This is a genomic window from Rhodanobacter sp. GW835-FHT13D09 (genome assembly GCF_058793995.1).
On sequence record NZ_JBXAGL010000014.1, the window covers coordinates 1 to 56,117 of the forward strand.

Below are 56,117 nucleotides of genomic sequence, written 5' to 3' on the forward strand. Positions count from 1 at the left end.
TGCAGCCCGTGCTTTCTTGCCCACGCAGCGGTTGACACCAGGGGCGAGTCCATACATAGGGCGGGCACGGCCCGCCACACTCGTGAAGCCCACGGTGACGTGTCGGAAGCCGGCGGGCAGTGCCCGCCCTACACCGCTAGGGCAAGCGATCGCCACACGGTTGTTATACGGCGGGGTTGCGGTAGGCAGCCAGCAGCGCGGGATCGTCGAACAGCCCGGCCGGCAGCAGGTAGCGCGGATCGCGCCCGGCGGCGAGCAGCTCGCGGATGCGCGTGGCGGAGATTTCCAGCGGGGTCACCGCCAGCTCGATGACCTTGCCTGCCGGCCGCGCGCGCAACGCGGAAGCGCCAGCGACGCGCCGGCCGGCCACTTCGCGCTCCAGCTCGTCCGGCAGGACCGCGGAAACCCCGGGCCGGCTCAGCACGCCGAGATGCGCCGCGCCGAACAGCTCGCGCCAGCGATGCCAGCTGGCAAGGCCGGCAAACGCATCGGCGCCGAGCAGCAGCACCAGCGGGCGTTCGCCCTGCTCCGCGCGCAGTTCGTGCAGGGTGTCGATGGTGAACGACGGCCCGCTGCGATCCAGCTCGCGCGTGTCGAGCGTGAGCCGCGACTGGCCGTGCAACGCGGTGCGCAGGATCGCCACCCGCTGCGCCGCCGTGGCGATCGGCGGCACCCGGTGCGGCGGCACGCTGGCCGGCAGCAGGCGCACTTCCGCGTCGAGCAGCTCGGCGGCTTCCCACGCCACGCTGAGGTGGCCCAGGTGCACCGGGTCGAAGGTGCCGCCAAAGATGGCGAGCGGTCTGGCGGATGTCTGCGGCAAGAGCCTTACCCCTCCCCGGCCCTCCCCTGCGGGCCCCAAAGGGACTTCCTTCGGTCGCAGGGGAGGGAGCATGTCCCGACGGGGCGATGGAATGTCACGCGAGCGCCCTCGCGGTGCGCGGTTCGGCGATCGCGGCGATCAGCCGTTCGGCCTCCTGCCACGGCTCGCCCTGCTCGCGACCCTTGACCATGCGGTCGATCCGCGCAGCGCGGGCCAGGCACTGCAGCCAGTGCTCGCGCGGCGCGCGGCGCAGGGCCTGGCGGAACAGGGTTTCGCGGGCCTGCCACAGATGCTCGGCGCGGAACTGCGCGGCGAGGTCCGTGGCATTGGCCAGGCGCAGCGCCAGCTGCAATTGATTGACCAGCCAGCCCATCAGTGCCAGCAACTCGTCGCCTTCGGCGCGCAAGCCGGCGAGGATGCGCAAGGCGCGCGCGCCGTCGCCGACGAAGGCGGCATCGGTGAGCTTGAACACGTCGTAGCGGGCGCTGTCGGCGACCAGGTTTTCCATCGCGGCGGCGTCGACGCGACCCTGCCCGTGCAGCACGGCGAGCTTGTCGACTTCCTGTGCGGCGGCGAGCAGGTTGCCTTCGACGCGCTCGGCCAGCAGCGCCACCGCATCCGGGGTGGCGGACAGGCCGCGCGAGGCGAGCCGCGCGGTGAGCCACGCGCCCCACTGGTCCGGCCGCGGCACGTTGAACACCACCATCGCGCCGCTGGCGTCGAGCTTCCTGCTCCAGGCGCCGTCGTGCTTGTTGCTCCACTCCATCGCGGTGATCAGCAGGGTGACGTCCGGCGGCGGGTCGTCGCAGAACGCGCCGATCGCCTTGGCGCCGTCGACGCCGGGGCGGCCAGTGGGCAGGCGCAGGTCGAGCAGCCGGCGGCTGGCGAACAGCGACATGCCGGCGGCCGCGCGGGCCAGGTCGTTCCAGTCGAAATGCTGGCCGACCTCGAGCACCTCGCGCTCGCCGTAGCCCAGCTGGCGCGCCCGCGCGCTCAGGGCGTCGGCCGCCTCCAGCACCAGCAACTGCTCGCCGGCGAGCAGGTAGACCGGCTGCAGGCGGTCGGCCGCCAGCGCCTTCTGCCATTGGCCGGGGTTGAGCGGCATCAGTGCGCGCTGGCGGCGCTGGCCGGAGCGACCAGCCCGTGCCTGGCGGCGGCCTGCAGGCGGAACAGGATCGCCTGCACCATGTCGTCGTTGAGGCTGCGCTGGATCTCCTGCACCTGCGCCGCGTTGCCGACGCTGTTGCTGGCGTCGTAGCTGTATTCGCGCGACATGTCGATGCGCTGGTGCGGCACCAGCAGCTGCCCGTCGGGGCCGAGCACGTCGAACTGCACCTGGTAGCGCACCGCGTATTCGCTGATCCGCACATAGCCGCCGGCGCTCAACGTCTCGGTGCTGAAGGCCGCCACCGGCACGCGCAGCTCGGCGATGCCGGTACCGCCGGCATCCTCGATGGTGCTGCCGGAGGTTTCCAGCGCGCGGGCCAGGTGGCGCTCGAACTCGCCGCCGCCGCTGACGCTGAGGTGCACGCGCTGCATCCCCGCCGGCAGCACCGCGTTCTCGCGCAGGTGGAAGCCGCATGCGCCCAGCGCAAGCGCGGTGGCCAGCAGCAGCGAGGCTTGGAACAGGCGGCGCGCTTTCATGAAGCTCATGGGTTTCATCCTGCGACGATGTTGACGATCTTGCCCGGCACCACGATGACCTTGCGCACCGTCATGCCCTCCAGGAAATGCTTCACCTGCGGCTGCACCAGGGCCAGTGCCTCGGTCTCCTCCTTCGAGGCGCCGGCGGCGACCTCGATGGTACCGCGCAACTTGCCGTTGACCTGAACGGCCAGGGTCAGCGTGTCGCGTACCAGCGCGGCCGGGTCGGCCTGCGGCCACCGCTGGTCCTCCAGCACGGTCTCGGCGTGGCCAAGTGCCTGCCACAGCGCATGGCTGATGTGCGGCACCACCGGGTTGAGCAGCAGCACCATCGCCTCCAGCGCCTCGTGGCGTACCGCACGACCCTGCTCGCTCTGGTCGCTGAACTTGCCCAGCGCGTTCAGCAGCTCCATCAGCGCGGCGATCGCGGTGTTGAACGCGTGGCGCCGGCCGAAGTCGTCGCCAACCTTCTGGATCGTCTCGTGCAGCTGGCGGCGCAGGGTCTTTTGGCCCGCATCCAGTGTGGCGGGATCGATGACGCCTGCGGCGTCACCCCTTCCGCCTTCGGCACCTTCCCCTGCTTGCAGGGGAAGGGCGGCAGAGTGGCCGGCGGCCACGGCTTTATGATCGGGGCCCGCCGCATGGGCGGTCACCTCGCGCCACAGCCGCTTGAGGAAGCGCGCCATGCCTTCGACGCCCGCCTCGCTCCATTCCAGCGACTGCTCCGGCGGCGCGGCGAACATCGAGAACAGGCGCACAGTGTCGGCGCCGTACTTGTCCACCATGGTCTGCGGGTCGACGCCGTTGTTCTTCGATTTCGACATCTTCTCGGTGCCGCCGATCTGCACCGGCTGGCCGTCCGCCTTCAGCACCGCGCCGGCGACGCGGCCGCGCTCGTCGCGCCGCACCTCGACCGCGGCCGGATTGATCCACTCCTTCGAGCCGTCCGCGTTGTCGCGATAGAACGTCTCGGCGATCACCATGCCCTGGCACAGCAGGTTGGTGGCCGGCTCGTCCGAGTGCACCATGCCCGCGTCGCGCAGCAGCTTGTGATAGAAGCGGAAGTACAGCAGGTGCATGATCGCGTGTTCGATGCCGCCGATGTACTGGTCGACCGGCAGCCAGTAGTTCGCACGTTCGTCGATCTGCGTCGCTGCGCCGGGGCTGGTATAGCGCGCGTAGTACCAGCTCGACTCCATGAAGGTGTCGAAGGTGTCGGTCTCGCGCTCGGCCGGGCCGCCGCACTGCGGGCAGGTGGTCTTGCGCCACTCCGGGTCGGCCTTGATCGGCGACTGCACGCCGGAGAACGCCACATCCTCGGGCAACACCACCGGCAGCTGGTCTTCCGGCACCGGCACCGCCTCGCACTTGGCGCAGTAGACCACCGGGATCGGGCAGCCCCAGTAACGCTGGCGGCTGACGCCCCAGTCGCGCAGGCGCCAGTTGACCTTGCGCCGGCCCTGGCCGGCGGCCTCGAGCACCCCGGCGATGTAGTCGAACGCGGCACGGTAGTCCTTGCCGTCCATCGAGCCGGAGTTGATCACGCGCATGTCCGCGCGGGTCTTGTCCGAGTACCAGTCCTGCCAGGTGGCCGCGTCGTAGCGCTCGTCGCCGGCGGCGATCACCTGCCTGACCGGCAGGCCGTACTTGTGCGCGAACGCGAAGTCGCGCTCGTCGTGGCCCGGCACCGCCATCACCGCGCCGGTGCCGTAGCCCATCAACACGAAATTGGCCACCCACACCGGCAGCTTGTCGCCGCTGACCGGGTGGATCGCGTACAGGCCGGTGGCCATGCCGCGCTTGTCCTGGGTCTCCAGTTCCGCCTCGGAGACGCCGCCATGCTTCAGTTCGTCGAGGAACGCGGCCAGCTGCGGATTGCCCTGCGCCGCCTTCACTGCCAGCGGGTGCTCGCCGGCGATCGAAACGAAGGTGACGCCCATCAGCGTGTCGGGACGGGTGGTGAACACGCCCAGCGGCGCGGCCTCGCCCTCCACCGCGAAGTGGATCTCCAGACCCTCGCTGCGGCCCAGCCAGTTGCGCTGCATGGTCTTCACCGCGTCGGGCCAGCCCGGCAGCGTGTCCAGGCCGTCCAGCAGCTGCTGCGCGTAGTCGGTGATCTTCAGGAACCACTGCGGGATCTCGCGCTTCTCCACGATGGCGCCGGAGCGCCAGCCGCGGCCATCGATGACCTGCTCGTTGGCCAGCACGGTATGGTCGACCGGATCCCAGTTGACGACCGAGTTGCGCCGGTAGACCAGCCCCCGACGCATCAGCCGCGTGAACATGCGCTGCTCGTGCACGTAGTAGTCGGGACGGCAGGTGGCGAACTCGCGGCTCCAGTCGATCGCGTAGCCCAACGACTTGAGCTGGCTGCGCATGTGCTCGATGTTGGCGTAGGTCCACTTCGCCGGCGCGGTGGCGTTCTTGATCGCGGCGTTCTCCGCCGGCAGGCCGAACGCGTCCCAGCCCATCGGCTGCAGCACGTTCTTGCCCTGCATGCGCTGGTAGCGGCTGATCACGTCGCCGATGGTGTAGTTGCGCACGTGGCCCATGTGCAGCGCGCCGGACGGGTACGGCAGCATCGACAGGCAGTAGAACTTCGGCCGCGCCGGATCCTCCTTCACTTCGTACGCGCGCTGCGCGTTCCAGTACTGCTGCGCGGCCGCCTCCACGGCCTGCGGACGATAGGCGGCGTCATCCTGTTCGGGGGCGGGAGGGGCTTGAATGTCCTGCATGGTTTCGAGTGCCGTCTGTGCGATGGATGCGCGCCGGCGCTTGCCGGCGGCAGTGAACTGATCAGACTAGCCCAGTGCAGGCCGGGCGCCAAGTCTGGCGCCTTCAGCCGGGCGGGCAGGCGGCCGGCCGGCCGCTGCCCAACGCCCGCGCCACCTCGGCGATCTGCACCGCCAGCTGCCCGATCGCATGCTGGTGACCCTGCACCAGGGCGGGATAGCCCGGCCCCACCGTCTCGCTGACACGACTGGTGCAGGCCAGCATGGCGGGCTGCTCGCCGTGCAGCATGCGCACGCTCCAGGCGGCCTCGACCAGCGCATAGCTGCCGGGCGCCGAATCGAACCGGCGCAGATCCAGCTTGATCCGCAGCAGCGGCTTGTCGTTGCCGGGCAGGCCGCTGACGTCCGCGCTGCGCAGCTCCCGCGCGAGGTCGGTCGACAGCGCGCTGCGCACCTCGTCGCCGAGCGGGGCGATCCAGCGTTCGCCGCCGAGCAGGGCCACGCCCTGCCCGCCTTCGCGCACCACCAGTTGCGGCTGGTCCACCTGCGCCGGCACGCCGACCGGCAGCAGCTCGAACGGCAGCGACGATGGCGATGGCGACGCCACCGCTTCGCCGGCCGGCGCGACCAGCGTGTAGTAGTGCGTGGGCGCCGAGGCGCAGGCTGCCAGCAGCAGGCCGGCTGCCGCCATTCCCAGACGCCTCGCGGCCTGCTTTCTTGCGGCATGGATCATGGCTTGTTTCCTTGCGGCGGCGGGGCGGCCGCCGGCGTGGTGGTGGCGGGCTTCGCGTCCGCGCCGCGGCCGCGGATCAACGCTTCCGGATGCGCGCCCAGGTAGTCGGTCAGCACGCGCAGCGAGCGCGCCATGCGCTGCAGCTGTTCCAGCGTGGCGCCCAGGTTCTGCTGCAGCGGCGAACCGGCGGACAACGCGTCGTTCGCCGTACCCATGGTCTGCTGCACGCCGTGCAGGGTGTCCTTGAGCGCCGGCAGGGTCTGCCCGTTGACCTGCCTCAGCGTGGCGTCGAGGCCGGCCAGGCTGTGGTCCAGGTGCTGCCCGATGCTGTCGAACGGCACCTTGGCGAGCTTGTCGACGATCCCGGCCATCTGCTCCTGCAGCTTGTCGAAGCTGCCCGGGACGGTCGGGATGGTCAGCGGCCGGGCCGCCGGGTCGAACGCCACCTTCGGGGTGCGCGGCACGAAATCCAGCGCCACGTACAACTGGCCGGTGAGCAGGTTGCCGGTGCGCGCCTGCGCGCGCAGGCCGTGCTCGACCAGGTGGCCGACCATCTGCGACAGATCGGGGTTCTCGCCGTTCGCCTTGGCCAGCGCTTCCAGCTTGTCGTAGGCGGCGCCCAGGCGCTGCGGATAGATCACCGCCCCCACCAGCACCGGAAAACGCTGTTTCTGCTCGTCGTAATCCAGCCGCACCGACACCACCTTGCCAAGGTTGATGCCGAGGAATTCCACCGGCGCGTCCACCGCCAGCCCGCGCACCGACTGCTCGAAGCGCATGCGGATGTAATGCGGCTCGCCGTCCGGCGGCGCCATCGCCGCAGCCTGGTCGTCGAACAGCTTGTAGGCGGCGTCTTCGGCGGCCGCCGTGCCGTCGTGCGGCCCGGGCGGATCCTGGAACGCCACGCCGCCGGCCAGCACGGTGGCCAGCGATTGCGTGTTGAGCTTCAGTCCGTTCGCGCCGATCGACACGTCCACGCCGCTGGCGTTCCAGAAGCGGGAGGAGCGGGTGACGAACCTGTCGTTCGGGCCATCGACGAAGATGTGCAGCGAGACGCCCTTGCCGTCCTTGTCCAGCTCGTAGGACGCCACCCGCCCGACCTGGATGCGCCGGTAGTACACCGGCGAGCCGATGTCGAGCGAGCCGAGGTCGTCGCTGTGCAGGATGAAGCTGCGCCCCGGCGCGCCGTGGTTCACCGCCGGCGGCAGCTCCAGCCCCTTGAACTCGTCCTCCGCTTCTTTCGAATCGCCCACATCGGCGCCGATGAACGCACCCGACAGCAGGGTGTCGATACCTGACACTCCGCCCAGCCCGATCCGCGGCCGCACCACCCAGAAACGGGTATCCCTGGTGGCGAAGCCCTCGGCGCTCTTCTCCAACGCCACCCGCACCAGCACGTGGCTGCGGTCGCCGCTGAGCTGGATCTTGTTGACCCGGCCGATCACCACGCTCTTGTACTTCACCGGCGTCTTGCCGGCCTCCAGGCCCTCGGCGCTCTGGAAGCTGATGGAGATCTGCGGCCCGGCCTGCAGCCAGTTGTTGATCACCAGCGACAGGCCGACCAGCGCCGCCAGCGCCGGGATCAGCCAGATCAGCGAGGCATTGAAGCGGCGCCGCTTCACCACCGGCCGCGGCAGCGCGCCGCCGCCCGGAGGGCCCTGTTCGACGGGTGTGTCGTCAGTCATCGGTATCCTTGCCATCCCAGATCAGGCGGGGGTCGAAACTCATCGAGGCGAGCATGGTCAGCACCACCGTCAGGCCGAAGAAGATCACGCCGGGCAACGGTTCCACCAGGCTCAGCACGCTGAAACGCACCAGCGCGGTCAACAGCGCCACCACGAACACGTCCAGCATCGACCAGTAACCGATCAGCTCGACCAGCCGATAGAGTTTTGCACGTTGCACCCTCGCCCAGCCGCTGCCGCGCTGGCTGCTCACCAGCAAAGTGCCCAGCGCAAGGAACTTCAGCATCGGCACCACGATGCTGGCCGTGAACACGATGATCGCCAGGTTCGGCGCTCCCTTGACCCACAATTCCACCACGCCGCTGATGATGGTGTTGTCGTCGACGTCGTTGAGGCTGGCGGTGCGCATGATCGGCAGCACGTTTGCCGGGATGTACATGATGAACGCCGCGATCAGCAGCGCCCAGGTGCGCATGTAGCTGTCGGCCTTGCGCCGGCGCAACGTGGCGCCGCAGCGCGGGCACGCCATCGCGTCGTCCACGCCATCGCCGTCCAGCGGCGGGTCGCCGGGCAGGTTGCGGCACACCAGCCCGCACACCGTGCAGGCGACCAGGCCCAGCTCGGCGGCGCGCGGCAGCGCGCTCACGTGGCCTGCTCCGGCACGTCGTCCCACAGCTGGCGCAGGTCCACTCCGGCGAAGATGGTGATCAGCAGGGTCAGCGCCGCGTACGCGTAGATGCCTGGATCCGGGATCACGTCGAAATAGGCGTGTGCCTTGACGATCGCCACCAGCGCGCCCAGCACGAATACCTCGCTCATCGTCCACGGACCGAGGCGGTGCAGCGCCACCATCAGCAGCACGAAACCCGGCGCACGGCGCCCGGCGCGGGCGAACCAGAGCAGCCAGCCCAGCACCGTCATCTTCACCAGCGGAAAGAAGAACAGCGTGGCTGCCACCAGCACCGAGACCACCTTGGCCTGCTCCTGCCACATCGCGATGATCATGCCCCACAGCGTGGTGCTGCTGAGCTGGCCGTTGAGGCCCAACGTCACGATCGGCCACATGTTCGCCTGCACGAACACGATCAGCGCGGTGAGGATCAGTGCCAGCAGCGCATTCGCGCCCAGCCCGTGGTGGCGCTCCAGCTCCGCGCCGCAGCGCATGCAGCACGCCACGTCGCCGCGCGACAGCACCTGCCGGCGGTAGACCGTGTCGCAGTGCTCGCAGATCAGCAGCGCTTCGGGAGAGCCCATGCCCATGCACTCGGTGCCTTGCTCGGCGTGACGATGCCGGGATTCTCGCAAATCTGTCGCCGGCGCGCTGAACGGCGCGCGACCGCTTGATATGCTGGCCGGCGCCCCGATCTGAAACGGCACCCGCCGACCTGGAGTTCCCCGTGACCGATGCCGCCGCCGCTCCCCGCGTGTTCGACGTGGACCAGCAGGCCTTCGAAGCCGATGTGCTGCACGCCTCGCTGACCACACCGGTGCTGGTGGATTTCTGGGCCACCTGGTGCGAGCCGTGCAAGACGCTCGGCCCGATGCTGGAAAAGCTCGCCGCCGAATACAACGGCGCGTTCCGGCTGGGCAAGGTCGACGTGGACGCGCAGCAGGAACTGGCCGGCATGTTCGGCATCCGCAGCGTGCCCACCGTGGTGCTGGTGAAGGACGGCCAGATCCTCGACGGCTTCACCGGCGCGCTGCCTGAGGGCCAGCTGCGCGAATTCCTGTCACGCCATGTGCAGCCGCCGGAGGCCGCGGAGCCCGCCGAAGAAGCGGCCGTGCAGGAAACCCCGGAGCAGGCGATCAACCGGCTGCAGCAGGCGATCGCCACCGAACCGGGCAAGTCCGAACTGAAACTCGACCTAGCGCTGGCGTTGATGCACGCCGGCCAGACTGCCGCCGCGGAGGCGGAACTCGCCGCCCTGCCGGCCAATCTCGCCACCGACGCCCGTGCCGTGCGCCTGCGCAGCGAACTGGACCTGGCCCATGCCGTGAAAGATGCGCCCACCGTGGCCGAACTGCAGCAACGCGTGCAGGCCGACGGCAACGACTGGGCCGCACGCGACCAGCTCGGCGTGCGCCTGCTGCTGGAAGGCGACGCCGCGGCCGGGCTCGAACAGTTCCTGGAGATCCTGCAGAAGGCCCGCGACTGGAACGACGGCCAGGCCAGGAAGCGCCTGCTCGCCGCCTTCGCCACGCTGGACGATGCCGAACTGGTCGGCCGCTACCGGCGGCGGATGGCGTCGCTGCTGTTCTGATCCCGCGCTCCGGAACGCCCTGTGACGTAGGGCGGGCACTGCCCGCCGGCTCTCGGCTCTCCGGCAACACGAAAGCGGCGGACGGTGTCCGCCCTACGGGAAAGCACAGCCCATACTGTCGCGTACGCTCAGGTATGATCGCGCATTCCTGCCTGGACGAGCCTGCATGCGCGCCTCCACCTTCCGCCGTCTGCTCAACCTGTGGCCGCCGTTCCTGGTCAACGCGATCCGCCTGCAGTCGCTCAGCGACGACTACACCGAGGCGAACGTGGTGCTGCGGCTGCGACCGTGGAACCGCAACTACGTGAAGAGCCAGTTCGGCGGCAACCTGTTCGCCATGACCGACCCGTTCTGGATGCTGCTGGCGATGCACCAGCTCGGCAGGGACTACTTCGTGTGGGACAAGGCCGGCACGATCGACTTCGTCGCGCCCGGCTACGAGGACGTCTACGCGCACTTCAAACTCGAAGCCAGCGTGGTCGATGAGCTGCGCACTGCCGCAGCCGGCGGCGAGAAAGTGCTGCGCTGGTTCGAGACCGAGGTGACCACCGCCTCCGGTAAGGTCATTGCGGTGGTACGCAAGCAGCTCTACGTGCGACTGAAGCCGAAGGCCAGGTAGTCCTGTAGGGCGGGCACCGCCCGCCAGCTCCGCACAGTCGCAAGAAAAATCACAGCGGCTTGCCGCGCCATGGGCGCAAGATCGGCGCTATTCGCCGAGGCGCCATGGAGCTAGCGATGACAGCTGTCGATTTCGTCCTGTCCCGCGCCCGCCACCTGAGCCCAGGCAGCTTCGCCATGGTCATGGCCACCGGCATTGTCTCGATCGACCTCGACCAGCACGGCATGCGCCCGCTGGCGCTGGCTCTGTTCGGCGTCAACCTGGCCGCGTGGCTGGCTTTGCTGCTGCTGAGCGCAGTGCGGCTGCTCCGCTTCCGCCGTGAACTGGTCGCCGATTTCGCGAACCCCGGCCGCGGCGCCGGCTTCCTCACCCTGGCCGCGGCCACCTGCGTGCTGGGCAGCCAGTGCCTGATGGTGGTGCGCCTGCCCGAGCTGGCCCGTGCGCTGGCGCTGCTCGGCGCGCTGTTCTGGGCGGCGCTGATCTACCTGTTCTTCGCCGCCGCCATCACCGCGCGGATCAAGCCCGGCTTCACCCGCAGCATCAACGGCGGCTGGCTGGTCGCGGTGGTGGCCACCCAGGCACTGGCGGTGCTGATGATCCTGCTGCTCGCCGACGGTCCCTCAGCCGGCGCCGGCTGGCTGTTCGGCGCGCTGTGCCTGTACCTGCTCGGCGCCGCGTTGTACCTGCTGATCATCACCCTGGTCGTCTACCGCATGGTGTTCTTCCCGTTGCGTGCGCGCGAATTCACTCCGCCGTACTGGATCGACATGGGCGCGCTGGCGATCACCACCCTCGCCGGCAGCCTGCTCGTGCTGCACACGCCAGCCGCCGGCCCGCTGCACGACCTGGTGCCGTTCGTGAAAGGCTTCACCGTCTTCTTCTGGGCCACCGCCACCTGGTGGATCCCGCTGCTGGTGCTGCTGGAAATCTGGCGTCACGGCTGGCGCCACGTGCCACTGCGCTATGAAGTCGACGACTGGGACATCGTGTTCCCCATCGGCATGTACACCGTCGGCACTTACGAGCTGGCGCAGGCGTTGCAGCTGGATTTCCTGCGGGTGATGCCGGCCATCGGCGTCTACGTCAGCCTGCTGGTGTGGGTGGCGGTGGCCGGCGGGGCGCTGGTGCGCGGGTATCGCGGTTTTCGCGTTGGTGGGCGGCGGCGTTCGCTGCGGTGACGTTGCGCGCATCTTCACCTCGTAGGAGCGACTTCAGGCACGATGCTCTTGGCTGTTTCGGCTTACGGGGAGAAGAGCTTTCAGGGCAAGAGCTTTCGGGCGCCATCGGCGCACGAAAGCTCTTGCCCTGCTGGAGGCTCTGCCGCAGACACGATGGACCAAGTGCGATGCCTGCCTTCGCAGGCATGACGGATGTGGCAGGGCGCAGCGCAAACCGCCCTCGCCTACAATGCGGAATCCCCCGCACCCGGACCACCCCATGCCCCGCCTGCGCGTCAAACGCTACCTGCTCACCGGCCTGCTTACCTTCATTCCGCTGTGGGTGACCTGGCTGGTGTTCAAGTTCGTGCTGGGGTTGCTGGCCGGCATCGGCGCACCGCTGGTGGGCGGGCTGCTGAACGCCCTGGCGCTGGTGGCGCCGCATGCGGCCGAATCGCTGAAGGCCGAGTGGCTGACCTTCATCGTCGCCCTGCTGCTGACGCTGGTGGCGCTGTACCTGCTCGGCTTCGTGGCGAACCGGGTGATCGGCCAGCGCTTCCTCGACGCGTTCGATTCCCTGCTGGCGCGCATCCCGCTGGTACAGACGATCTACGGCGGCACCAAGAAGCTGATGGCGGTGCTGCAGAACAAGCCCAGCGGCATGCAGCGCGTGGTGCTGATCGACTTCCCGCGCCGCGGCATGAAGGTGGTGGGCTTCGTCACCCGGGTGATGGTCGAGGAAGGCAGCGGTCGCGAGATGGCGGCGGTGTATGTCCCGACCACGCCGAATCCCACTGGCGGCTACCTGGAACTGGTGCCGGTGAATGAGCTGACGCCGACCGACTGGACGATGGACCAGGCGATGGCCTTCATCATCTCCGGCGGCGCGGTGGCGCCGGATACGTTGCCCGCCTCGCCGGCGCTGCTGCGCCGCGATGAAGCGGGGAACCAGGCGTAAATCTGCGTCGCGTCCTGTGGTCCGCCCTGCTCGGCGTGGCGACCCTGAGCGCCCGCGCCGCGCACAAACCGGTGCTGCTGCTGCAGGCCAGCATCCACCCCGGCGAGATCGAGGGCACGCCGGGCTGATGCTGCTGCGCGATATCGCCGTCACCGGCAAGTACCCGCACCTGCTCGACCGCGTGGTGCCGGTGTAGATCCCGGTGTTCAGCATGGACGGCGATGAGAACACCAGCCCGTACCACCGCATCAACCAGAACGGCCCGGCCAGCATGGGTTCCCGCGGCCAGCCGCAGTACCTCAACCTCAACCGCGACGACGTCAAGGCCGACGCGCCGGAGATGTGCGCGTGGCTGAAGCTGTGGCAGCGCTGGCTGCCGGATTTCCTGATCGACGTGCACACCATGCTGCGCCTGGGCGCGGCGCAGTTGCAGCAACTGCCGGCCCCACGGCATCCGGCCGCCGCAACCCTGACCTTTGACACTGTGCCACCCATGACGTTTGACCTAGCGTGAGCAGCCATGCCCGAGTTCCGGGGGGCCCGACGGCGCGACCAGACGACACCACCCATCACTGACAGAGGGATATCCATGACCAAGCAGTATCTGAAGCCCCTGGCGCTGGCGCTGGCCGTAAGCGCGGCCCTGTCGCTGAGCGCCTGCGGCAAGCAGGAGCCGGCGAGCAAGGCGCCGGCACCGGCCAGCACCGCTCCGGCCGCCGCCAGCACCACGGCCGCCGCCAACCCCGGCAAGAGCATCTTCGACGTCAGCGAGCTGGATCCGGCCATCGACGCCTGCCAGGACTTCAACGGCTTCGTCAACGCCAAGTGGGTCGCCGCCAACCCGATCCCCGCCGATCGCACCCGCTGGGGCGCGTTCGACCAGCTGGCCGAGTCCAGCCTGAACACCCAGCACGCCATCGTCGAGAAGGCTGCCAAGGATGCCGCCACGGTCCAGGCCGGCTCGATCGAGCAGAAGATCGGCTACCTGTTCCAGTCCGGCATGGACGAGGCGGCCATCGAGAAAGCCGGCTTCGACCCGATCAAGCCCAAGCTCGATGCGATCGCCGGCCTGAACAACGGCGCCGACGTGGCCGGCTACATCACCAGGAGCTACGTCGAGGGCGATGGCCAGGTGTTCCATTTCGAGTCAGACCCCGACTTCCAGCACGCCGACATGCAGATCGCCTATGCGTTCGAGGACGGCCTGGGCCTGCCGACCAAGGACTACTACAGCGACGCCAAGTACAAAGACATCCGCGACGCCTATGTCGCCTACATCGCCAAGGCGCTGGAGCTGACCGGCGTGGCCGAAGCCGACGCGAAGAAGCAGGCCGACGACGTGCTGGCGTTAGAAACCCGGCTGGCCGCCGCCTCGCTGTCGCCGGTCGAGGCGCGCAAGCCGGAGAACCAGTATCACTTCGTCAGCGTCAAGGAAGCCGACAAGGCCACCCCGCATTTCAGCTGGGACAAGTTCTTCGCCGCCCAGGGCGTGACCATCGACAAAGGTTTCTCGCTGTCGCAGCCGAAGTTCTTCGCCGAGTTCGACCAGCAACTGGCCAAGGCGCCGATCGCCCAGTGGCAGGCCTACCTGCGCTTCCACACCATCGACGACGCCTCGCCGTACCTGAGCAGGAATTTCCAGGACAACAAGTTCGCGTTCTACGGCAAGACCCTGTCCGGCCAGCCGGAACAGAAGGCGCGCTGGAAGCGCGTGCTCGGCACCGTCAATGACTCGATGGGCCAGGCCTTGGGCCAGCTGTACGTGGCCGAGGTGTTCAAGCCCGAGGCCAAGGCCCGTGCACAGGAACTGGTCGACAACGTGCGCAATGCGCTGAAGGCGCGCATCGAGAACCTCGACTGGATGAGCGCCGAGACCAAGGCCAAGGCGATCGCCAAGTGGAATACCTTCCTGCCGAAGATCGGCTACCCGGACAAGTGGCGCGACTGGTCGGGGCTGAACATCACCAGCGACAATTACTACGCCAACGTGCAGGCGGCGGCGAAGTTCAACTACGACTACGACATCGCCAAGATCGGCAAGCCGACCGACCGCAAGGAATGGGGCATGACCCCGCAGACGGTCAACGCCTACTACAAACCGAGCGACAACACGATCAACTTCCCGGCCGCGATCCTGCAGCCGCCATTCTTCGACGCCAACGCCGACGACGGCATCAACTACGGCGGCATCGGCGCGGTGATCGGCCACGAGGCCAGCCACGGCTTCGACGACGAGGGCAGCCAGTTCGACGGCGCCGGCAACAACGTCAACTGGTGGACCAAGGACGACCGCGCCAAGTTCGATGCGCGCACCGACAAGCTGGTCGCCCAGTTCGATGCCTATACACCGATCAAGGACCAGCCGGACCTGCACGTCAACGGCAAGCTGACCCTGGGCGAGAACATCGGCGACCTGGGCGGCCTGAGCGCAGCCTACGACGCGCTGCAGGCCGCGCTGAAGAAGAATCCCGAGGAAGCCGGCAAGAAGATCGACGGCTACACCCAGGACCAGCGCTTCTTCCTGAACTGGGCGCGGGTGTGGCGTGGCTCCATCCGCGAGAAGCAGGCGGTGTTGCAGCTCAATACCGATCCGCACGCCCCGGCCTCGCTGCGCGCGATCGGTGCGCCGTCGAACATGCCGGCCTTCGCCAGCGCGTTCCAGTGCAAGCCGGGCGACGCGATGGTGCGCCCGGACGACAAGCAGGTGAAGATCTGGTGAGTCCGTGGCCGTCGCGGCACCCGCCGCCACGGCCAACCTGCCTGCCCGGAAACGCCGCGCCCGTGCGCGGCGTTTCCGTTTCGACGCCCGCCGGTTCTGCGGTGACAGCAAGACGGATGCCAGCGTGCCGAAAGCCGGCACCCTTGCGCCGCAGCGGTTCCCAGGGCGGGCCGCGGGGCGGATAATCGTCGGCCCTTGATGCAAGACGGCCGAAACATGTTTGTCCCTGGTCAACGCTGGATCTCCTCCGCCGAACCCGAGCTCGGCCTCGGCACCGTGCTGCGCGTCGAAGGGCGTGGCGTGCAGGTGCTGTTCGCCAAGGCCGGCGTGCTGCGCCCGTACGCGATCGACTCGGCGCCGCTGCTGCGCGCCGAGTTCCGCGCCGGCCAGCGCATCGCCGGCAAGGGCATCGCGTTCCTGGTGGAACGGGTGGAGATCCGCGACGACCTGCTGATCTACCGCGGCGAGGGCCGCGAACTGCACGAGGGCCAGCTCGACGACGAGCAGAGCGTGAGCCAGGCCGACGACCGCCTGGTCGGCGGCCGCACCGATGCCGTGGCGCAGTTCGAGCTGCGCCTGGAAGGCCTGCAACGGCGTGCCGAGGCACGCCGTTCGCCGATGTGGGGCCTGGGCGCGGCCCGGATCGGGCTGGTGCCGCACCAGCTGCGCGTGGCTGGCATCGCCGCTGCCCGACGTCCGCCGCGGGTGCTGCTGGCGGACGAGGTGGGCCTGGGCAAGACCATCGAGGCCGGCATAATCGTCGCGCGCCAGCTCGCCACCGGCCGCGCCTCGCGCGTGTTGCTGCTGTTGCCCGACACCCTGGTCTACCAGTGGTTCGTGGAAATGCTGCGCCGCTTCAATCTGAGCTTCGCGATCTACGACGAGGAGCGCTGCGAGGCGCTGGAACAATCCGGCGACGCCGGCAATCCGTTCGACGACGAACAACTGGTGATCGCCGACTTCGGCTTCCTGGAAAGCTCGCCGAAGCACGCGCAGCAGTTGCTGGAAGCGTCGTGGGACCTGCTGGTGGTGGACGAAGCCCATCACCTGGCGTGGTCGCCGCAGGCCACCAGCCCGCGCTACGCGATGGTGGAGCAACTGGCCGCGGCGATCCCCGGCGTGGTCCTGCTCACCGCAACCCCGGAACAGCTGGGCCGCAGCGGCCACTTCGCCCGCCTGCGCCTGCTCGATCCACAGCGCTATCACGATCTGGAAAGCTACCTGGCCGAGGCCGACAGTTACCTGGCACTGTCGAAGATCGCCGACCGCCTGCTCGATGGCCAGCCGCTCGACGACGCACAACGCGCTGCCCTCGCCGAGGCGTTCCACGGCGACGACGCGCTGACTGCGCGCCTGGCCGAGGCGACCCGGCCGGAGAACGCGCGCGAGCTGCTGGCCGCGCTGATCGACCGCCACGGCACCGGCCGCGCGATGTTCCGCAACAACCGCGCCGGCGTCGGCGGCTTTCCGCAGCGCCGGCCCGAATGGCACCTGGTGCCGATGGCTGCGGTCGACGACAGCACGCGCCAGGCGCTGCTGGCCGAATTCCACGCCGACATCCAGCAGCCGCCAGCGCTGATCGAGGTCGACTACGCCGCCGACCCGCGCATCGACGCCCTGGTCGCCCTGCTCGACGCCCACCCGCAGGACAAGTTCCTGCTGATCTGCCGCAGCCAGGCCAAGGTGCTGGCGCTGGAGGAGGCGCTGCGCACGCGCAGCGGCGTCGGCGTGGCGCGTTTTCACGAAGGCCTCGGCATCGTGCAGCGCGACCGCAACGCCGCGTATTTCGCCCAGCCCGACGGCGCGCGTCTGCTGCTGTGCTCGGAAATCGGCTCGGAAGGTCGCAACTTCCAGTTCGCGCACCGGCTGGTGCTGTGGGACCTGCCACTGGACCCGGACCTGCTGGAACAGCGCATCGGCCGGCTCGACCGGATCGGCCAGCAGCACGACATCGCCATCCACATCCTCGCCGTGGCCGACAGCGCCCAGCACGTGCTGGCGCGCTGGTACGACGAGGGCGTCGACGCGTTCCGCATGAGCCCGGCCGATGGACGCGAGCTGCTGCGCCGCTACGGCGAGCCGCTGACCCGGCTGGCCGACGAGCACGCCCGCGGCGACGACAGCCGCGACCAGGAACTGGACGCGCTGCTGGCCGAGACCCGCGCCAGCCACGAGCAGATGGCCGAGCTGATCCGCGGCGGCCGCGACCACCTGCTGGAGCTGGCCGCCAGCCGCGACCTGCACGCCGACGAGCTGCAGCAGGCATTCGCCCGCGAAGACCGCGACCCCGCCCGCGACGCCTTCGTGCAGCGCCTGCTGGAGGCATTCGGCATCCATGCCGAGGAGCTCGGCGGCCAGGTGCTGCTGCTCGACCCGCAATACCTGTCCACCGACGCCCTGCCCGGCTTCGCCGAGGGTCCGCAGTCGGTGACCTTCGCGCGCGAGGTGGCGCTGGCGCGCGAGGAACTGCCGCTGCTGCGGCTGGATCACCCGCTGGTCGCCGGCGCGCTGGACCTGGCGCTGTCCGGCGAACAGGGCAATGCCGCCTTCATGGTCGACGACGTGCTGCCGCCGCGTACCGCGCTGCTGCAGGCGGTGTTCCTGCTCGAATGCGTGGCCGACCGGAAACTCGACGCCGAACGCTTCCTGCCGGTCCTGCCGATCGCGGTCACCGTCGACACCCGGCTGGCCGAGCGCGCCGACTTCGCGCCGAGCGAAATCGCCCTGCGCAAGGCCGGCGACCGCAACATCGAGGTGCCGCGCTACCGCAAGTTCCTCACCAAGCTGGTGCCGCCGATGCTGGAGCGTGCCGAGGTACTCGCCGGCACGCGCGGGCAGGCGCGCATCAACGAGGCGGTGGCCCTGGCCACCGAGGCGCTGGACGCGGAACTGTCGCGCCTGCTGGCGCTGCGTGCGGTGAACCCGTCGGTCAGCGCAGGGGAAATCGCCGCCATCGCCGCCGAGCGCACCGCCCTGCTGGCCGCGCTGCCGCAGTCGCGGCTGCGGCTGGACGCGGTGCGTTTCGTGGTCAGCGCGGACTTCCTGGCGCTGCGCTGAGGCCCATCCCGCGCCGGTGCGCCGGGAAGGAAGGTCCGCAGCGCCACTCAGCTCAAGCCGACGCCATGCGCATGCGCCGGCCGATGCCGCCCACGCGGTAGCCCACCGCCAGCAGCACCAGCCAGATCACGCCCACGTACAGCGCCACGCGGGTATCCGCGCTGTAGCCGAGCATCACCAGCACGAACGCCAGAAACGCCAGGCAGACCACGCTGCTCAGCGGAAACCAGCGCAAGCGGAAGGCCAGCGGTACCGGCTGCCGACGGCGGAAGCGCCAGTGCGCCACCAGCACCATGCTCCAGGTCCACACCGTGTTGAACGCGAGGATCGACATCATCATGCCGAAGATGCGCCCGGGCACCAGGTAGTTCATCAGCACGCCGAACAGCAGGAACGCCATGGTCACCAACACCCCGCGCACCGGCACGCCGCCCGCGCTCACGCGGCCCATGGCGGCCGGCGCCTGGCCCTTGCTGGCCAGGCTGTGCAGCATGCGGCTGCCGCTGAAGGTGGTGGAGTTGAAGCTGGACAGCGCCGCGGTGATCACCACGAAGTTGATCAGCCCTGCCGCGCTGGGGATACCCAGCCGCGCGAAGGTGGTGACGAACGGACTGCTGTTCGCGTCCAGCGCGTTCCACGGGTAGATCGCCATGATCACGAACAGCGAGCCGATGTAGAAGATCAGGATGCGCCAGATCACCGAGTTCACCGCGCGCGGGATGGTGCGCTCGGGATGAGCCGCCTCGGCGGCGGCCACGCCGATCGTCTCGATGCCGCCGAACGAGAACACCAGCACCGGCAGCGCCAGCACCATGCCGGTGATGCCGTTCGGGAACCAGCCGCCGTGTGTCCACAGGTTGCTGAGGCCGATCGGCTTGCCGCCATTGCCCCAGCCCAGCCAGATCATCGCGCAGCCGCCGGCGATCATCGCCACCACCGTGAGCACCTTGATCAGCGCGAACCAGAACTCCAGCTCACCGTAGACCTTCACCGCCATCAGGTTCAGCCCGCCGATCATCGCCACGCTGGCGAACGCCCAGATCCACTGCGGCGACCCCGGAAACCACGTCTTCATGTAGATGCCGACCGCCGTGCTCTCGGCGATGCCCACGCCCATCATCAGGATCCAGTAGTTCCAGCCGGTGAGGTAGCCGGCGAACGGGCCGAGGTACTTGTGCGCGTAGGCGCTGAACGAGCCGGCGATCGGCTCGTGCGCGGCCATCTCGCCCAGCGCGCGCATGATGATGAAGATCATCGTGCCGCCGAACAGGTAGGCGAACAGCAGCGACGGCCCGGCCAGCCGGATCGTGCTGGCCGAGCCCAGGAACAGGCCGGCGCCGATGCACATGCCCAGTGCCATGAAGGTGATGTGGCGCGGGGTGAGCTGGCGCTGCAGGGTCTGGGTCATGGGTACGTTCGTGGCGTGGAAACGCTCAGCGTAACAGGCGGCGCTTCGGTTTCCACGGCAGCCGCCCACGCCAGTACTGGATCAGCACCAGGCCGCCGAGCATGCCGCCGAGATGGGCGAAGTGGGCCACGCCCGGCTCGATCCCGGTCACGCCCATGGTCAGCTCGGCGGCGGCGTAGAGGATCACGAACAGCCACGCCGGCATCGGGATCGGCAGGAAGATCAGCATCACCTTCTCGTGCGGATACAGCATGCCGAACGCCAGCAGCAGGCCGAAGATCGCGCCGGACGCGCCCAGCGTGGGGCCGTACTGCGTCGGCGGAAAGAACCACAGCACCGCCAGCTGCAGCAGCGAGGCGACGATCGCGCAGACGAAGTAGTAGACGGTGAACTCGCGCGCGCCGAAGGTACGCTCGATGGTGCCGCCGAACATGTACAGCGCCAGCATGTTGAACATGATATGGGTGATGCCGCCATGCATGAACGCGCTGGTGACGATCTGCCAGGGCTCGAACAGGCCGCTGCCCAGCGGCCACAGCGCGAAATACTGCAGCAGGAGCGTGCCCGTCACCTGCTGCAGCAGGAACACGGCGACGTTGGCAATCAGCAGGTTGCGCGTGACCGGTGGCAGGTCGAATGGCATCGGGCAGTTTCCGTTGGTGGCAGGCTCAAGCGTAAGGGCGGCAAGGCGATGCCGCCAGCCACGCCCGCTCCGACCGCGCCCGCCTGCGATCGTTCATTCGTGGCGGAACCATGAAAAAGCCGCCTTGCGGCGGCTCCCGAAAAACCGGCAATGCCGGCTTCACCTCACCCCTTGTCGGCCGCCACCTGCGCCATCGCCTCGGGGCGCTTGGCGCCGGCGAAACGCTTGGCCCAGTAAGCCTCGCTGAGGCTGGAGATCTCCACCGACTTGCCGGCAGACGGCGAGTGGATGAAGCGGCCGTTCGAGATGTAGATGCCCACGTGCGAAATATTCCGCCGGCCGTGGGTGCGGAAGAACACCAGGTCGCCCGGCTGCATGTCGGCCCGGTTGACCTTGAGGCCGGCCAGGAATTGCGAGGCGGAGTTGTGCGGCAGCTGCATGCCGACCGCATGGGCGAACACGTAACGGACGAAACCGCTGCAGTCGAAACCGGTGGCGGGATCGCGGCCGCCACGCACATAGCGGGTGTCGCGCAACTTCATCGCCACCTCGAGCAACGCCTTGCGCAGCTCGGTGACGTCGTCGCTGCTGGCTGCGACCGCCGCGCCGCCCAGGTCGTCCTGGTCGGCTGCCAGCGAGGCGGTGCCGGGGAGCACGGACTGCGCCAGCGCCGACGCCGGGCTGAACACCGGCAACTGCCCCAGCAGGGGTGAACCGGCACCAGCCATGAACGCCGTGTCGACGGCTTGATCGGTCTGGACGGGAAGCCTCCGGGCCTGGAGTGGGCCGGATAGCAACAACGCGGAAGCGAGCGCAGCGAAAACGGTCAGGTGCTTGATGGGCATGCCGGGAAAAATCCCTTGTTGTTCACAAGATTGGCCGCCCAGCGGAAGCTGACGACGTGACGACGCAGTGAACTTAACAAGAAGAAGGCATGCAGATGTTCGATTGAGGTTAACTGAACCCTGTCGTTTCAAAAAAACGACTGTGCAGGAAGTGCACGCAAGATGATGAATTACAAGGATTTCATGCCCCGGCTGGCGCTTCCGGCCAGTAATGTTCATCCGGATAAGGCCGGGCGCCGAAGATGGCGGTGCCGATCCGTACCTCGGTCGCGCCCTCGGCGATGGCGAGCGGAAAGTCGCCGCTCATGCCCATGGAGAGCCTCGACACGGCGTGTCCCCTCGTCACCTCGCGGTCACGCAATTCGCGCAGGCGGCGGAAGCAGCTGCGCACCTCGGCCGGGTCGGTGGAGTGGATCGCCAGGGTCATCAGGCCGCGTACGCGCAGCGTGTCGTAGCCGCGCAGGCTGTCCAGGAAGCCAGCCAACTGCTCGGGCGGCAGCCCGTACTTGCTGGGCTCGGACGAAGTCTTCACCTGTACCAGCACGTCGATCGCGCGGCCTTCGTGCTGCAGCCGCCGGTCCAGCGCCTGGGCCAGCTCCAACCGGTCCAGCGACTGCACCTCGCTGGCCAGCCGCGCCACGTCCCTGGCCTTGTTGGTCTGCAGGTGGCCGATCATCGCCCAGGCTATGCCGCAATCCGCCAGCGGCGCCGACTTGTCACGGATCTCCTGCACCTTGTTCTCGCCGAAGCGGCGCATGCCCAGCGCCACGGCGGCGCGGATCAGCTCCGGGCCGAAGGTCTTGCTGACCGGCAGGATGCCCACCTCGACCGGATCGCGGCCCGCCGCGCGGCAGGCTTCATCCACCCGGCGGCGGATGTCGGCCCAGTTGGCGGCCAGGCGGGCGGGGTCGGGCATGTCGGCGTTCATCACAAACGGCGCCCCAGCGACCGCCTCAGGCCTTGCCGGCCTGCACGAAATGGCGCGCCACCACCTCGGCCACCACCATGCTGACCTTCTTGCCGGTGGGGATGTGCAGGAACTCGTTCGGGCCGTGCGCGTTGGAATGCGGGCCCAGCACGCCGGTGATCAGGAACTGCGCCTTGGGGAATTTCTCGCCCAGCATGCCCATGAACGGGATGCTGCCGCCTTCGCCCATATAAGTGGCCGGCGCACCGAAATAGTTCTGCGAGGCATCGGCTACCGCCTGCTCCAGCCACGGCGACAGCGCCGGCGCATTCCAGCCCGAGCCATCCTTTTCCAGGGTGAAGCTGACCTTGGCGCCGTACGGCGGGTCCTTCTCCAGCAGCTGCTTGACGAATTCGCCGGCCTTGGCGCCACTCAGCGTGGGCGGCACGCGCAGGCTCAGCTTCACCGAAGTGAACGGGCGCAGCACGTTGCCGGCGCTTTCCAGCGGCGGAATGCCGCCGATGCCGGTGACCGCCAGCTGCGGGCGCCAGGTGCGGTTGAGCACCAGTTCGGCCAGATCCTTGGTGACCGGCTGCATGCCCTCGGCCCAGGGGAACTTGCCGTAGATGTCGTCGCCCAGCACCTTGGCGGACAGCCGGGCCTGGTCGATGCGCTGCTGCGGGATCTCGACGTAAAGTTCCTGCGGCTTGATCGTGCCGGTTTCCGGGTCCTCCAGTCGCGACAGCAGCTCGCGCAGGATGCGGAAGCTCGATGGCACCACGCCGGAGGCGTCGCCCGAATGCACGCCCTCTTCCAGCACCCGCACGGTGAGGTTGCCGCCGGTCATGCCGCGCAGCGAGGTGGTCAGCCACAGCTGATCGTAGTTGCCGCAGCCCGAATCCAGGCACACCACCAGCGACGGGCTGCCGATGCGCGCAGCCAGGTGGTCGACGTAGTACGGCAGGTCGTAACTGCCGGACTCCTCGCAGGCCTCGATCATCACCACGCAGCGCGCATGCGGGATGCCCTGCTCATGCAGCGCCAGCAGCGCGGCCAGCGAGCCGAAGATCGCGTAGCCGTCGTCGGCGCCGCCGCGGCCATACAGCTTGTCGCCCTTCAGCACCGGCGTCCACGGGCCGAGGCCTTCGGCCCATCCGGTCATCTCCGGCTGCTTGTCGAGATGGCCGTACAGCATCACGGTGTCGTCGCCCTGGCCCGGCACCTCGATATAGATGAGTGGTGTGCGCCCCTCCAGCCGCACCACCTCCAGCGTGGCGCCCGGCAACTGGCTCAGCTTGGAGCGCGCCCAGGCTTCCATCAGCTTGACTGCCGCATCCATGTAGCCGTACGCCACCCAATCCTTGTCGAACATCGGCGACTTGTTGGGAATGCGGATGTACTCGACCAGCTGTGGCACGATCTCGTCGTCCCACAGGCCGCTGACGTAGCGGGAAAGGCGGGCAGTATCCATGGCGCACTCCATCAGGCGGACAAGCCCGGCATTGTAACAGCGCGCTTCCACCGCACCGACACGCGAGTGGAAGCCGCCCACAGGCGAAAGCGCCCGCCGCGCACGCCAACCCTGCGGCGTATCCCACTGCGCGGCCCTTCGCCGCGGCGGCATAGTGCGCCGGCGGCACCCGGATGCCGCCACCACCGCCCAAGGAGAAAGGCCATGTTCCACAAACTCGTCGCCGTTGCCCTTGCACTCGCCCTGGCCACGCCGGGACTGCTGCTGGCCGCCACGCCGGTCAACATCAACCAGGCCGACGCGGCCGCCATCGCCAAGTCGCTGGACGGCATCGGCCCGTCGAAGGCGGCCGCCATCGTGGCCTGGCGCGAAGCCCACGGCCCGTTCAAGAAGGCCGACGACCTCAAGCACGTCAAGGGCATCGGCAAGGCCACCATCGAGCGCAACCGGGCCGCCATCCTGCTCGCCGACGATGCCGCCCCGACCGCCGCCGGAGCGGATGCGCCCGCCAGGGCGGCGCGCAAGAGCAAACAGGCGGCCGTCGCGGAGGCGGCGGCCGGGGAATAGCCGGCCGGCGAGTTCCCCGGCCGGAAACCGGGCGGCGCGGCCCGTGGCAGGCCGCGCCGCCTGCGCTACACTCGCGCGCCCGACCCGACGCCGCCCCGCCATGATCCTGCCGCGCTACCACATCGCCGCCTCCGCCATCCGCGGCGCCGGCAACGGCCTGTTCCTCGACGAAACCGTGGCGGCGGGGTGCATCATCACCGCACCGGACGGCATCGAGCAGACGTTCCGCTACGCCGACATCATGGCCTCGCCGGAGCTCCGCGCGCAGTTCCACGCCAGCGCGCGCTGGTTCGAGGACCGCTACACGCTGTCGCCGGACTGGCCGGACGAGTGCTACATCAACCACAGCTTCACGCCGAACGGGTTGTGGCACCTGGGTTTCGTCTTCGCGCTGGCCGAGCTGCCCGCCGGCAGCGAGATCACCGTGGACTACCGGCACCTGCTGCCGCCCGGCCAGGCCGAGGATTTTGTCGATTCGGTCACAGGTGAGACAATCACCGGCTTGTCCTGGCAAGAGAGCCTTGCCGGCAGTACCCGTGCCCTGGCCGAGCTGCTGGCTGTCGCCCAACGTTGAACGTGATGCCTGTTGAAATCCCCACCATCGAAACGGCGCGACTGCGCCTGACTGCGCTTACCGAGCGGCACTTCAACGACTATGCCGCAATGCTGGCCGACCCGGACAGCACGCGCTGGATCGGCGACGGCCAACCGCTGGACCGCACCAACGCCTGGCGTTCGCTGGCGATGCTGCTGGGCCACTGGCAGCTGCGCGGCTGCGGCATGTGGGCGCTGGAGCTGAAGGGCAGCGGCGACTTCATCGGCCGCGCCGGCCTGATGTACCCCGACGGCTGGCCCGACCTGGAAATGGGCTGGATGCTGAAGCCCGGGCACCGCCACCACGGCTACGCCACCGAGGCGGGCGAGGCCGTGCTCGGGTTCGCCTGGAACCACCTGCATGCCCAGCGCGTGATCAGCCTGGTGCGGGTCGGCAACGAAGCCTCCGACCGGGTGGCCGAACGGCTCGGCGGGGAACACATCGAGGACATGGACTTCTACGGCAGCCACAGCCACGTGTTCGCCTACTACCCGCCGCATCGCGAGCATCGCCGCGCCTACGGCTGAGTCGCGGACGACCGCGACGGCGGAGCCTCACAGCGGCTGCGGCATCCCGCCGACGCGCCGGCCCGACGACAGCGAGCGCGCCACCTCGACCAGCGCATACCCGCGCCAAGCAGCCTCATGCAGCCGCTGCTGTACGTGGACGCGCGGGGCCTGGTCGCGCGGCCAGGCGAAGTCGACTTCAGCGATCGTCGCGGGTCCAGATCGCGTCGTCTTCTTCGCGCACGGGGAAGCTGGCGATCGGCTCGTACGCCGGCGGTTTCGTCACCGCACCGGTGCGTAGGTCGAAGCGCGCGCCGTGACGCGGGCACTCCACCTCGAAGCCGAACACCTCGCCGCCAGCCAGGTCGCCGCCGTCGTGGGTGCAGATGTCCTCGACCGCGTACAGCGCGCCGTCGAGGTTGTACACGGCGATCGGGGTGTCGCCATCCCACACCACCTTGTATTCGCCCGGCAGGAAGTCGCCGCGGGTGCCGACCCGGACCCATCCGTTCACGCGGCGACCCCGTCGAAATCCTTGCGCAGCACCTCGAAGCGCAGGTCGGCGCGGCGCGGGATGCCGAAGCGCTCGTCGCCGTACGGGAACGGCTGGTACTCGCCGGTGCGCCGATAACCGCGGCGGCCGTACCAGGCGATCAACTCCTCGCGCTGCACGATCACCGTCATGCGCATCGCGCGGCAATGCCACTCCCCGCGCGCGATCCGCTCCGCCTCGGCCAGCACCTGCCTGCCCAGCCCGCTGCCCTGTCCGGCCGGGTCGACCGCGAACATGCCGAAATAGCCGTTGTCGCCCTGGTGCTCGACATGGCAACTGGCCACGAGCCGGCCGTCGCGTTCGGCCAGCAGGATGCGGCTGCCGGGGCGCTCGATCAGCCCGCGCACGTCAGCCGCATCGGTGCGCTGGCCGTCGAGCAGGTGCGACTCGGTGGTCCAGCCGCGCCGGCCGGATTCGCCGCGATACGCGGATTCGACCAGGGCCACGATGGCATCGACATCGGCGTGGGTCGCCACGCGGAAAACAGGGAGGGTCTGTGTGTTCATCGTCGCGATGATAGTGCGTCGCCCGGCGGGCCCACCATGACCTGGAGCAGGCAGCCCGGGCGTGACCTTCGACACTGTGCAGCTCCCTGCCCTCCTGCCTAGCCTGCGGGGTTCGCAATATATTGCGACGCCTGCCCATCACCGGACGCATGCGTCCCCGACCCGAAGGAAACCACCCATGAAGCACCGTTGCATGCAGCCGCTGGCATTCGCCCTGGCGATGACGCTGGGCGGCAGCGCGCTCGCCGCCTCCACTGCCTTCGACGTGAACGAGCTGGACAGCTCGATCAAGGCCTGCACCGACTTCAACGGCTTCGTCAACGCGAAGTGGGTGGCCGCCAACCCGATTCCCGCCGACCGCACGCGCTGGGGTTCGTTCGACGCGCTGCGCGAGGACAGCCTCAACGTGCAGCACACGATCGTGGAGAAAGCCGCGCGCCAAGCGGCCGTCGCCAAGGCGGGTTCGATCGAGCAGAAGATCGGCTACCTGTACGCCTCCGGCATGGATGAAGCAGCCATCGAGCGGGCCGGCTTCGATCCGGTCAAACCGCAGCTGGCGCGCATCCGCGGGCTGAAGAACCGCGCCGACGTGGTGGCCTACATCCGCGACAGCTACGCCCGCGGCGAGCCGGTGCTGTTCCGCTTCTCCGGCAACGCCGACTTCAAGGATTCCAACCGGCAGATCGCCTACGCCGGCCAGGGCGGCCTCGGCCTGCCCACCGTCGACTACTACAGCAAGGGCGACTACGCGAAGATCCGCACCGCCTACGTGGCGCACATCGCGAAGCTGCTCGAACTGACCGGCGTCGGCGCCGCCGACGCGCAGCAGCAGGCCAGATCGGTGCTGGCGTTCGAAACCCGCCTCGCTGCCGTGTCGCTGCCTCCGGTGGACATGCGCAACCCGCAAAACCGTTACCACTACGTCAGCCTCGCCGAGGCCGACAAGGTAACGCCGGACTTCGACTGGGCCGCATTCTTCAAGGCGCAGGGCGCCGACGTGAGGGGCGGTTTCTCGCTGTCGCAGCCGAAGTTCTTCGCCGAGGTGCAGAAGATGCTGGGCGACGTGCCGCTGACGCAATGGCAGGCCTACCTGCGCTACCACGCGATCGCCAACGCGGCGCCGTACCTGTCCGCGCCGTTCCAGCAGGAGGACTTCGCGTTCAACGCGCAGACCCTGAACGGCCAGAAGGAGATGAAGCCACGCTGGAAGCGCGTGCTCGACGCTACCAACGACGGCATGGGCATGGCGCTGGGCCAGCTGTACGTGGCCGACCATTTCTCGCCGGCGTCGAAGCAGCGCGCCGAGGAACTGGTGGCCAACCTCAGCGCGGCCTTCCGCACGCGCATCGAACAGCTCGAATGGATGAGCGACGAGACCAGGCAGAAGGCGCTGCAGAAGTGGGCGACCTTCGTGCCGAAGATCGGCTACCCCGACAAGTGGCGCGACTGGTCCGGCCTCACGCTGACGCCGGACAACTACTTCGGCAACGTGCAGGCGGCGAACAAGTTCAACTACGACTACGCCATCGCCAAGATCGGCAAACCGGTCGACCGCACCGAATGGGGCATGACCCCGCAGACGGTGAACGCCTACTACAGCGCGCAGAAGAACGAGATCGTGTTCCCGGCCGCGATCCTGCAGCCGCCGTTCTTCGACGCCAACGCGGACGACGCGATCAACTACGGCGGCATCGGCGCGGTGATCGGCCACGAGATGGGCCACGGCTACGACGACCAGGGCAGCAAGTTCGACGCCGGCGGCAACAACGTCAACTGGTGGACCGCGGCCGACCTCACGGCGTTCGAGGCGCGCACCGCGAAGCTCGGCGCGCAGTTCGACGGCTACGAGGCGCTGCCCGGCAAGCACGTCAACGGCCAGCTCACCATGGGCGAGAACATCGGCGACCTGGGTGGCCTCAACGCGGCGTACACCGCGCTGCAGATGGCGCTGGCGAAAAACCCGGCCGAGGCCGGGCGCAAGATCGACGGCTACACCCAGGACCAGCGTTTCTTCCTCAACTGGGCGCGCGTGTGGCGCGGCAACATCCGCCCGGAGGCGCAGCTGACCCTGCTCAACACCGATCCGCATGCGCCGGCGCAGTTCCGCGCGATCGGCGCGCCGTCGAACATGCCCGAGTTCGCCCGGGCGTTCCGCTGCAAGGCGGGCGACGCGATGGTGCGCGACGGCGCGAAGCAGGTGAGGATCTGGTAAGAGCAGCGCCATAGGGCGGGCACGGCCCGCCCTGCTTGCTCCTCGCATCAAAGCCGGCGGGCACGACCCCGCCCTACCGGAGCCGGGCGGTCATGCCGCCGGCGACTGCCTGCCCGCTTCGTAGACTTTCAGGTGGGCATACACGGTCGCCAGCAGCGAGCGCCCGTCGAGCGGCTGCCCGGCACGCGCCAGCATGTCGCCGATCACGTGATCGGCCTCGATCGGGTAGCCGTGCCGCAGGTCGCGCAGCATCGAGGCGGTCAGCGTGGAGCCGGCCTCGGTCAACACGCTGCGGGCGCGCTGCAGGGTCTGCTCGCCCGGTGCATGGCCGGAGCGCTCCGCCACCGCGCGGCAATCCTCCAGCAGGTCCAGCACCGCCGCGGTGCCGCCCGGCGCGGCCACGATCTCGCCGATCGAGCCGCGCATCAGGCAGGTGATTCCGGCCAGCGAGGCAAGGAAGATCCACTTGTCCCACATGTCCTGCAGGACCGTGCCGCTCGGGCGCGCGTCGAAACCCGCACCGGAAAAAGCCTCGGTGATCCGCCGCATGCGCGTTGACGCGCTGCCGTCGCGCTCGCCGAAGGTGAGGCTGTGCGACTGGTTGAGATGCCGCACCACGCCCTGCCCGTCGAGCGTGGCGGCGATCACGCACTGCCCGCCCAGCACGTGCGACGCGCCGAAGCGCGCATCCAGCAGGTCGAGCTGGCGCATGCCGTTGAGCAGCGGCAGGATCGTGGTGTCCGGCCCCACCGCCGGCGCGATGTCGGCCATCGCCTGTTCCAGGCTGTACGCCTTGCAGTTCAGCAGGATCAGGTCGTACGGCCCATGCAGCCCGCCGGCCTGCACCGTCGGCGGCGACGGCAGGTCGGCGTCGCCGGTGACGCTGCGGATCGACAGGCCGTACTGCGCCAGTTGCCTCGCACGTTTTTCGCGCACCAGGAAGGTCACGTCGCGCCCGTGCTGCAACAGGCGCCCGCCGAAATAGCCGCCGGTGGCGCCGGCGCCAACGATCAGAATACGCATATCAATTTCCCGTCGGTGCGGCATCCGCCGCCGTCAGCATGCTTGCCACCTGGGCGTCCTTCTCGCGCCACAGCGTGTTCACCCACAACTTGACGCGTCCGCGAAACGCCGCGTCCTCGTCGTAATCGCCGAGCAACCCGGCCTCGATCGCCCGTTCTCGCACGTGCACGCGGATATCGTGCACGCGACCGGCGATGAGATCCGCCATCGTGCAGCGGCCTTCCGGATAGACGATGGTGACGTCGAGGATGGCGTGCAGCGCATCGCCCATCGCGTCGAGCACGAAGGCCAGGCCGCCGGCTTTCGGCCGCAGCAGGTAGCGGTAGGGCGAGGACTGCGCAGCGTGCTTGGCCGGCGTGAAGCGGGTGCCTTCGACGAAATTCATCACCGACACCGGCATGTGGCGGAATTTTTCGCAGGCCCGGCGGGTGGCCTCGCGGTCCTTGCCCTGCAGTTCCGGATGCTTCAGCAGGGTTTCCCGCGAGTAGCGCTTCATGAACGGGAAATCCAGCGCCCACCAGGCAGGCCCCAGCAGCGGCACCCAGATCAGCTGCTGCTTGAGGAAGAAACGCAGGAACGGGATGCGCCGGTTGAACACCCGCTGCAGCACCGGAATGTCCACCCAGCTCTGGTGGTTGCACAGCACCAGGTAGTTGCCGTCGCGACGCAGCCCCGCCAGCCCTTCGATCCGCCAGCGGATGCGGGTGAACAGGTCGAACAGCAGATTGTTGACCCCGATCCAGCTCTCCGCGATGCACACCAGCAGGCGCGAGCAGGCCTGCCGGATCGCCGGCACCGGCACGACCAGCTTGACCAGGGTGAAGGCGAACAGCGGCAACACGTGCAGCACGATGTTGCCGGCGAGCAGCAGCAACGCCAGCGGAATGCGGATCAGGCCGGGGAGCTTGGCGAGCATGGGATCGGAGGCGGCGGTGGGAGCGGGAAGCATAATGCCGGCGGCAGCGGCAAGGCCATGCGACCTTCCGACGCTTCACAGCAGCAGCTTGCGCACCTTGAGCAGGGCCACGATGAACGCATCGATCTCCTCGCGGGTGTTGTAGAACGCCAGCGAGACGCGCAGCGTGGCCGGCACGTCGTAGAACTGCATCAGCGGATGCGCGCAGTGGTGGCCGGAGCGCACGGCGACGCCCTGCAGGTCGAGCAGCGTGGCCAGGTCGGTGGCCTGGGCGCCTTCCAGCAGGAACGAGATCACCGGTTCCTTCTGCGCCGCCTCGCCGATGATGCGCAGGCCGGGGATCTCGCGCAGGCGCTCGGTGGCGTAATGCAGCAGCTGCTGCTCCCATGCATGGATCGCCTCGAAGCCCACCGACTCGTAGTAGTCGACCGCGGCCGACAACCCGGCGAAGCCGGCGATGTTCGGCGTGCCGGCCTCGAACTTGTGCGGCGGCGCGGCGAAGGTGGTGCCGCTGAAGCGCACCTCGCGGATCATCTCGCCGCCGCCGAAGAACGGCGGCATCGCCTCCAGGTGCTCGCGCTTCGCCCACAACGCGCCGGTGCCGGTGGGGGCGAGCATCTTGTGCCCGGTGACCGCATAGAAATCGCAGCCCAGCGCCTGCACGTCGACCGGCCGGTGCGGCGCCGCCTGCGAGCCGTCGACCAGCAGCGCGATGCCACGCTTCCTGCACTCGCGCGCGATCTCGCGCACCGGGTTGACCGTGCCCAGCACATTGGAGACGTGGGTGACGCAGGCCAGTTTCACCTCCGGCGTCAGCATCTCGACGTACTTCTCCACGATCAGCTCGCCGCGCTCGTCGATCGGCGCGGCCTTCACCGTGGCACCGCTGCGCGCGGCGACCAGTTGCCACGGCACGATGTTGGCGTGGTGCTCCATCACCGTGGTGAGGATGCTGTCGCCGGGCTTCAGCTGCGGCAGTGCGTAACTGTAGGCGACCAGGTTGATCGAGTGGGTGGTGCCGGAGGTGAGGATCACCTCGTTGCGGGACGGCGCGTTGATGAAGCGTGCCAGCTTGTCGCGCGAGCCCTCGTAGGCGGCGGTGGCCTCCTCGCCCAGCTGATGCACCGCCCGCGCCACGTTCGCATTGTGTTCGCGGTAGTGGTTGTCCACCGCCTCGATCACCGACAGCGGCTTCTGGCTGGTGTTGGCATTGTCCAGATACACCAGCGGCTTGCCGTGCACGGAGCGCGCCAGCAAAGGGAAGTCCGCGCGGATGCGCTGGACGTCGAAGACGGTGGGAGTGCTGGCTGTGGTGTTCATTCGAGGGAATCCGGTTGGCTCCTCCCCTGCTTGCCCCAAAGGGACTTCCTTCGGTCGCAGGAGAGGGTTGGAGAGGGGTTCGCTCTTGATCTTCAGATCACAAGCCACCCCCTCCCTGCCTCCCCCTGCAAGCAGGGGGAGGAGATAAGGGCATCAGGCGGGCAGCTGGGCGATCAGCAGGCCCGACAGGTGCTCGCGCAGCGCCGCGTTCGGCAGGTCGTCCAGCATCGCGCGGCAGAACGCGGCGGTCAGCAGCGCGCGCGCCTCGCCCAGCGGGATGCCGCGCGAACGCAGGTAGAACAACGAGCGTTCATCGAGCTGGCCCACGGTGGCGCCGTGCGCGGCCTTCACTTCGTCGGCGTAGATTTCCAGTTCCGGCTTGGTGTCGATCTCCGCAGCGGGCGACAGCAACAGGTTCTTGTTGCTCAGGTTGGCATCGCTGCCGTCGGCGCCGGGCGCCACCACGATCGCGCCGCGGAACACGCCCCGCGCACGGTCGCCGGCCACGCCGCGCCAGTGCGAGCTGGAGGTGGTATCCAGCGCCTGGTGGCGGATCGCCAGCTGGGTATCGATGTGCTGGCGCCCGTGCGGCATGAACACACCGCGGGTATGGAACTGCGCACCGTCGCCGACCAGCTCCGCCCGCAGATCGTGGCGTACCAGTGCGCCGCCAAGTTCCAGCACGTGCAGCGTCGCCTGCGCCCGCGCGTGCAGGCGCAGGCCGCTGCGGCGGATCAGGTTGGCGCCGGCGGCGGCATCCTGCAGCACCACATGCCGCAGGCGGGCGTGGTCGCCCAGCTCGATGTCGCTGACCAGGGTGGCCAGCTGGGCCTGCTCGCCAAGGCTCACATGCTGCTCGACCAGGTCCAGTTCGGCACCCTCGCCCAGCTCGATCACGTTGCGCGCGTGCCAGGCCAGCTCGGCGTCGGCAGCCGCGCCCACGAAGACGAGCCGCACCGGCGCGCTGCTCTTCGCATGGGCGGCAACCCGCAGCACCACGCCGTCGGCGGCGCGGGCTGCATTGATCTGCGCGAACGCGTCGCCGGCCTCGCGGCCTTGTCCGACCAGGGCCGGCCGCGACAGCGCAAAACGCAGCGGTTCCGCGTCACCGCGCAGCGCCTGCGACAGCGGCTGCAGCGAAACCCCCGCGGGCAGCGCGTCGAGCGCCGACAGGTCGGCGCGGAACACCCCGTTGACGAAGACCAGCCGCGGCCCCTCCACGCCGGGCAAGGCGAACGTCGCGGCCTCGACCTCGCGGGCGGCGGCGGCCGCGTCGCCGTCGGCGAAGCGGCGCTGGGCGAGGCCGCGCAACGCGGTGTACTTCCACGCCTCGATCCGCGTGTCGGGCAGACCGCCGGCGGCGAATGCGGCACGATGCTCGCGCCGTGCCGCCTCCAGCCACGCAGGGCCGCCGGCTGGCAGCGGCGCCGCGAGCAGCGATTCGGCCAACGGCAGCGGTGCCGGCTGGTTCATGCCACGGCTCCCGCCGGACGGCTTTCGCCGATCCCGGCATAGCCATGCTGCTCCAGCTTCAGCGCCAGCGACTTGTCGCCGCTCTCGACGATGCGGCCGCCGGCCAGCACATGCACGAAATCCGGCACCACGTAATCGAGCAGGCGCTGGTAGTGGGTGATCATCAGGAACGCGCGATCCGGCGAGCGCAGCGTATTGACGCCCTGCGCCACCTGCTTCAGCGCGTCGATGTCGAGGCCCGAGTCGGTCTCGTCGAGGATCGCCAGCTGCGGTTCCAGCACCGCCATCTGGAAGATCTCGTTGCGTTTCTTCTCGCCGCCGGAGAAGCCCTCGTTGACCGCTCGATGCAGCAGCTCGTCGGAAATCTGCATCACCTTCAGCTTCTCGCGCACCAGCTTTAGGAACTGCATGGAATCCAGTTCCTTCTCGCCGCGCCGCTTGCGCTGCGCATTCAGCGCCGCGCGCAGGAAATAGGTGTTGTTGACGCCGGGAATCTCCACCGGGTACTGGAACGCCAGGAACACGCCGGCGGCGGCACGCGCCTCCGGTTCCAGCGCCAGCAGGTCGATGCCGTTGTAGGTCACCGTGCCGGCGGTCACCTCGTAGCCCTCGCGGCCGGACAACACGTTGCCCAGTGTGGACTTGCCGGCGCCGTTCGGCCCCATGATCGCGTGCACCTCGCCCGCGTTCACGGTGAGGCTGAGCCCCTTGAGGATTTCCTTGCCCTCGACGCGGGCGTGGAGGTTTTCGATTTTGAGCATGGTTGTTCCTAGTTTCTTTAGCCCCTCTCCCATCGGGAGAGGGGTTGGGGTGAGGGTACGGGACTTGCGCAAACTTCCTTTCAAACCCCGTACCCTCATCCGCCCTGCGGGCACCTTCTCCCGGAGGGAGAAGGAAAAGCATCAGCCGACAGCGCCTTCGAGGCTCACCTCCAGCAGTTTCTTCGCCTCCACCGCGAACTCCATCGGCAGTTCGCGGAAGACCTGCTTGCAGAAGCCGTCGACGATCATCGACACGGCGTCTTCCTGGCCGATGCCGCGACTGCGGCAATAGAACATCTGCTCGTCGGAGATCTTCGAGGTGGTGGCCTCGTGCTCGACGATCGCCGTGGGGTTCTTCACCTCCATGTACGGAAAGGTGTGCGCGCCGCACTGCTTGCCGATCAGCAGGCTGTCGCACTGGGTATAGTTGCGCGCGCCCTCGGCGCCCTTCTCCATCTTCACCAGGCCGCGGTAACTGTTGGAGCTGCGCCCGGCACTGATGCCCTTGGAGACGATCTTCGACTTGGTGAACTTGCCGAGGTGGATCATCTTGGTGCCGGTATCGGCCTGCTGGAAGTGGTGGGTCAGCGCCACCGAGTAGAACTCGCCCACCGAGCGGTCGCCGCGCAGCACCACGGAAGGATATTTCCAGGTGATCGCCGAGCCGGTTTCCACCTGGGTCCAGGAAATCTTGGAATCGTCGCCGCGGCAGTCGCCGCGCTTGGTGACGAAGTTGTAGATGCCGCCGACGCCGTTCTCGTCGCCGGGGTACCAGTTCTGCACGGTGGAGTACTTGATCTGCGCACCTTCCAGCGCCACCAGCTCGACCACCGCCGCGTGCAGCTGGTTCTCGTCGCGCTTCGGCGCGGTGCAGCCTTCGAGGTAGGAGACGTGGGCGCCTTCCTCGGCCACGATCAGGGTGCGCTCGAACTGGCCGGTGTTCTGCGCATTGATGCGGAAGTAGGTGGAAAGCTCCATCGGGCAGCGCACGCCCTTCGGGATGAACACGAAGCTGCCATCGGAAAACACCGCCGAGTTCAGCGCGGCGAAGAAGTTGTCGCCGGTGGGCACCACGCTGCCCAGGTACTTCTGCACCAGCTCCGGGTACTCGCGGATCGCCTCGCTCATCGAGCAGAACAGCACGCCGGCGTCGGCCAGCTGCTTGCGGAAGGTGGTGCCGACCGAGACCGAGTCGAACACCGCATCCACCGCCACGCCGGCCAGCGCGGCGCGCTCATGCAGCGGCACGCCGAGCTTCTCGTAGGTTTCCAGCAGCGCGGGGTCGACCTCGTCCAGCGACTTGGGCTGCTTCTTGGGCGCGGCGTAGTAGCTGATCGCCTGGTAGTCGATCGGGTCGATGTTGAGCTTGGCCCAGTCCGGTTTCGGCATGGTCAGCCAGTGGCGGTAGGCTCCAAGCCGCCACTCGGTCATCCATTCCGGCTCGCGCTTGACCGCGGACAGCGCGCGGATGGTGTCTTCGTCCAGGCCCGGCGGCAGGCCGGTCATCTCGATCTGGGTGACGAAGCCGGCGCTGTAGCTGCGACCCAGCGCTTCGGCCACGCCGGCGTTGTCGCGCAACGCGGTGGCGGTGCTGCCTTCGTTGATCATGGTGTCGTTCATTCGGTGGTGATCCGTCCGGCCTTCGCCGGCATCGCGATCTCGCTCACGGCCACGGCGGCAATCCGCCGCGGCGGCCGCGGTTGCGGCTTGAGCATGTCGGCCAGGCTGACCGCGCGCAGCGCGTTTTCCAGCACGTTGTTGATCAGTTGCCAGCTGCCGCGCACGCCGCACTGGGATTCACGGTCGCACTGGCCCTCGGCCACGCTGCACTCGGTCATGCCGATCGGGCCTTCCAGCGCCTCGACGATCTCGGCCAGCGAAATACCGCTGGCCGGTCGCGCCAGCCGGTAGCCGCCGTTGACCCCACGGAACGATTCGACCAGGCCGGCGTGGCCCAGTGCCTTCAGCAGCTTGCTCACGGTGGGCAGTTCCAGCCGCGACTCGTCGGCGATCTGCACCGCGCTGAGCACCTCGCTGGGGTGCGCAGCGATGCAGGTCATCACCACGGTGGCGTAATCGGTCAGTCGGCTGACGCGGAGCATGAGGAAGGCTCGGGCTGGCGCATTTGAATCGGTACTAAAATGGTACTGATTCATCGCCGCGAGGTCAACGCCGTCGTGCGCCATCGCCTCGCCAGCGTGGCGGCGGCTCGTTAAGCTGGCGCGGTTCCGCCATCGATGGTTGCCATGATTTCCACGCCCGACCGCGCCACCGCCCGCCTCGCCTGGACCCGCCGCGCGCTCGACGACGAGGCGCTGACGCTGGAGCCCGCCTCGGCCGACGCCAGTTTCCGCAGCTACTGGCGCACCCGCCACCACGGCCACAGCTGGATCGTGATGGATTCGCCGCCGGCGCAGGAGGACCCGCGACCATGGCTGGCGATCGGCGCGCGGCTGGCCGCCGCCGGCCTGCACGTGCCGAAGGTGGCGGCGCAGGATCTGCAGCAGGGCTTCCTGCTGATCGAGGATCTGGGTTCGCGGCTGTACCTCACCGAGTTGAACGAGGCGAATGCGGACAAGCTTTATGGCGACGCGATGGATGCGCTGCTCGCGATGCAGACGAAGGTGGCCTGCGAGGACCTGCCGCCGTTCGACCACACGGTGTTGGTGAACGGGCTGGAAGTAATGCCGACGTGGTTCCTCGAACGCCACCTCGGCCACACGCCCAGCTGCGAAGAGTGGGACGTGCTGGAAGCGGCGTTCGACGTGATCATCCGCAATGCGCTGGCGCAGCCGCGCTGCTTCGTGCACCGCGATTACCACAGTCGCAATCTGCTTGCGGTCGGCGAGAACAACCCGGGGATCATTGACTTCCAGGGCGCGCTGCACGGCCCGCTCGCCTACGACCTCGCCTCGCTGCTGCGCGACGCCTACATCGCGTGGCCGCGCGACCGCGTGGAAGGCTGGGTGGAGTTCTACCGGCTGCGCCTGCGGCAGGCCGGCATGATCGGCGCGGAAATCGACACGGCGCGCTTCCTGCGCTGGTTCGACCTCACCGGCCTGCACCGCCACGTGCGCGTGCTGGGCCAGTTCTACCGGCTGTGGTATCGCGACGGCAAACCGGGCTACCTGAAGGACGTGCCGCAGGTGTACCGCTACGTGGTCGAGGTGGCGCGCAGCTACCCCGAGCTGGCCGACTTTGCCGCGCTGCTGGAACGCCACGCGCAGGGGCGCGACCTCACGCAGGTGGCCGCATGAGGCACGCGCTGATCTTCGCCGCCGGCCTGGGCGAACGCATGCGCCCGCTGACCGGGCACACGCCCAAGCCGCTGCTCCACGTTGGCGGCAAGCCGCTGATCGCGTGGCACCTGGAAAAGCTCGCCGCAGCCGGCGTGCACTACGTGGTGATCAATACCTCGCACCTGGCCGAGCAGTTCCCTGCCACGCTGGGCGACGGCTCGCGCTGGGGCCTGCGCATCCGCTACGCCTACGAAGGCCCGACGCCGCTGGAAACCGGCGGCGGCATGCTCAACGCGCTGCCGCTGCTGGGGCCAGAGCCGTTCCTGGCGGTGAGCGGCGACGTGTGGTGCGACGCCGACTACGCCGCCCTGCCCGCCGAGCCGCGAGGCCTCGCGCACCTGCTGCTGACCGACAATCCCGAGCATCACCCGCACGGCGATTTCCGGCTGGACGCCGAAGGCCGCCTGCACGACGACGGCGAACCCCGGCTCACCTACAGCGGCATCGGCGTGTTCCGCCGCGAGTTGCTGGACGGCTGGCGCGAGGCGGTCGGCGCTGCGCCGGGCGCCGACGCGAAACCGCCGCGTTTCAAGCTGCGGCCGCTGCTGGAAGCGGCGATGGCCACCACGAAGGTAGACGGCTCGCACCATCGAGGCGCATGGACCGACGTCGGCACGCCAGCGCGGCTGGCCGAGCTGGAATCCGCGCTGCGCGGATAGCGCGTGAACGATCGGGATAAAAAAACGGCCCGGTGGAGACCGGGCCGTTTTCGTTTCGTTTGGGGTACCCCTCTGCCCTTCGGGCATCTCCCCTGCGAGCAGGGGAGAAAATATTGGAATCGCCCGCCTTGCGGGCGATGGTTGCTCATGGACGCCGGGCCAGCTCGGGGTTGTCGCGGGTGACCGGCATCAGATCCTTCTTCGACACGCCCAGCCACAGCAGGATCGGACTGGCTACGAAGATCGAGGACAGCGTGCCGACCACGATGCCGATCAGCATGGTGATGGCGAAGCCGTGCACCGCGGTGCCGCCGAAGAAATACAGCGCGCCCATGGTGATGCCGGTGAACAGCGAGGTGATGATGGTTCGCGACAGCGTGTTGTTGATCGAGCGGTTGAGAATCTCCTCCGGCTCGGCCTTGCGCGCCAGCCGGAACAGCTCGCGGATGCGGTCGAACACCACCACCTTGTCGTTGATCGAGTAGCCGATCACCGCCAGCACCGAGGCCAGCACGGTCATGTCGAACTCGCGCTGCACCAGCGCCAGGATGCCCAGCGTCACCAGCGTGTCGTGCACCTCGGTGATCACCGCGGCGATCGCGAAGCGGCGCTCGAAGCGGACCCACAGGTAGGCCATGATGCCCAGGATCACGAACACCGCGGCCACCGTGCCGTCGCTGCGCAACTCCTGGCCCACCTGGGCGCTCACGTAGTCGCGGCTCTTCAGCCGCGCGTCCGGACGGGGTGCGTGCAGCACCTTGATCACGTCGGCGGCGATGCGGTCGAGGTTGAACTTGCCGGCGGCGTCGACGGCACCCGGATCGTCCTTCGGCTGCAGACGGATCGATACCTCGCGGGTACCGCCCAGGCTCTGCACCATCGCGTTGTGGATGCCGCCCTTGTCGAGCGCATCGCGCACCTCGGAGATTTCCACCGACTGGTCGTAGTCGATCACCATCGACACGCCACCGGTGAAGTCCAGGCCGTAGTTGAGTCCCTTGAATGCGATCAGCCCGACCGAGGCGACCATCAGGAAAATGGCGATGGCAATGGTGTACTTGCGCATCCCCAGGAAGTGGATGTTGCTGTCGTGATTGAAGATTTCCATGGGAGTTCCTTAGACCGACAGCGTCTTGAGCTTGCGATGGCCGTGGATCATCGCGGTGAACGCGTGGGTCAGCGTCACCGAGGTGAACAGCGAAGTCAGGATGCCGATCATCAGCGTCACGCCGAAGCCCTTGATCGCGCCGGTACCCATCGTGGTCAGCGCCAGCGCGGCGATCAGGTGGGTGACGTTGGCGTCGAGGATGGTCGACCAGGCCTTCTCGTAGCCGGCGCGGATCGCCGCGTGCGGGCTGGAGCCGTTGCGCAATTCCTCGCGCACGCGTTCGCAGATCAGCACGTTCGCGTCGATCGCCATGCCCAGGGTCAGCACGATGCCGGCCACGCCCGGCATGGTCAGGGTGACGCCGATCAGCGACATTACCGCCACCAGGATCACCAGGTTGAAGAACAGCGCGATGTCGGCGACCAGGCCGAACAGGTGGTAGTAGATCGCCGCCGCCAGCAGCACCAGCGCCAGGCCCAGCAACACCGCCTTGAAGCCCTTGTCGATGTTGTCCTGGCCAAGGCTGGCGCCGATCACGCCTTCCTCGACGATGTCCATCGGCGCCGCCAGCGCACCGCCCTTGAGCAGCAGCGCCAGGTCGGAGGCTTCCTTCGGGCTGCCCAGGCCGGTGGTCTGGAACTGCCTGCTGAAGGGGCTCTGGATGGTGGCGTCGTTGATCACCGTCTCGGTGACCTTGGGTACGCGCACCTCCTTGCCGTCGATCACCTTCGTCTCGTAGACCTGCTCCACGTACAGCACCGCCATCGGCTTGCCGACGTTGGCGTTGGTGAAGTCGCCCATCTTCTTGGCGCCGGCCGCGTTCAGGGTGACGTCGACCTTCGGCGTGCCGCTCTGCTGGTCGATGCCCGAGGAGGCATCCACCAGCTGGTTGCCGGTCACGATGATCTGCTTGCTCACCAGCACCGGCCGGTTGTCGCCGCGCATGTGGTAGAGGTTGGCGTCCGGCGGGATGTTGCCGGTGCGCTCCGCTTCCACCGCGCGCGGGTCGCCGGGCTGGCCGATGCCGGGACGGTATTGCAGCGTGGCGACCGCACCGATCAGCTTCTTCGCCTCGGTCGGGTCCTGCACGCCGGCCAGCTCGACCACGATGCGGCTGTCGCCCTGCTGCTGGATCAGCGGTTCGGACACGCCCAGCGCGTTGATGCGGTTGCGCAGCGTGCCCAGGTTCTGGGTGATCGCGCTGCGCGACAGCTCGCGCAGTTTCTCCGGCTTGATCACCACGTTCAGCACGAAGCGGTCGCCGGTGCTGGCACCGGAGGACACCAGCAGGTCGGTGTATTCGTTGGCGATCGCATCGGACGCGGTGGAACGATCGTCGGCCGAGCGCAGGATCACCGCGATGCCCTGGCCGCCCGCGGCATTGCGGGTGACCGACTCGTAGCGGATGTTCTTGTCGCGCAGCAGCGCGCGGATGTCGTCCGCATAGCTGTTTTCCTGCTTCTCGATCGCGTCCTTCTGGTCGACCTGCATCAGGAAGTGCACGCCACCCTGCAGGTCCAGGCCCAGCGGCATCGCGCGGGCGCCGATCGCACCCAGCCAGCCCGGCACGTTGGACTGCAGCTTGAAGGCCACCGTGTAGCCGTCGCCCAGCGCGGCCTTGATCGTGTCGGCGCCGCTCTTCTGCACGTCGGAGTTGGCGAACGTGGCCAGCAGGTGGTCACCCTCCACGAACACCCTGGTGACCGCGATGTTCCTGGCGGTCAGCGCCGCACTCACCTTCTGCTGCACCGCCTGGTCGATCGGCGGCACATCGCGGTTGGCCGTGACCTGCACCGCCGGTACCGGGGGAAACGCATTCGGCAAGGCGTAGATGACGCCAAACAACATCACCAACGCGACCAGCGCGTATTTCCAGCGGGGAAAATCACTCATGATCCGGTCCTTTGCGATCGTCCGTGATCGCGAACGTCAAGAAGCGGCTATCCATGGCCGCAGTTTATTTTTACGATCGTCCGTGATCGCGAACGTCGAGAAGCGGCCATCCATGGCCGCACTATTCGAAAAAGCCTCGCCCCTGGACATCCCGGGCTTCAAGCGGACTTCAACGAGCCCTTGGGCAGCACCTGCTGGACCGCGGCCTTCTGCACCTTGACCTTCACGTTGGGCGCGATCTCGACCGTGATGAAGGTCTCGCCCACCTCGTCCACGCGCCCGGCGATACCGCCATTGGTGACCACCTCGTCGCCCTTGGCCAGCCCGGCGATCAGCGCGCGATGCTCCTTCTGCCGCTTCATCTGCGGGCGGATCATCATGAAATACATCAGGCCGAACAGCACCACCATCATGATGATCATGGACATGCCGCCACCGGCGGGTTGCGGAGCCGCGGCCTGGGCGATCACGGAAGAGATCGGAAAACTCATGGATTTATCTCGCAAGTTATGGCGCTGCCGGGAATTTCGGCTGAACGCCCGATAAAAGATTCTCGATTATGCCATGCACCCCCGGGCCATGCACGGCGGCGCCGGCTGGTCCCTGATGAGGGCAACCGCAGCCCGTTGCAAGGCCACTCCGACCCCGGCTCCACCCGCGCCTATGAAACCCCGGCACCCTGGCGGCGGGCGTAGAACTCCGCCACGAACGATTCCAGCGTGCGGCTGGCGATCGCCCCGCGCAGGCCGGCCATCAGGCGCTGGTAGTAGCGCAGGTTGTGCATGGTGGCGAGCTGGCTGCCCAGGATCTCGTTGCAGCGGTCGAGGTGGCGCAGGTAGGCGCGGCTGAAGCCGTAGCTGCAGGCGTAGCAGTCGCAGCCTTCCTCGATCACCCCGGTATCCGCGGCGTACTTCGCGTTGCGGATGCGCAACGTGCCCTCGGCGGTGAACAGGAAGCCGTTGCGGGCGTTGCGGGTGGGCATCACGCAGTCGAACATGTCGATGCCGCGGCGCACCGCCTCGACGATGTCCTCCGGCCGCCCCACGCCCATCAGGTAGCGCGGCTTGTCCGCCGGCAGCAATGGCACGGTGAAGTCCAGCGCATGGTTGCGCTCAGCCTCCGGCTCGCCCACGGCCAGGCCACCCACCGCATAGCCGTCGAAGCCGATGTCCACCAGGCCCGCCGCCGAGCGCCGGCGCAGGTTCTCGTAGACGCTGCCCTGCACGATGCCGAACAGCGCATTCGGATTCTTCAAATCGTCGAACGCGCGGCGCGAGCGCTCGGCCCAGCGCAGGCTGAGATCCATCGAATCAGCCGCCACCTTCTCCGTGGCCGGGTACGGCGTGCATTCGTCGAAGATCATCGCGATGTCCGAATCCAGCGTGGCCTGGATCTGCATCGACACTTCCGGCGACAGGAACACCTTCGAGCCGTCCACCGGCGAGGCGAAGGTCACGCCTTCCTCGGTGATCCTGCGCTTGTGCGCCAGCGAGAACACCTGGAAACCGCCCGAGTCGGTGAGGATCGGCTTGTCCCAGCCGATGAACCGGTGCAGCCCGCCGAACTTTTCGACGATCTCCAGCCCCGGACGGAGGAACAGGTGGAAGGTGTTGCCCAGGATGATCTCGGCGCCAATCTCGGTGACATCGCGCGGCGTCATCGCCTTGACCGAACCGTAGGTGCCCACCGGCATGAATGCCGGCGTCTCCACCGTGCCGCGGGCAAACGTGAGGCGGCCACGGCGGGCGGCGCCGTCGGTGGCGTGGAGGTCGAAGCGGAGGGAAGTCATCCGGGCATTATCGCGGGTTTGGCCCGCCACGCCCATCGCCACATCGTGGGTATGTCCCACCGTGCATGCGCACGTGTGTGTCGCTACGGAACCTCGAAACACCACCGTCATTCCCGCGAAAACGGGAATGACGGCAACAGGGCTGTTGTTCGAAACCCTCAGGCGCCGTGCGGCAGGATCAGCATGGCGTCGCCATACGAGAAGAAGCGGTAGCGCTGCTCGACCGCGTGGCGGTATGCGCCCAGCATGAACTCGCGCCCGGCCAGCGCCGACACCAGCATCAGCAGGGTCGATTGCGGCAGGTGGAAGTTGGTGATCAGGCCGTCGATGCTGGTGAAACGATACCCGGGGAAGATGAAGATCTGCGTCTCGCCGGCGAACGGATGCAGCTCGCCGTCCTTGCTGGCGCTTTCCAGCGCGCGCACCACGGTGGTGCCGACCGCGATCACCCGGCCGCCATTCGCGCGGGTGCGGCGGATCTGCCCGATCAGGTGCGCCCCGACGTTGAGCCACTCGCGGTGCATGTGGTGGTCTTGCAGGTCATCCACGCGCACCGGCTGGAACGTGCCGGCGCCCACATGCAGGGTGACGTAGCCGAATTCGACGCCGCGCTCGCGCAACCTGGCCAGGATCGCCTCGTCGAAATGCAGTCCGGCGGTGGGCGCCGCCACCGCGCCGGGCTCGCGCGCGAACACGGTCTGGTAGCGCTCCATGTCGCTGGCGTCGGCATGCCGCTCGATGTACGGCGGCAACGGCATCTCGCCCAGCTTCTGCAGCAGCTTCTCCAGCGGCTCCGGCGCCTCGAAACGCAGGCGGAAGAAGCTCTCGTCGCGGCCCAGCACCAGCGCCTGGCTGCCGTCGGCCAGCTCGATCCGCGCGCCCTCCTTCGGTTTCTTGCTCACTCCCAACTGCACCACCGCCTCGTGCGCGCCGGTGACCCGCTCGATCAGGATCTCCACCGCGCCACCGGTGTCCTTGCGCCCGTACAGTCGTGCCGGCAGCACGCGGGTGTCGTTGAACACCAGCAGATCGCCCGGCTGCAGGAAGTCGGGCAGTTCGCGGAACCGGCGGTCCTGCCGCGACTGCGCGGCTACGTCGAGCAGCAGCAGGCGGCTGGCCGAACGCTCGGGCAGCGGCGCCTGCGCGATCAGCTCGGGCGGCAGTTCGAAATCGAAATCGGACTTCTTCAAGGCGGTGCGGCCGGCGTCTGGAAACGGGCCATTATCCCGCAGCGCGCCGATGCCGGCGCAACCGCCTACAGCCAGCCCTTTTGCCGCGCCAGCCGATAGGCCTCGATGCGGTTGGCGACGCCGAGCTTGCCGATCGCCTCGGACAGGTAATTGCGCACGGTGCCGTGCGACAGGTTCAACTGCACGGCGATGTCACCGGCGGACTGGGCTTTGCCGGCATGCCAGTTCAACCGTGCCGGCGCAAGCGGCTGGCGGCCAGCAGCGGAGCCGACTTCACGCGGCCCAGCGACAGCGCCATCGCCAGCAGCAACAGGATCACGACGCCGGCGGCCGCCATCGCCATCAGCAGCTTGCCCAGCAGGTAGGCGCCGGGCGGCATCGGCAAGGCGCGCTTGAAGGTCAGCAGACCGCCGTCGCGCTCCAGCGCCAGCGACACGCCGAAACCGAACAGGCCCGGGCTCATCATGCCGAACACGCCGTAACTGGCCAGCAGGTAGCGTGCCGCGTCGGCGCCGTTCGCCTTCGCCATCAGCACGCCGAACAGCAGGTAGAACATCGCGGGGAACAGCATGACCGGCAGCATGAAGCCGGGCGCGCGCAGGTAGCGCAGGCATTCGCTGCGCGCCTCTTCGAGATAGGCGCCGAGCACCCGGCGGTGCGGCATGCCGACGGCAACTGCCGATGCGGTGATGGAACTGGCGGTTTGCATGTCAGGCAGCCTCGCGCTGGTCGGTGTCCGCGGCATCGCGGGTGAGTTCGGTGAACGCCTCGGCCAGGGGCCGGCGCGCTCCACTTCCAGCTCGCCGAGGGCGGGATCGGCGTCGAGCAGGCGGCGCACCACCGCCTCGGCCTGCGCGGTGGCGATGCGCCGGCGCGCCTCGATGCGCCGCGGGTCGAGTCCGAACAGTCCGGCGCGACCCGTGTCCGGGCGAATCAATCCCAGCAGCAGGCTGATGCTGGTGCTCTTGCCGGCACCGTTGGGGCCGAGCAGGGCGAGCAGTTCGCCGCGCCGCACGGCGAGGTCCACGCCATCCAGCGCGGCGAGTGGGCCGTAGCGCTTCACGGCGGCGGCGCGAGGCGGGCAACAGTGGTGTCGTTCATGCGGGTGTCTCCTCCTGCCGCACAGCCTGGGCAGCGCGCCGCATCGGCCCCTGTCGCCGCCGTCAACCATCACGGGTGACAGGTGTCATCCGCACGGCGGATCCCATCCCAAGCGCCTGATCGGCCGAGGCAAAACGCAGCAGCCATGGATCAGCCAGCCAGGCGCAGGGGGTACCGGGCAGGCCATGCCGCGGGTTATCCTCGGCATGCGTGGATGCGCCCTCAGCCGTCAAACCGGGCCGCGCGCCGCGGGAGCCGGGCTCCCCCACGCACTACACGTTGGCCTGCTTCGCGCTGGGTGCGAGGCGCCGGCGGATCTGAGGAGATAGCCATGGGTGTGATCAACCAGCTGCGCGAACTGCGCGAATTCGGCGGCAAGCCGCGGACCACCGGCCTCGACGACGCCAGCATCGAGCGCCTGGCGGCGAACGACCCCCTGCTGGGCCAGGCGATCGCCGAGGCGGTGACGCGACATCGCGAGCTGCGCGCGGAGCTGGCTGCGGCGGGCATGGGTGATTTCCTCAAGCTCGACGAAGCCGAGCAGTTGGCCCGGGCCCAGGCCGGTTTCGTCAACTTCTACCCGGACGACGCGATCAACCCGTACCTGCCGGCGGCCGCGCGCGGCCCGTGGATCGTCACCCTGAAGGGCGCCGTGGTGCACGACAACGGCGGCTACGGCATGCTCGGCTTCGGCCACAACGACCCGGCGATCCTGGCCGCGCTGGCCCGCCCGCAGGTGATGGCGAACGTGATGTCGCCCAGCGTGTCGCAGCTGCGCTTCACCGCGGCGCTGAACAAGGAGCTGGGCCGCAGCCGCGGCGGCAGCCCGTACACGCGCTACCTGTGCCTGAACTCCGGCTCGGAGTCGGTCTCGCTGGCCTGCCGCATCGCCGACGTCAACGCCAAGGCGATGACCGACACGGGCGCGCGCTACGCCGGCCGCACGATCAAGCGGCTGGCGGTGAAGGGCGCGTTCCACGGCCGCACCGAGGCGCCGGCGCTGTACTCCGATTCCAGCCGCAAGACCTACCAGCAGAACCTCGCCAGCTACCGCCACGAGGACACCCTGATCACCGTGGCGCCCTACGACGTGACGCAGCTGGAAGCGGCGTTCGCCGACGCCGACCGGCACGGCTGGTTCATCGAGGCGATGTTCCTGGAGCCGGTGATGGGCGAAGGCGACCCCGGCCGTGCGGTGACGCCGGAGTTCTACAAGGCCGCCCGCGCGCTGACCGAATCGCATGGCAGCCTGCTGCTGGTCGACTCGATCCAGGCCGGCCTGCGTGCGCACGGCGTGCTGTCGTTCGTGGACTACCCCGGCTTCGAGGGCCTGCCGCCGCCGGACATGGAAACCTTCTCCAAGGCGCTCAACGCCGGCCAGTATCCGCTGTCGGTGCTGGCCGCCGGCCAACGCGCCGCCGGGCTGTACCGCAAGGGCATCTACGGCAACACCATGACCGCCAACCCGCGCGCGCTGGACGTGGCGCTGGCCACGCTGGGCGAGCTCAGCGACGAGGTGCGCAGCAACATCCGCGAGCGCGGCAGGGAATTCGTCGACAAGCTCAACGCGCTGAAGAACGAGCTGGGCGGCCTGATCACCAAGGTGCAGGGCACCGGCCTGCTGTTCTCCTGCGAGCTGGCCCCGGAATACAAGTGCTACGGCGCCGGCTCCACCGAGGAATACATGCGCGAGCACGGCGTCGGCGTGATCCACGGCGGCACCAATTCGCTGCGCTTCACCCCGCACTTCAAGGTCACCAGCGCCGAGGTCGACCTGATCGTCGCCCACGTGCGCAAGGCGATGCTGGAAGGCCCGCGCAAGGCCAAGGCCAAGGCCGAGGCCGCCTGAGCGGAGACGGCTGCGGCGACGCTTGACACGTCGCCGCAGCTGAATACTTCGTGCATGTCAGGTTTCACCCACTCCCGCCATGGCGGCCTCCGGCATAGACTGTCCAGGCCGGTGCTTGCCGGTCACCTAGGGAGGGTTCAACGATGTCGATGTCACTTCGCCTGCTTGCCGCCAGTGCTGCCCTGGCTTTCGCCGGTGCCGCCTTCGCGGCCGCACCGCAAGCCAGCACCGCCGCTCCGGCCACCAAGGTCCACTCGGCGCAGCAGCAGCGCATGGTCGATTGCAACAAGCAGGCCACCGGCAAGAAAGGGGCCGAGCGCAAGACCTTCATGAGCACCTGCCTGAAGGGCGGCAGCACCGCCGCCGCGGCACCGGCCACCGCAGCGGCCGCCGCACCCGCGGCGAAACAGACCCAGCAGGAAAAGATGAAGACCTGCAACGCCGACGCCAAGACGAAGGCGCTCAAGGGGGCGGAGCGCAAGACCTTCATGAGCAGCTGTCTCAAGGGCGACGCAGCCACCACGCCGTAATACCTCAAGACCTCCTGCAACTCCGGCCCCGCCCACGTACGCCTGCCCATGCGTGCGCCGGCGGGGCCGCCTGGTTAAGCTTCCCGGGTGTCGCGCGCCTGCGCCGCCCGGGAAGACCGCCGCCATGAAGATCGTCGAAGTCCGCCATCCGCTGATCCAGCACAAGCTCGGGCTGATGCGCCGTGCCGGCGTCAGCACCAAGGACTTCCGCGAACTGGCGTCCGAGGTTGCCGCGCTGCTCACCTATGAAGCCACCAAGGACCTGGAAACGGCCGAAGAGCAGATCCAGGGCTGGGCCGGCCCGTTGCTGGTGCACCGGATCAAGGGCAAGAAGATCACTGTCGTGCCGATCCTGCGTGCCGGCCTGGGCATGCTGCCGGGCGTGCTCGACCTGATCCCCGCGGCCAAGGTCAGCGTGGTCGGCCTGCAGCGCGACGAGCACACGCTGAAGCCGACGACCTATTACGAGAAGCTCAGCGGCCGCATGGACGAACGCATCGCGCTGATCGTGGACCCGATGCTGGCCACCGCCGGCACCCTGGTCGCTACCGTCGACATGCTGAAGGCGGCCGGCTGCAAGCGCATCAAGGGACTGTTTCTGGTGGCCGCGCCGGAGGGCCTCCAGCGCATCGAGGCGGCGCATCCCGACATCGAGATCTATGTCGCCGCGATCGACGAACGCCTCAACGAGAACGGCTACATTCTGCCCGGCCTCGGCGACGCCGGCGACAAGATCTTCGGCACCAAGCAGTTGCCGGCGAACGACCGGCCGATACCAGCAGTGTAGGAGCCCGCTCGCCTCAGCGGCCGAAACGGTCGGTCGCCTCCACCAGCTCGTGCACGTTGCCGGGCTCGAACGCGGAATGGCCGGCGTCCTGCACGATGCGCAGGTCGGCCTCGGGCCACGCGCGATGCAGGTCCCAGGCGCTGCGCAGCGGACACACCACGTCGTAGCGACCCTGCACGATCACCGCCGGGATGTGGCGGATGCGCTCGACGTTGCGCAGCAGCTGGTCGTCGTGCTCGAAGAAGCCGCCGTTGACGAAGTAGTGGCATTCGATCCGCGCGAACGCCAGCGCGAACTCGTCCTCGCCGCTGGATTCGATGTGCGACTGGTCCTGCCACAGGTAGCTGGTGGCGCCCTCCCACATCGACCAGGCGCGCGCCGCGTCGGTGCGCGTCTTCGCGTCGGCGCTGGTCAGGCGGCGGTGGTAGGCGCTCATCAGGTCGCCGCGTTCCGCTTCGGGAATCGCCGCCAGGTAGGTCTCCCACGCATCCGGATAAAGCGCGTCGCAGCCTTTCTGGTAGAACCACTCCAGCTCCCAGCGGCGCAGCATGAAGATGCCGCGCAGCACCAGCTCGGTGACCTTGTCCGGATGCGTCTGCGCGTAGGCCAGCGCCAGCGTGGAGCCCCACGAGCCGCCGAACACCTGCCAGCGTTCGATGCCGAGGTGCGTGCGCACACGCTCGATGTCGGCGACCAGATCCCAGGTGGTGTTGTCGGTGAGCTCCGCATGCGGGGTGGACTTGCCGCAGCCGCGCTGGTCGAACAGCACGATGCGGTACACCGCCGGGTCGAAGAAGCGCCGGCACTTCGGACTGGTGCCGCCGCCCGGGCCGCCATGCAGGAACACCACCGGCTTGCCGCGCGGGTTGCCACTCTGCTCGTAGTACAGCGTGTGCAACGCCGAGACTGGCAGGAAGCCGCTGTCGAATGGCTCGATTTCGGGGTACAGCGAACGCAGCGGCGACGACGGCATGGCGGCTCCTTCGAACCATCAGACAAGCCGCCAAGCCTAGCACGGGCGCGGCTTCCGGGCCTTCAATCGGCCACGAACAGCTTGCCGGGGTTGAGGATGCCGTTGGGATCGAACACCTTGCGCACGCCCTGCATCAGCGCGATCTCCGCCGCGCTGCGGGTACTTTGCAGATAGGCCCGCTTGACCAGGCCGATGCCGTGCTCGGCCGAGATGCTGCCGCCATGGCGCTGCAGCGTCGCCGCCAGCAGCTTGGTGACGTGCTCGCACTGGGCGATGAACGCGTCCTCCGCCAGGCCATCCGGGCGCAGCACGTTGATATGCAGGTTGCCGTCGCCGATATGGCCGAACCAGACCACCTCGGCCTGCGGATACTCGCGCGCCAGCAGTGCCTGCATCTCGTGCAGGAACGCCGGCACCGCGCTGATTCGCACCGACACGTCATTCTTGTACGGCCGCCGCGGCGCCAGGCTCTCGGTAATGCCCTCGCGCAGCTGCCACAACGCGGCGGCCTGCGCCTCGCTCTGCGCGATCACGCCGTCGCTGACCCAGCCCTGCTCCAGCGCCTGCTCGAACGCGGCCAGCGCGGCCTCCTGCTGCCGCTCGTCGGCCGCGTCGAACTCGCACACCACGTAGTACGGATGATCGCCAGCGATGGCGCGCTGCGCGCCGTGGGCCAGCACATGCCGCAGCGCCACGTCGGTGAAGAACTCGAACGCCTGCAACGGCAGCCGCGCGCGGAACAGCGCGAACACCTGCATCAACGCATCCATGTCCGGCAGCGCCAGCAGCATCACCTGCGACGGCGGCGGCGGGTCGGTCAGCCTGAGCGTGGCCTCCACCACGATGCCCAGGGTGCCTTCCGAGCCGACCATCAGCTGGCGGAAGTCGTAGCCGCTGGAGTTCTTGATCAGGCCGCGGTTGAGTTCGAGCAATTCGCCGCCGCCGCTGACCACCTTCAGCCCGGCGATCCACTCGCGCGTGTTGCCGTAGCGGATCACCCGGATGCCGCCGGCATTGGTGGCGATGTTGCCGCCGATCGAGCACGAGCCGCGCGCCGCGAAGTCGACCGGGTAGATCAGGCCATGTTCGCGGGCGGCTTCATGCACGTGCTGCAGGATCATCCCGGGCTGCACGGTGAGCGTGCGGTCGACCGCGTTGAAGTCGAGCACCCGGTTCATCCGCTCCAGGCTCAGCACCAGCTCGCCGTTCGCCGCCACCGCGCCACCGGAAAGCCCGGTGCGGCCGCCCGAGGGCACGACGGCCACGCGATGCTCGTTGGCCCAGCGCACGATGCCCTGCACCTCCTCCACCGTGGCCGGCAACGCGATCGCCAGCGGCGCCGGCGTCCAGCGGCGGGTCCAGTCGCGACCGTAGTGCTCCAGGTCGCCTTGCCCGGTGAGCAGGCGCAATCCAGGCAAGCGGCGGGCGAGATCGTCCAGGGCGGCGCTCATGCAGTCTCCGGCGGCGTTATGCCATCAAGGGTCGTTCAGACGTCCAAACATTCTGTGCTGCGTTGCCGCAATTCTGTCATAGTATCAGCTCCATTCGCATCGGAGCCGCCATGAAGACCTCATTCCCACGGCAAGACATCAAGGTACTGCTGCTGGAGGGCGTGAGTCGCACCGCGGTGGAAACCTTCGAGCATGCCGGCTACAGCAGCATCGAGTACCACGAGAAATCGCTGCCCGAGGCAAAGCTGATCGAGCGCATCGCGGACGCCCACATCGTGGGCCTGCGCTCCCGCACCCAGCTCAACGCCGAGGTGCTGCGCCACGCCAAGCGGCTGATCGCCGCAGGCTGCTTCTGCATCGGCACCAACCAGGTCAACCTGCCCGAAGCGGAGCGGCTGGGCATTCCGGTGTTCAACGCGCCCTATTCCAACACGCGCAGCGTGGCCGAACTGGTAATCGCCGAGGCGATCATGCTGCTGCGCGGCATCCCGCAGAAGAGCGCGCAATGCCACCGCGGCGGCTGGAGCAAATCCGCCACGGGCAGCTACGAGGCGCGCGGCAAGGTGCTGGGCGTGATCGGCTACGGCCACATCGGCACCCAGGTGGGCGTGCTGGCCGAGAGCATGGGCATGCGGGTGATTTTCCACGACGTGGAAACCAAGCTGGCGCTGGGCAACGCCCACGCCGCCGCCGGCCTCCAGGACCTGCTGCAGCGCGCCGACGTGGTGACTCTGCACGTACCCGAAACGCCGGCCACGAAGCTGATGTTCGGTGCGCGCGAAATCGCCGTGATGCGCAAGGGCTCGGTGCTGATCAACGCCTCGCGCGGCAGCGTGGTCGACATCGACGCGCTGGCGGCGGCGTTGCGCGAAGGCCACCTGGCGGGTGCCGCGGTGGACGTGTTCCCGGTCGAGCCCAAGGGCAACGACGACCCGTTCGTATCGCCGCTGGTGGGCCTGGACAACGTGATCCTCACCCCGCATATCGGCGGCAGCACGTTGGAGGCGCAAGACAACATCGGCATCGAGGTGGCCAGCAAGCTGGTGCGCTACAGCGACAACGGCTCCACGCTGTCCGCGGTGAATTTCCCCGAGGTGTCGCTACCCGAGCACCCGCACAGCCGCCGCCTGCTGCACATCCACCGCAACGTGCCGGGCACGCTGTCGCGCATCAACGAACTGTTCTCGGCCGGCAACATCAATATCGACGCGCAGTTCCTGCAAACCGACAGCGAAGTCGGCTACGTGGTGATCGACGTCAGCGCCGACGAGGCCCAGGCCAACGACCTCAAGGCGAAGCTGGCGGCGATCCCGGGCACCTTGCGCAGCCGCGTCCTGTATTGAGGCAAACCGGTGGGTGACACGAGGGGCGCCAGCGCGCCCCTCGTGTCACCGCAAAAGCGCAGCCGGCCCCTGCTCAGTGGCCGATTTCCTTGCTGACCTGGTTTTCCTGCTGGTCCAGCGTCTTCTGCTCCTGCCGGGTGACGTGGCCATTGTTCTGGCTGGCCATGTCGCGCTCCTCCCGGCGGATCTGGCGATCGTCCTGATGCAACTTGGCCGCCTCGGCCTTGCTCATGTCGCCTTCCTTCACTTCGTCACGGATCCGCGCGTTCTGGTGATGCAGGCGGTCGTTGACCTGTTCGCGGCGCGGGTGGTGCTTCTGCCACTTCGTATCGACATCCTTTGCGGCGCACACGGTCGTGCCCGCGACAGCAACCAGCAGGGTGGCAATCAGCATGGACTGGATCTTCATGGATGTATCTCCGTCGGTCTCGGTTGGAATGACGGCCGCCGGTGCTGCCGGCGTCCGCGAGACGCATCCTACGGAGCCGATCCGGCAATCCACCAGTGGGTCGCACACCGGGGCCGCGCCTGCGGTTCAGATGCCTGCCCCCGGACTGAACGCAGGAATCCGCGGCGGGGCTTTCCTGTCAACCGGACCGGGCAGGCATGCGTGTCTGCCTGGTTCCACCGCGCTTGCCCACGGCCGCCTTCCCTGCCGGCGCCTCGTTCGCCGAGCCGGCACCATCGGCACCTGCAGGAGGAGATCCCTTGCGCGATCCGCTGGTCTTGCCTGAAGCATGGCGCTGCTGCAGGCGATGCTCCTCGCGAAACGCGTCCATATAGGCCTTCAGCTCGCTCCGCTTCCTCGCACTGGCGTCCGGCCCGGAAAGCCGGCCCTCGTCGATGCCCCGCAGCATCCGCTAGAACAGGTCGTAATCGTGGTAATCGCGGTAGGGCTTGAGGTCGAGATCCGCCGGCACCTTGACCAGACGCTCGTCGCCGATCGACTTCACGTACTTCTGCATGAAGCGGTCGTAGGCGGCCCAGGTGATCCGTTCGGCGTTCACCGCCGCCTCTTCGGCGCGGGTCGCGATCTGGTGCGCGTGCAGATAGTGCAGGCCCAACTGGTCGATCAGGGTCTTTTCCACCTCCTCGTGCAGGATCAGGAAGCGGTCCACCTCGACGGTGCGCCCGCGGAACATGAAGCTCTCCGGCAGATGGCGGTCGATGTAGATGGTCTTGCCATCCTTGCTGTAGCCGGCGAGGTAGGGAATGTCGTGCTCGCGGTCGAGCTTCTTCACCCGTCGCAGGATCGCGTCCAGCGCACGGTCCAGCATCAACGCCGAGACGTACCAGTCGGGGGCCTTCAGTTTCACGTGCGGGGCGCAGGGATGACAGCTGTTCGACGGCATGGCGGCATCTCCCGGAGGTGGAAATCTCCAGCCGGAGCCTACCCCACGGCACGCCTCGGATGCATCACTTCCCGACCGCATGCGGCACCGGGGCAAAAACAGGAAACGGCGCCGAGGCGCCGTTTCTGTCGAGTCTTCCGAATTGGTCGGGGCGGCCGGATTCGAACCGACGACCCTCTGCCCCCCAGGCAGATGCGCTACCAGGCTGCGCTACGCCCCGACGCTACGGCAAGCTGGTTAGTCTAGCAGCTTGTGACGGCGGTCCGGAAGTCAGCGGCGCAGCAGCGCCAGCACTTCCTCCAGCTCCATCCGCACCTGGCGCACGATCTGGTGCGACATGCTCGCCTCCATCCGCGCCTGCGGGCCTTCCAGCCGGGCGCGTGCACCGGTGATGGTGAACCCTTCGTCATACAGCAGCGAACGGATCTGGCGGATCATCAGCACGTCATGGCGTTGGTAATAGCGGCGGTTGCCGCGACGCTTGACCGGGTTGAGCGCAGGAAACTCCTGCTCCCAGTAGCGCAGCACGTGGGGTTTCACACCGCACAACTCGCCAACCTCACCGATGGTGAAGTAGCGCTTGGCCGGGATGGCAGGCAGTTCGGTGTTATTCCCTTGGTCCAGCATAGCCCTCGACCCTTACCTTGAGTTTCTGCCCAGGCCGGAACGTCACCACGCGCCGGGCGGAGATCGGGATCTCCTCGCCGGTCTTCGGGTTGCGCCCGGGCCGCTGGTTCTTCAGCCGCAGGTCGAAGTTGCCGAAACCGGACAGCTTCACCTGCTCGCCGCTTTCCAGGGCTTCGCGGACCACCTCGAAGTAGGCGTCCACGAATTCCTTCGCCTCGCGCTTGTTGAGGCCTACGTCGAGGAAAAGCCGCTCGGCCATTTCCGCCTTGGTCAGCGCCATCTCATCCTCGCAGCTTCGCCTTGCATGATTGCTCCAACGCGGCCATCGCTTCACGTACGCAATGGTCCGCGTCGTCGTCGGTAAGGGTGCGTGAAGCGTCCTGCAAAATCAAGCCCATAGCGAGGCTTTTTCGGCCTGCTTCGACTCCCTTGCCGCTGTAGCGGTCGAACAGGCGCAATTCCTTCAGCCGCTCGCCCAGCGTGCGGCGGACCACCTGCTCGATCTGTGACCAACTGACCGATTCCGGCAGGTCCACCGCGATGTCGCGGCGCACGGCGGGGAACCTTGGCACCGCTCGAACCTGCGGCAGGCGGCGCGCCAGCAGCGGCTCCAGCGCCAGTTCCAGCACGTGCACGTCGGGGCCAAGATCCAGCGCCCTGGCCAGTTGCGGGTGCAATGCCCCCAGATACCCCACCGTCACGCCATCGCGGGCCACCCGCGCGCCACGCCCCGGATGCAGCCAGCCCGGCAGGCCGTCGGCATGCACCGACCAGCGCTGCGGCTCGCCGCCCCAGGCGATCAGGGCATCCAGGTCGCCCTTGAGATCATGGAAATCCAGCGCCCGCGACGGCTCGCCCCACTGCTCGGCGCGGGCGCTGCCGCAGGCGGCGATGGCCAGACTGGTGGTTTCGACCGGGGGATCGCCGGCACCAAACACTCGCGCCAGCTCGAACAGGCGCACCCGCTCCTGCTGACGCGCGCGGTTGTGGCGCAATGCCTCGATCAGCCCCGGCAGCAGCGATGGCCGCATCACCGCCAGATCGGCCGACAACGGATTGGCCAGCGGCACCAGGTGCTCGGTGAAGCCCCAGGCCGCCAGCAGATCGGCCGCCACGAACGACAGGTTGACGGCTTCGTAGTAGTCGCGCGCAGCCAGTTGTTCGCGCAGCGCCAGTTCGCCGATACGCGCTTCCGGCTCGATCGCCAGGGTCAGCGCGCCGGCCGGAGCCGCCGTGGGAATGTTGTCGTAGCCGAAGATGCGCGCGACCTCCTCGATCAGGTCCTCCTCGCGTTCGATGTCGAAGCGGCTGCTCGGCGCGGTAATCCGCCAGCCGTCGGCGGTCGCCTCCACCCGCATGCCCAGCGCGGTGAAGATGCGCACCACTTCGGCATTATCCACGTCCGCGCCGAGCACGCGTTTCAGGCGCGCGCGACGCAGGGCGACCGGCGCCGGCTGCGGCAGGTCGGCCGGGTTCTCCGCCACCAGCACCGGCCCGGCGTGGCCGCCGGCGATCGCCAGCAGCAGTTCGGTGGCACGCTCCAGCGCACGCCGCGGCAACTCCGGATCGACGCCACGCTCGAAGCGGTGCGAGGCATCCGTATGCAGGCCCAGCTTGCGCGCGCGCCCCATGATCGCGGCGGGCGCGAAATGCGCGGACTCCAGGAAGACGTTGCGGGTGGCGTCGGTGACGCGCGAATCGTAGCCGCCCATTACGCCCGCTACCGCCAGTGCCTTGTGCTGGTCGGCGATCAGCACGAAGCCTTCGTCCAGTTTCGCCTCGCTGCCATCGAGCAGCTTCAGCAGCTCGCCGGCGTGCGCGTGGCGCACCACGATGTCGCCTTCGAGCGTGTCGTTGTCGAAGGCGTGCAGCGGCTGGCCCAGCTCCAGCATCACGTAGTTGGTCACGTCCACCACCGCGCTGATCGGACGCAGCCCGGCGCGGCGCAGGCGTTCGGCCAGCCACAGCGGCGTGCGCGCAGCCGGATCGATGCCCTCGACGATCCGGCCGAGATAGCGCGGCGCGTCCTTGCCGGCTTCCAGCCGGATGCCCCGACGCGACGCGCCGGTGACCGG

51 protein-coding genes, 1 tRNA gene and 2 pseudogenes (1 of these 54 running past the window's edge) are annotated in these 56,117 nt (G+C 68.3%); 17 read left to right on the forward strand and 37 right to left on the reverse strand.

Features of this window, described 5'->3' with window-relative positions; translation table 11 throughout:
- Window positions 1-163: 163 nt before the first annotated feature.
- The 8 genes from nadD to AC1Q5A_RS15560 form a co-directional block, all read right to left on the reverse strand.
- On the reverse strand, window positions 164-820 hold the full coding sequence (gene nadD, locus AC1Q5A_RS15525; RefSeq protein WP_492702199.1) for a nicotinate-nucleotide adenylyltransferase: 657 nt from the start codon (window positions 818-820) through the stop codon (window positions 164-166).
- A gap of 94 nt (window positions 821-914) precedes the next feature.
- Window positions 915-1,925 (reverse strand): DNA polymerase III subunit delta, encoded by a 1,011-nt coding sequence (gene holA / locus AC1Q5A_RS15530; protein ID WP_492702201.1) that lies wholly within the window; start codon window positions 1,923-1,925, stop codon window positions 915-917.
- A complete protein-coding gene (locus AC1Q5A_RS15535) occupies window positions 1,925-2,473 on the reverse strand; it encodes an LPS-assembly lipoprotein LptE (RefSeq protein WP_492702203.1) in 549 nt (182 codons plus the stop codon). Before AC1Q5A_RS15535 ends, holA begins: the two co-directional genes overlap by 1 nt.
- Before the next feature lie 5 nt (window positions 2,474-2,478).
- Complete coding sequence (leuS, locus tag AC1Q5A_RS15540; protein WP_492702205.1) at window positions 2,479-5,199, reverse strand: leucine--tRNA ligase; 2,721 nt, start codon at window positions 5,197-5,199, stop codon at window positions 2,479-2,481.
- 103 nt (window positions 5,200-5,302) lie between these two features.
- Window positions 5,303-5,929: a PqiC family protein gene (locus tag AC1Q5A_RS15545; protein ID WP_492702207.1), complete on the reverse strand. Its 627-nt coding sequence runs from the start codon at window positions 5,927-5,929 to the stop codon at window positions 5,303-5,305.
- Complete coding sequence (locus AC1Q5A_RS15550; protein ID WP_492702209.1) at window positions 5,926-7,614, reverse strand: PqiB family protein; 1,689 nt, start codon at window positions 7,612-7,614, stop codon at window positions 5,926-5,928. Before AC1Q5A_RS15550 ends, AC1Q5A_RS15545 begins: the two co-directional genes overlap by 4 nt.
- Window positions 7,607-8,260, reverse strand: a complete 654-nt coding sequence (locus tag AC1Q5A_RS15555) for a paraquat-inducible protein A (protein ID WP_492702211.1) — start codon at window positions 8,258-8,260, stop codon at window positions 7,607-7,609. Before AC1Q5A_RS15555 ends, AC1Q5A_RS15550 begins: the two co-directional genes overlap by 8 nt.
- Window positions 8,257-8,874, reverse strand: coding sequence for a paraquat-inducible protein A (locus AC1Q5A_RS15560; RefSeq protein WP_492702213.1), 618 nt, complete (start codon window positions 8,872-8,874; stop codon window positions 8,257-8,259). The genes AC1Q5A_RS15555 and AC1Q5A_RS15560 overlap by 4 nt, the downstream gene beginning before the upstream one ends.
- 137 nt (window positions 8,875-9,011) lie before the next feature.
- On the opposite strand from AC1Q5A_RS15560, the gene trxA reads away from it, so the two are divergent.
- The 7 genes and pseudogenes from trxA (at window position 9,012) to rapA (ending at window position 18,385) form a co-directional block, all read left to right on the forward strand.
- On the forward strand, window positions 9,012-9,875 hold the full coding sequence (gene trxA, locus AC1Q5A_RS15565; protein WP_492702215.1) for a thioredoxin: 864 nt from the start codon (window positions 9,012-9,014) through the stop codon (window positions 9,873-9,875).
- Between the two features lie 166 nt (window positions 9,876-10,041).
- Complete coding sequence (locus tag AC1Q5A_RS15570) at window positions 10,042-10,494, forward strand: DUF4442 domain-containing protein (protein ID WP_492702217.1); 453 nt, start codon at window positions 10,042-10,044, stop codon at window positions 10,492-10,494.
- A gap of 116 nt (window positions 10,495-10,610) precedes the next feature.
- Entirely contained in the window at window positions 10,611-11,672 is a 1,062-nt protein-coding gene (locus AC1Q5A_RS15575) for a tellurite resistance/C4-dicarboxylate transporter family protein (RefSeq protein ID WP_492702219.1), read from the forward strand.
- A 259-nt stretch (window positions 11,673-11,931) separates the two neighbouring features.
- A complete protein-coding gene (locus tag AC1Q5A_RS15580; RefSeq protein WP_492702221.1) occupies window positions 11,932-12,609 on the forward strand; it encodes a DUF502 domain-containing protein in 678 nt (225 codons plus the stop codon).
- Window positions 12,610-12,656: 47 nt separating this feature from the next.
- Window positions 12,657-13,012, forward strand: a pseudogene (locus AC1Q5A_RS15585) (M14 family metallopeptidase); the annotation flags it as partial.
- 186 nt (window positions 13,013-13,198) lie between these two features.
- Window positions 13,199-15,328, forward strand: a complete 2,130-nt coding sequence (locus tag AC1Q5A_RS15590; protein WP_492702223.1) for a M13 family metallopeptidase — start codon at window positions 13,199-13,201, stop codon at window positions 15,326-15,328.
- A 216-nt stretch (window positions 15,329-15,544) separates the two neighbouring features.
- The gene (gene rapA / locus AC1Q5A_RS15595) at window positions 15,545-18,385 is read left to right on the forward strand and encodes an RNA polymerase-associated protein RapA (RefSeq protein ID WP_492702225.1); all 2,841 of its coding nucleotides are present in this window, start codon (window positions 15,545-15,547) and stop codon (window positions 18,383-18,385) included.
- Between the two features lie 52 nt (window positions 18,386-18,437).
- Here the strand turns inward: rapA and AC1Q5A_RS15600 are convergent, their stop codons facing one another.
- From AC1Q5A_RS15600 to AC1Q5A_RS15620, 5 genes are all read right to left on the reverse strand, one after another.
- Entirely contained in the window at window positions 18,438-19,793 is a 1,356-nt protein-coding gene (locus AC1Q5A_RS15600) for an amino acid permease (protein ID WP_492702227.1), read from the reverse strand.
- A gap of 25 nt (window positions 19,794-19,818) precedes the next feature.
- The gene (locus AC1Q5A_RS15605) at window positions 19,819-20,436 is read right to left on the reverse strand and encodes a rhomboid family intramembrane serine protease (RefSeq protein WP_492702229.1); all 618 of its coding nucleotides are present in this window, start codon (window positions 20,434-20,436) and stop codon (window positions 19,819-19,821) included.
- Between the two features lie 164 nt (window positions 20,437-20,600).
- Entirely contained in the window at window positions 20,601-21,281 is a 681-nt protein-coding gene (locus AC1Q5A_RS15610) for a C40 family peptidase (RefSeq protein ID WP_492702231.1), read from the reverse strand.
- A gap of 181 nt (window positions 21,282-21,462) precedes the next feature.
- Complete coding sequence (locus tag AC1Q5A_RS15615; RefSeq protein WP_492702233.1) at window positions 21,463-22,197, reverse strand: YggS family pyridoxal phosphate-dependent enzyme; 735 nt, start codon at window positions 22,195-22,197, stop codon at window positions 21,463-21,465.
- 37 nt (window positions 22,198-22,234) lie between these two features.
- A complete protein-coding gene (locus AC1Q5A_RS15620) occupies window positions 22,235-23,659 on the reverse strand; it encodes a M20 family metallopeptidase (RefSeq protein WP_492702235.1) in 1,425 nt (474 codons plus the stop codon).
- Between the two features lie 204 nt (window positions 23,660-23,863).
- Between AC1Q5A_RS15620 and AC1Q5A_RS15625 the strand changes: the two genes are divergently transcribed.
- From AC1Q5A_RS15625 to AC1Q5A_RS15635, 3 genes are all read left to right on the forward strand, one after another.
- Window positions 23,864-24,226, forward strand: a complete 363-nt coding sequence (locus tag AC1Q5A_RS15625; RefSeq protein WP_492702237.1) for a ComEA family DNA-binding protein — start codon at window positions 23,864-23,866, stop codon at window positions 24,224-24,226.
- A 100-nt stretch (window positions 24,227-24,326) separates the two neighbouring features.
- The gene (locus AC1Q5A_RS15630; protein WP_492702239.1) at window positions 24,327-24,800 is read left to right on the forward strand and encodes an SET domain-containing protein-lysine N-methyltransferase; all 474 of its coding nucleotides are present in this window, start codon (window positions 24,327-24,329) and stop codon (window positions 24,798-24,800) included.
- 5 nt (window positions 24,801-24,805) lie between these two features.
- The gene (locus tag AC1Q5A_RS15635) at window positions 24,806-25,348 is read left to right on the forward strand and encodes a GNAT family N-acetyltransferase (protein WP_492702241.1); all 543 of its coding nucleotides are present in this window, start codon (window positions 24,806-24,808) and stop codon (window positions 25,346-25,348) included.
- A gap of 178 nt (window positions 25,349-25,526) precedes the next feature.
- On the opposite strand, the gene AC1Q5A_RS15640 is transcribed toward AC1Q5A_RS15635, so the two are convergent.
- Both AC1Q5A_RS15640 and AC1Q5A_RS15645 read right to left on the reverse strand, forming a co-directional pair.
- Entirely contained in the window at window positions 25,527-25,841 is a 315-nt protein-coding gene (locus AC1Q5A_RS15640) for a non-heme iron oxygenase ferredoxin subunit (protein WP_492702243.1), read from the reverse strand.
- The gene (locus tag AC1Q5A_RS15645; protein ID WP_492702245.1) at window positions 25,838-26,386 is read right to left on the reverse strand and encodes a GNAT family N-acetyltransferase; all 549 of its coding nucleotides are present in this window, start codon (window positions 26,384-26,386) and stop codon (window positions 25,838-25,840) included. Before AC1Q5A_RS15645 ends, AC1Q5A_RS15640 begins: the two co-directional genes overlap by 4 nt.
- A 178-nt stretch (window positions 26,387-26,564) precedes the next feature.
- Between AC1Q5A_RS15645 and AC1Q5A_RS15650 the strand changes: the two genes are divergently transcribed.
- Window positions 26,565-28,598, forward strand: a complete 2,034-nt coding sequence (locus AC1Q5A_RS15650; RefSeq protein ID WP_492702247.1) for a M13 family metallopeptidase — start codon at window positions 26,565-26,567, stop codon at window positions 28,596-28,598.
- Window positions 28,599-28,688: 90 nt separating this feature from the next.
- Here AC1Q5A_RS15650 and panE read toward each other — a convergent pair whose 3' ends face one another.
- The 7 genes from panE to AC1Q5A_RS15685 all read right to left on the reverse strand — a co-directional run bounded on the left by panE (window position 28,689) and on the right by AC1Q5A_RS15685 (window position 36,193).
- Window positions 28,689-29,621: a 2-dehydropantoate 2-reductase gene (gene panE, locus AC1Q5A_RS15655; RefSeq protein WP_492702249.1), complete on the reverse strand. Its 933-nt coding sequence runs from the start codon at window positions 29,619-29,621 to the stop codon at window positions 28,689-28,691.
- Window position 29,622: 1 nt separating this feature from the next.
- Window positions 29,623-30,537, reverse strand: coding sequence for a 1-acylglycerol-3-phosphate O-acyltransferase, YihG family (yihG, locus tag AC1Q5A_RS15660; RefSeq protein WP_492702251.1), 915 nt, complete (start codon window positions 30,535-30,537; stop codon window positions 29,623-29,625).
- Window positions 30,538-30,612: 75 nt separating this feature from the next.
- Window positions 30,613-31,857 (reverse strand): cysteine desulfurase, encoded by a 1,245-nt coding sequence (locus AC1Q5A_RS15665; RefSeq protein ID WP_492702253.1) that lies wholly within the window; start codon window positions 31,855-31,857, stop codon window positions 30,613-30,615.
- Window positions 31,858-32,010: 153 nt separating this feature from the next.
- Window positions 32,011-33,330, reverse strand: a complete 1,320-nt coding sequence (sufD, locus tag AC1Q5A_RS15670; RefSeq protein WP_492702255.1) for a Fe-S cluster assembly protein SufD — start codon at window positions 33,328-33,330, stop codon at window positions 32,011-32,013.
- Window positions 33,327-34,091 carry a Fe-S cluster assembly ATPase SufC gene (gene sufC, locus AC1Q5A_RS15675; protein ID WP_114341205.1) on the reverse strand — a complete coding sequence of 255 codons (765 nt, stop codon included), beginning with the start codon at window positions 34,089-34,091 and terminating at the stop codon, window positions 33,327-33,329. Before sufC ends, sufD begins: the two co-directional genes overlap by 4 nt.
- A gap of 141 nt (window positions 34,092-34,232) precedes the next feature.
- A complete protein-coding gene (gene sufB, locus AC1Q5A_RS15680; protein WP_492702356.1) occupies window positions 34,233-35,699 on the reverse strand; it encodes a Fe-S cluster assembly protein SufB in 1,467 nt (488 codons plus the stop codon).
- Between the two features lie 8 nt (window positions 35,700-35,707).
- Window positions 35,708-36,193 carry an SUF system Fe-S cluster assembly regulator gene (locus tag AC1Q5A_RS15685; RefSeq protein WP_114341207.1) on the reverse strand — a complete coding sequence of 162 codons (486 nt, stop codon included), beginning with the start codon at window positions 36,191-36,193 and terminating at the stop codon, window positions 35,708-35,710.
- 144 nt (window positions 36,194-36,337) lie between these two features.
- Here AC1Q5A_RS15685 and AC1Q5A_RS15690 point away from each other — a divergent pair, with 144 nt between their 5' ends.
- Window positions 36,338-37,348: an aminoglycoside phosphotransferase family protein gene (locus tag AC1Q5A_RS15690; protein WP_492702258.1), complete on the forward strand. Its 1,011-nt coding sequence runs from the start codon at window positions 36,338-36,340 to the stop codon at window positions 37,346-37,348.
- A complete protein-coding gene (murU, locus tag AC1Q5A_RS15695) occupies window positions 37,345-38,049 on the forward strand; it encodes an N-acetylmuramate alpha-1-phosphate uridylyltransferase MurU (RefSeq protein WP_492702260.1) in 705 nt (234 codons plus the stop codon). Before AC1Q5A_RS15690 ends, murU begins: the two co-directional genes overlap by 4 nt.
- A gap of 145 nt (window positions 38,050-38,194) precedes the next feature.
- Here murU and secF read toward each other — a convergent pair whose 3' ends face one another.
- From secF to AC1Q5A_RS15730, 7 genes and pseudogenes are all read right to left on the reverse strand, one after another.
- Window positions 38,195-39,157: a protein translocase subunit SecF gene (secF, locus tag AC1Q5A_RS15700; RefSeq protein WP_492702262.1), complete on the reverse strand. Its 963-nt coding sequence runs from the start codon at window positions 39,155-39,157 to the stop codon at window positions 38,195-38,197.
- Between the two features lie 9 nt (window positions 39,158-39,166).
- Window positions 39,167-41,050 (reverse strand): protein translocase subunit SecD, encoded by a 1,884-nt coding sequence (gene secD, locus AC1Q5A_RS15705; protein WP_492702264.1) that lies wholly within the window; start codon window positions 41,048-41,050, stop codon window positions 39,167-39,169.
- 158 nt (window positions 41,051-41,208) lie between these two features.
- Window positions 41,209-41,541 (reverse strand): preprotein translocase subunit YajC, encoded by a 333-nt coding sequence (yajC, locus tag AC1Q5A_RS15710; RefSeq protein ID WP_492702266.1) that lies wholly within the window; start codon window positions 41,539-41,541, stop codon window positions 41,209-41,211.
- Between the two features lie 170 nt (window positions 41,542-41,711).
- A complete protein-coding gene (gene tgt, locus AC1Q5A_RS15715) occupies window positions 41,712-42,839 on the reverse strand; it encodes a tRNA guanosine(34) transglycosylase Tgt (RefSeq protein ID WP_492702268.1) in 1,128 nt (375 codons plus the stop codon).
- A 158-nt stretch (window positions 42,840-42,997) separates the two neighbouring features.
- Window positions 42,998-44,029: a tRNA preQ1(34) S-adenosylmethionine ribosyltransferase-isomerase QueA gene (gene queA, locus AC1Q5A_RS15720; RefSeq protein WP_492702270.1), complete on the reverse strand. Its 1,032-nt coding sequence runs from the start codon at window positions 44,027-44,029 to the stop codon at window positions 42,998-43,000.
- Between the two features lie 65 nt (window positions 44,030-44,094).
- Window positions 44,095-44,247 (reverse strand): annotated as a pseudogene (locus AC1Q5A_RS15725) (response regulator transcription factor); the annotation flags it as partial.
- Window positions 44,248-44,255: 8 nt separating this feature from the next.
- Window positions 44,256-45,092 carry an ATP-binding cassette domain-containing protein gene (locus AC1Q5A_RS15730; RefSeq protein WP_492702272.1) on the reverse strand — a complete coding sequence of 279 codons (837 nt, stop codon included), beginning with the start codon at window positions 45,090-45,092 and terminating at the stop codon, window positions 44,256-44,258.
- 369 nt (window positions 45,093-45,461) lie between these two features.
- Between AC1Q5A_RS15730 and AC1Q5A_RS15735 the strand changes: the two genes are divergently transcribed.
- The 3 genes from AC1Q5A_RS15735 to upp all read left to right on the forward strand — a co-directional run bounded on the left by AC1Q5A_RS15735 (window position 45,462) and on the right by upp (window position 48,296).
- A complete protein-coding gene (locus tag AC1Q5A_RS15735) occupies window positions 45,462-46,979 on the forward strand; it encodes an aminotransferase class III-fold pyridoxal phosphate-dependent enzyme (RefSeq protein ID WP_492702274.1) in 1,518 nt (505 codons plus the stop codon).
- Between the two features lie 143 nt (window positions 46,980-47,122).
- Entirely contained in the window at window positions 47,123-47,509 is a 387-nt protein-coding gene (locus AC1Q5A_RS15740; RefSeq protein ID WP_492702276.1) for a PsiF family protein, read from the forward strand.
- A 124-nt stretch (window positions 47,510-47,633) separates the two neighbouring features.
- Complete coding sequence (upp, locus tag AC1Q5A_RS15745; protein ID WP_492702278.1) at window positions 47,634-48,296, forward strand: uracil phosphoribosyltransferase; 663 nt, start codon at window positions 47,634-47,636, stop codon at window positions 48,294-48,296.
- A gap of 13 nt (window positions 48,297-48,309) precedes the next feature.
- Here upp and pip read toward each other — a convergent pair whose 3' ends face one another.
- Entirely contained in the window at window positions 48,310-49,269 is a 960-nt protein-coding gene (pip, locus tag AC1Q5A_RS15750; RefSeq protein WP_492702280.1) for a prolyl aminopeptidase, read from the reverse strand.
- A gap of 62 nt (window positions 49,270-49,331) precedes the next feature.
- A complete protein-coding gene (locus AC1Q5A_RS15755; protein WP_492702282.1) occupies window positions 49,332-50,720 on the reverse strand; it encodes an FAD-binding oxidoreductase in 1,389 nt (462 codons plus the stop codon).
- Between the two features lie 110 nt (window positions 50,721-50,830).
- Here AC1Q5A_RS15755 and serA point away from each other — a divergent pair, with 110 nt between their 5' ends.
- Window positions 50,831-52,063, forward strand: a complete 1,233-nt coding sequence (gene serA / locus AC1Q5A_RS15760; protein ID WP_492702284.1) for a phosphoglycerate dehydrogenase — start codon at window positions 50,831-50,833, stop codon at window positions 52,061-52,063.
- A gap of 73 nt (window positions 52,064-52,136) precedes the next feature.
- Here the strand turns inward: serA and AC1Q5A_RS15765 are convergent, their stop codons facing one another.
- From AC1Q5A_RS15765 to pheT, 6 genes are all read right to left on the reverse strand, one after another.
- Window positions 52,137-52,472: a hypothetical protein gene (locus tag AC1Q5A_RS15765; protein WP_492702286.1), complete on the reverse strand. Its 336-nt coding sequence runs from the start codon at window positions 52,470-52,472 to the stop codon at window positions 52,137-52,139.
- A gap of 451 nt (window positions 52,473-52,923) precedes the next feature.
- Window positions 52,924-53,415 (reverse strand): hypothetical protein, encoded by a 492-nt coding sequence (locus AC1Q5A_RS15770; protein WP_492702288.1) that lies wholly within the window; start codon window positions 53,413-53,415, stop codon window positions 52,924-52,926.
- Window positions 53,416-53,558: 143 nt separating this feature from the next.
- A tRNA-Pro gene (locus AC1Q5A_RS15775) sits at window positions 53,559-53,635 on the reverse strand.
- Between the two features lie 50 nt (window positions 53,636-53,685).
- Window positions 53,686-54,042, reverse strand: a complete 357-nt coding sequence (locus tag AC1Q5A_RS15780; RefSeq protein ID WP_068096398.1) for a MerR family transcriptional regulator — start codon at window positions 54,040-54,042, stop codon at window positions 53,686-53,688.
- A complete protein-coding gene (gene ihfA, locus AC1Q5A_RS15785) occupies window positions 54,023-54,322 on the reverse strand; it encodes an integration host factor subunit alpha (protein ID WP_063089695.1) in 300 nt (99 codons plus the stop codon). Before ihfA ends, AC1Q5A_RS15780 begins: the two co-directional genes overlap by 20 nt.
- 1 nt (window position 54,323) lies before the next feature.
- A protein-coding gene (gene pheT, locus AC1Q5A_RS15790; RefSeq protein WP_492702290.1) for a phenylalanine--tRNA ligase subunit beta crosses the window boundary here: on the reverse strand, window positions 54,324-56,117 show its 3' portion. Its footprint extends 585 nt past the window's final position; 1,794 of the gene's 2,379 nt are visible here — the last part of the coding sequence; the start codon falls outside the window, past its right edge; it ends in the stop codon at window positions 54,324-54,326.

Coding starts and splice junctions, on each gene's coding strand:
- holA (WP_492702201.1), bottom strand. CDS start 1,925: ATGCCGCTCAACCCCGGCCAATGGCAGAAGGCGCTGGCGGCCGACCGC.
- AC1Q5A_RS15535 (WP_492702203.1), bottom strand. CDS start 2,473: ATGAGCTTCATGAAAGCGCGCCGCCTGTTCCAAGCCTCGCTGCTGCTG.
- leuS (WP_492702205.1), bottom strand. CDS start 5,199: ATGCAGGACATTCAAGCCCCTCCCGCCCCCGAACAGGATGACGCCGCC.
- AC1Q5A_RS15545 (WP_492702207.1), bottom strand. CDS start 5,929: ATGATCCATGCCGCAAGAAAGCAGGCCGCGAGGCGTCTGGGAATGGCG.
- AC1Q5A_RS15550 (WP_492702209.1), bottom strand. CDS start 7,614: ATGACTGACGACACACCCGTCGAACAGGGCCCTCCGGGCGGCGGCGCG.
- AC1Q5A_RS15560 (WP_492702213.1), bottom strand. CDS start 8,874: ATGGGCATGGGCTCTCCCGAAGCGCTGCTGATCTGCGAGCACTGCGAC.
- AC1Q5A_RS15570 (WP_492702217.1), top strand. CDS start 10,042: ATGCGCGCCTCCACCTTCCGCCGTCTGCTCAACCTGTGGCCGCCGTTC.
- AC1Q5A_RS15575 (WP_492702219.1), top strand. CDS start 10,611: ATGACAGCTGTCGATTTCGTCCTGTCCCGCGCCCGCCACCTGAGCCCA.
- AC1Q5A_RS15580 (WP_492702221.1), top strand. CDS start 11,932: ATGCCCCGCCTGCGCGTCAAACGCTACCTGCTCACCGGCCTGCTTACC.
- AC1Q5A_RS15590 (WP_492702223.1), top strand. CDS start 13,199: ATGACCAAGCAGTATCTGAAGCCCCTGGCGCTGGCGCTGGCCGTAAGC.
- rapA (WP_492702225.1), top strand. CDS start 15,545: ATGTTTGTCCCTGGTCAACGCTGGATCTCCTCCGCCGAACCCGAGCTC.
- AC1Q5A_RS15600 (WP_492702227.1), bottom strand. CDS start 19,793: ATGACCCAGACCCTGCAGCGCCAGCTCACCCCGCGCCACATCACCTTC.
- AC1Q5A_RS15605 (WP_492702229.1), bottom strand. CDS start 20,436: ATGCCATTCGACCTGCCACCGGTCACGCGCAACCTGCTGATTGCCAAC.
- AC1Q5A_RS15610 (WP_492702231.1), bottom strand. CDS start 21,281: ATGCCCATCAAGCACCTGACCGTTTTCGCTGCGCTCGCTTCCGCGTTG.
- AC1Q5A_RS15615 (WP_492702233.1), bottom strand. CDS start 22,197: ATGCCCGACCCCGCCCGCCTGGCCGCCAACTGGGCCGACATCCGCCGC.
- AC1Q5A_RS15620 (WP_492702235.1), bottom strand. CDS start 23,659: ATGGATACTGCCCGCCTTTCCCGCTACGTCAGCGGCCTGTGGGACGAC.
- AC1Q5A_RS15625 (WP_492702237.1), top strand. CDS start 23,864: ATGTTCCACAAACTCGTCGCCGTTGCCCTTGCACTCGCCCTGGCCACG.
- AC1Q5A_RS15630 (WP_492702239.1), top strand. CDS start 24,327: ATGATCCTGCCGCGCTACCACATCGCCGCCTCCGCCATCCGCGGCGCC.
- AC1Q5A_RS15635 (WP_492702241.1), top strand. CDS start 24,806: ATGCCTGTTGAAATCCCCACCATCGAAACGGCGCGACTGCGCCTGACT.
- AC1Q5A_RS15645 (WP_492702245.1), bottom strand. CDS start 26,386: ATGAACACACAGACCCTCCCTGTTTTCCGCGTGGCGACCCACGCCGAT.
- AC1Q5A_RS15650 (WP_492702247.1), top strand. CDS start 26,565: ATGAAGCACCGTTGCATGCAGCCGCTGGCATTCGCCCTGGCGATGACG.
- panE (WP_492702249.1), bottom strand. CDS start 29,621: ATGCGTATTCTGATCGTTGGCGCCGGCGCCACCGGCGGCTATTTCGGC.
- yihG (WP_492702251.1), bottom strand. CDS start 30,537: ATGCTCGCCAAGCTCCCCGGCCTGATCCGCATTCCGCTGGCGTTGCTG.
- AC1Q5A_RS15665 (WP_492702253.1), bottom strand. CDS start 31,857: ATGAACACCACAGCCAGCACTCCCACCGTCTTCGACGTCCAGCGCATC.
- sufD (WP_492702255.1), bottom strand. CDS start 33,330: ATGAACCAGCCGGCACCGCTGCCGTTGGCCGAATCGCTGCTCGCGGCG.
- sufC (WP_114341205.1), bottom strand. CDS start 34,091: ATGCTCAAAATCGAAAACCTCCACGCCCGCGTCGAGGGCAAGGAAATC.
- sufB (WP_492702356.1), bottom strand. CDS start 35,699: ATGATCAACGAAGGCAGCACCGCCACCGCGTTGCGCGACAACGCCGGC.
- AC1Q5A_RS15685 (WP_114341207.1), bottom strand. CDS start 36,193: ATGCTCCGCGTCAGCCGACTGACCGATTACGCCACCGTGGTGATGACC.
- AC1Q5A_RS15690 (WP_492702258.1), top strand. CDS start 36,338: ATGATTTCCACGCCCGACCGCGCCACCGCCCGCCTCGCCTGGACCCGC.
- murU (WP_492702260.1), top strand. CDS start 37,345: ATGAGGCACGCGCTGATCTTCGCCGCCGGCCTGGGCGAACGCATGCGC.
- secF (WP_492702262.1), bottom strand. CDS start 39,157: ATGGAAATCTTCAATCACGACAGCAACATCCACTTCCTGGGGATGCGC.
- secD (WP_492702264.1), bottom strand. CDS start 41,050: ATGAGTGATTTTCCCCGCTGGAAATACGCGCTGGTCGCGTTGGTGATG.
- yajC (WP_492702266.1), bottom strand. CDS start 41,541: ATGAGTTTTCCGATCTCTTCCGTGATCGCCCAGGCCGCGGCTCCGCAA.
- tgt (WP_492702268.1), bottom strand. CDS start 42,839: ATGACTTCCCTCCGCTTCGACCTCCACGCCACCGACGGCGCCGCCCGC.
- AC1Q5A_RS15735 (WP_492702274.1), top strand. CDS start 45,462: ATGGGTGTGATCAACCAGCTGCGCGAACTGCGCGAATTCGGCGGCAAG.
- AC1Q5A_RS15740 (WP_492702276.1), top strand. CDS start 47,123: ATGTCGATGTCACTTCGCCTGCTTGCCGCCAGTGCTGCCCTGGCTTTC.
- upp (WP_492702278.1), top strand. CDS start 47,634: ATGAAGATCGTCGAAGTCCGCCATCCGCTGATCCAGCACAAGCTCGGG.
- pip (WP_492702280.1), bottom strand. CDS start 49,269: ATGCCGTCGTCGCCGCTGCGTTCGCTGTACCCCGAAATCGAGCCATTC.
- AC1Q5A_RS15755 (WP_492702282.1), bottom strand. CDS start 50,720: ATGAGCGCCGCCCTGGACGATCTCGCCCGCCGCTTGCCTGGATTGCGC.
- serA (WP_492702284.1), top strand. CDS start 50,831: ATGAAGACCTCATTCCCACGGCAAGACATCAAGGTACTGCTGCTGGAG.
- AC1Q5A_RS15765 (WP_492702286.1), bottom strand. CDS start 52,472: ATGAAGATCCAGTCCATGCTGATTGCCACCCTGCTGGTTGCTGTCGCG.
- AC1Q5A_RS15770 (WP_492702288.1), bottom strand. CDS start 53,415: ATGCCGTCGAACAGCTGTCATCCCTGCGCCCCGCACGTGAAACTGAAG.
- AC1Q5A_RS15780 (WP_068096398.1), bottom strand. CDS start 54,042: ATGCTGGACCAAGGGAATAACACCGAACTGCCTGCCATCCCGGCCAAG.
- ihfA (WP_063089695.1), bottom strand. CDS start 54,322: ATGGCGCTGACCAAGGCGGAAATGGCCGAGCGGCTTTTCCTCGACGTA.